This is a genomic window from Algoriphagus aquaeductus (genome assembly GCF_003253485.1).
GTDB classification, from domain to species: Bacteria; Bacteroidota; Bacteroidia; order Cytophagales; family Cyclobacteriaceae; genus Algoriphagus; species Algoriphagus aquaeductus.
In genome coordinates, this window is sequence record NZ_QKTX01000023.1 from 1 (window position 1) to 52,150 (window position 52,150).

Genomic DNA, 52,150 nt, shown 5'->3' on the forward strand with positions numbered 1-52,150 from the left:
GGCAAAACCAAACTGAGGTAATCCTTTTCTTCCAATTCTTTTTTTTAACAAAGAAACCACATTGACCTAAATCCCCCAACTTTTAGGACTGATCCATTTATTCTGTTCACCAGATCCACTTTCCCTATCCTAAACGGCTTCAAAAAACCTCCCTGATATCAATCACCCCATTTTCCTTAAGCGTCTGATTAACATTAGAAAACAATTGCGAAAGACTATTCAGGATTCCCCTTAAATCCAGGAGAACACCAACCGAAGGTAAGTCCCGGTTTAAAAAAAGTTGATCCTAAAAATATCAACTAAGCAACTGTACCCATGAATTTTCCATCCTAGGGCAAACCGAATCCTTTTTTTAAGTAAAAATCAAATGATAAAACACCCATGAGAAAATGCTTCTCATACAACTTGTCCCGATGAAAAATCGCGACAGGCTACCTGCCCGGTAGGCAGGTCTGACCATTAAAAATCAAATTATAAAAAAATGAAAAAAACCAGCTTCTTTCTTTTGTATGCAATCATAGCCCTATGTTTTTCCTGCTTCAACGAGTCCGCTGACAATTTTCCAAACCCATCCGCACCTCTTCCAAATGGTGTTCCTACCGAAATAGGAACACCAATTGGCCTTCCGGTTTCAAAAGAAATCGGGCCTGAGGGCGGTATTTTGGAATTGGAAAATGGAAAGATTCAACTCACTTTCCCTTCGGGAACTCTTTCGCAGACGGTAAGTGTAAAAGTTCAGCCTTTGTCCCAAACCTTAGAACTTGGAATTGGCATTCCTTTCGAATTAGACTTGGGCGGGACCTCTCTGAAAAAGCCCATTGAACTTACCTTCCACTACGGGGAGGAGGATGTATTTGGAAGCGGAGTAGATTTTATTCATTTGGCACAACAGGACGACAATAAAATCTGGAAAGCCAAACGCAACTTAACTGTAAACCAAAGTGCAAAAACAATCAAAGGAACAATTTCGCACCCAGGGAGGTGGACATTTTTTGCCTCGGCCAAAATCAAACCCGGCCTAAAAAGCATCGGCCCTTCAGAAACCCTAGACTTGGAAATCGTGGGTTATGAATACGAACTGAGTCTGAGAAATGATCCTAAAAAGCAAGACCTCCTAGCCCCTTTGGTCCCTCCAGTACGAATCCAACCGGCACTGGTCAGCCAATGGTTGATCGATGGGAGGCCAAGCGGAAGCAATCCGGCAAGAGGAAGTCTGGGCTTTGTCAACAATGATCTTACACTTGCCAGATATACCGCTCCTCCAAGCGTACCCAATCAGCCTACAGTGATGGTTTCGGCAGAACTTTTCTTGGGAAAGGAAAAATTCATCCTGATCTCCTCAATCGCTATTGAAAACAAAAACAGATTTTCGGTTGGAAATTATACATTCTCTGATCCAGAAGTCTTAATTGGTTTAGCAGGGAATACGCTGACTATTTCAATGTGGAAATCGATAAACAATGAATTACAAGCCTCATTGGCCTTTATTATTCCTGACTATAAGGGTATAGGATCGTACAACTTCTCCACTTCAACCCAAGGCGGAGTAGAGCTAATCTCAGATCAAATCAGTTTGGAAAGCATCGCCTATGACGAAAATCTTAAACCCTACTTCAACGGAAGTATTACCATCACAGAAAGCTCCACTCAGCCCGGTGGAATGATATCAGGAACCATTTCCGGAACTCTTTACCAAAAAAAAGAAATCAACAACTTGATCTCTTACATTCCTTATGATGTTGAGGCTAAATTTTCTGGCACTTTTACTCCTTAAATAACCGTCACATGATGATGTGATGGGTACCAATAGGAACATTAAAAACTCATGGAAATTATAAATTATCCAGCATTGCATCCAGAGCATTTAACCCCAACATGTGATACCATTGGGTATATATAATTGTCAATTTTACACAGAAAATTAAACCAACTTAAAATGAAAAAACTGATCATCAATTCAGCACTAATGGTAGTGCTTTCAGGAACTCTCACTTCTTGTTTTACTCAAACCTATGTCGTGGGAAATGGACCCCAAAAAGGCATAGAAACGATCGAAAAAAGCCACTATCTGGTCTACGGCTTAGCCCCTGTGAAAACAGCAGATCCGGTAAAAATGGCAGGGGATGCCAAGGACTATTCCGTCACAATCCAACATTCCTTTGTAGATGGCCTGTTAAACGCCATTACATTTGGACTTTACACTCCCACTACTACCAAAGTGGTAAAGTAAGAAGGGATTTCAGAACCTCTTCCCTCGGGCCGGAAATTATTCCGGCCTGTTTTTTTTTTTTACTATAGGACTAATTCATCAAAATGTATATCTGCAATCACCATTCGCAGAATTTAAACCATGCATTTGGAAAGGAGATATATTTTAGTTTGATCAAGATCCGAAGGGTTGAAACAATTAATGACCCCCGGTGTAGCCGGGGGTTAAAGTAAAAAACTGTAAAGGGAAGCCCTGAAAGGGCGGAACTTTGATGTTTCACCCTTCCAGGGCTCAAGGACAATCAAGGCCTTATTTTCCCTGCACTTCGTACAGGGTCATGATTTGTTTGGCTTCTTCAGAGCCATTTCACAGGAAATACAAATTTTATACTGCTTTCAACTTAGGACAGGCGAGAAAGCGAATAATCATATTCATCAAAATACCAAATGAATATACGGAATCTTGCCAGTAGCATTTCTAAAGGTCAGAAGACCAAGTTAAGGCCATATTTTTGGCAATCTTCGGTCTTTAGTCATCGGTCGCCTGTGCTGAGCGCAGTCGAAGCATCCAGCCCAAAATCAGTGGAATATTCGTCAACTGGCAGAAAAGCGTATTATCAGTAAATACCATATGTGAATCCGCATGTTTGCACGTTAGCGATTAAAAATGGGTTTGGAGGTTCTAAATAGGCGGATTCCCACTTCTCTGAAATGGGGCCAGGAGCCTGTCCCGACAAATGAGGGGAGGATCTTCCATAAAATGGAATCCTCTAGGTGAGATCGATATGCCATGTTCCGGATACACCTAATGTGTTTCAACAAAAAGAAACCTCTCATGCCAATTTGAGTCAATGTGAAATCCAAGGCATGGACTGTGCGATCCCTCGAAAAGAGTTGATTCTCCTCCCAACTCTCGTTTTATTCTCTTCCTCTACCCCTCTTGAGAAAGGTCTCCAAAAGGAGCCAAATGGCTTATACCAAAAAGTGGAAGTCTAACATACATTTTCCCAGGTAACCATTCAAAGGGTACGACCCAATAAAATCAATTTGCAATTCCCTGAAGCCAGGTCCGGAGCCCACCTTCTTAGCCTCCTCCAATAAAAAGAGGCTATCCCAACCGCTCCAATACCCATGAACCCAATCATTCAGGTATCAGATGCTTAAGGGACAGCCTCTTGGTGTCACAAAATAGCCTAAAGCTTTTCTGCTCTTTGGAAAGTTTCGAAAAGCAAAAAATCAGAAGCTCAAAAAATGATCCCTACTCACTTTTTCGAATTTTGAAGCATGTTTGGCTTCAACCCAACCGGATTTGATCAATTGAAAAGTCTTGGGATACCGGTCATGGAGTCCTAGAAGCAAATCTTCCAGATCAAGTTTGAGTTGTTGGGGTAAATCCTGTCGAATCAGCACAGGACCAAGTGGTATGGAGGCTGAAGTCCAGATGAGGTTGAGTTCGGATTTCCTTTCCCCTAAGGCGTGAAAATCATGAGAGCCAAAAGCTGCCAAATCCGACTCTCCTGACAAAACAGAGGCTAAAGATTCCGCATGCTTGCCTCGGAAATTGACCTGGGCAAAGTGCTGCTCCAAAGGAGAAAGACCTTGTTTTTCCAGTTCTTTCCTGGGCACCAAATACCCTGAAGTGGATTTCCTGTCGACCATGGATAACCTGAGCTCTTTTGATTTAGCCTTGACGTCTTCCCAATCCAAAATTCCTGAATGTTTCGATGAAGCTATCATCGAATGATACCCTGTGTTTGCACCGGTCTCATCCAGCAAGGCCCCCAATATTTCAAATTCCTGGGCTCTCTCTAGGTAACTCAGGAATCCAGCGGTACTGATAAACACCAACTCCACCTCCCTCCTAATCATCGCTTCTTCTAACTGATTTACAGTCGGAAATGAAATAGTGAACACCTGACAATCCGGATCCACCTTTTCTTGGATAAGTCTGGAAAATGAAAGCAGGTTTTCCACCCGGTCTTGAGTACCGTAGGTATAGGTACCGATTCTCAATTGCTTTGCACCTTCTTGAGCCCATAAGACCTGAGTGCTCAAAAACGAGAGAATGTAAATCAGTTTTTTCAAATTATTCATGGGAAAGAGATCTGGGGATAGGGTTCAGAATCCAAAAACTCGGAAAGAATCAAGCCGTGGCTTGCTCCTCCAGGGATTCCATCAAGGATAAATAAGAAGCGGAATCCATTTCGGTTTTCACCACAGACATCAACTGATCAAAAAAAGCCTGAGGAGCATTTGCCTTCAAGCCTCCCAAAGCCATGATTCGCTCCGTGGGTGCCAATGCAGGAATGATATACTTAAACCATCGGAGAATTTTCTCCGGTGAAAAGGACGAAACAATACGATGATGTTGATGGATCAGCTCCTCGTCAGTGTAATTTTCCCAAATCATCCCCAAAACCGACCTCTCCTCAAAAATCATATGGGCCGTGTATTTGGAGTGGAACTCGGAAAGGTCCAGGAAATAATCAAAAAATTGGCGGGAAGATGATTGGACCGACAATTCATTCACCAGGTATTCAAGCCTGGCAATAAGACTTTCCAGATACTCATGTTCTTCCTGATTTTCTTGGGTACTTCCGGGACATCTTTTTTCAAGATCAGGCAGGATCACGTGGTCTTCGACATGGGCATGCTGCTCCAACAAATAAAAAAGCTCATGAGAAAGCTCCTTGAGTTTGAGTACCTCCTCCGGACTTTGTTGGTCAACATTTCCGGCCAATAAAGAAACTTTTCCAAAAAGATACCTCAACCCTTTATGAGGTAATAGATAGGGGTTTAGTCTTAAAGTTTGCATGATAATTAAATGTTTTTACCCCTCAAGGATGGGAAAAAGCAGGGTTGAGTTGCAGGGTTTTCAAAAACCACATATTGATGTGATCGAAAGCCAAAACAAATCGGGCCTTGTTTTCCGCAGGTAATTCACGCTGCACTGAAGAATAAAACCCAGAGGCAATCCTTTCCTATCCAGATTACAAACTGAAATCAATCCCTGCCAATCCGAGAACTACATAAAAGGGGGATAGAAAAAATTCAGGTACAACCCCAACCTCCATTTTCCCATCAACCCTTCAAATGACACACATTTGCTAAACTCCCTGATATGAAATCCAAGCAAATTCTCAAAAAACCGACCCAAGGATATGTGATTTTTTCCCTGCTAATTATAGCCTATGTAAGCTTGATAGCCTTGCTTTCTCCCCGGCAAATCATGGAAATGATGCAGATCAACTTGGAAAATAATGATGCCATCAGTTCTGTTCGGGGGGTGTACGGTGGGCTTGGCTTAGCCATTACCTCCATCCTGATTTACTTACTTTTCAACCATCCGGATTGGGCCTTTCGCTTTTTGGTGATGTATTGGGGAGGGCATACCCTATCCAGGATCATAACCATTGTGGCCGATGGCGAACTCGGAAATTTCGGTACTTATTGGCTACTCATCGAGGGATTATTCTTTATATCCGGAATAGCAATATTTTGCATCAAAAAAATCCTTTATAAAACAGAAGAGCTGATTGACATTCTAGTCAATCAGTATAGTTGAGCCTGTTAATATAGTGAAAACCAAACTCTACCCTAGTCTGCCGGGGTGGATGGACCCGGAATTGGAATTCTCATGCATATTCCGGATTAAAAAAAGCAGTGATTAATTTAAATGAATATACGGAATCTTGCCAGTAGCATTTCTAAGGGTCAGAAGACCAAGTTAACGCCATAGTTTTGGCAATCTGGAATGCTTCGGTCACTTGTACTGAGCTTGTCGAAGTATCGGTCTTCCGCCCCATTAATCGAAGAGTATTTGGCTGGTGGTATCATTGCGGACAATCATATTATTTCATCATGGTAGGTTTCTATTTTGGGGAAATTCTGCATTTTTAGCCACATGGATTGCTGCTAAGGCAATCATCCCAAAGGCCAAACCAACTTCTTGAATGAATAGAAAAAAGCAGGAAAAAGCATTTTTGGAAAAATATGGACTGAAGGAGTTCAACGCATTCCCTGTCCATTTACCCCGTTTTGGATCCAAACTTGGAGATATTACCGATTCGGACCTTGAAATTCTATCTCGGTATGTCGGATCGATTGATCGACTGATTCTGAGTGAAAATGAGATCACCAATCAGGGACTGAGCCATCTCAGTCAAATAATGATTAAAACCCTGGAAATCGACGGAAATTCGCTCGATGACCATTGCCTTCCCCATTTAATAAAGATGAAGTCCCTGGAAGACCTCAATATCCGGCATACGGCAATTTCAGTCCGGGGCTTGATGGATCTCATTGAAAATCTACCCAATCTAAAGTCCATCACCCATACCTTAAACGAAGCCGACCATAATCAAATCGAGGAAATCGAATTGGAAAAGCCTGATCTGGAATTGAGAATAAGCTATACTAAGGGAGGAACCTAAAAAGAATGAGCGAAAAAAAAGATGCTGCCTCATGTCAAGCAGCACCCTAAAGATTCACCTTAAACGCTCTCTTTTTTATAAAAATCCCTGACAAAGGCCAACAATTGATTGTCCGTCAGCTTGTCTGAACTCTCTACGGAAAGCCACTTGCCGTCAAAAGATTTATTTTCCTTCAGTCTATTTTTCAACTTCTCCTTCATGGTTCCCGGCCCAAAAAGAAGGATGTCTTCGAACGGCTGAAGTCTGTGTTCCATCATTCGGAGATACTCGTTGATTTCGTTTTGGGTGGTGTTATGCTTTTTGTGTTCATTGTTGGAAGCATGCTCGGGATTGGGAGAAAAACGCGTCATATCCTTGCCTTCTCCATCGATTCGTTTGATGCTTTCGTAGGGGGAATCCACTGTTTCCAAAAGTTTGGCTTGGCCGCTTTTGAAACCTATCAGATGAGCTTTTGAATGATCAATCCATACGCCGATTTGCTTGTAATTTTCCATGTTTTTTTGGGTTTTATTGAATCAAACGAAACTTACTTGCCTTGGAGAATCCCAAATTCAAAAAATAGTTTCAGGATCATATCCACTTGGTAGTTAACAAATTTGCCTGAAAGAAAAAAGTCAAATCCAATCAGATTTTTCCTGAAAAATCAAGTTTCCGAATACCTTCATAAAACTCTTCCTTCAGAATAAAGATCATAGGCGGCTATCACCGTTTGTGTAGCCGGCGAAGCTCCATATCTTTCATATCCTTCGATTTCATTCCGGTTTTCCACAAACACCGGCAGATACTTCCCTTCTATTTCATCCCAAACGATCAACAAATACGTGTAGGGAATCCGGCTGCTCCGGCCGGTCTCAAACCAAGACTCAAAAAGTGATTCACTCAATGACTTTGGATATTCAGGACTTTCAAACATGGAAAAAAGCAGATTAATTGCCTCGCAAGTTAACTTATTTGCTACTTTTTCTTTTCCCAAAGCCCAAAAGGAATCTCCTCCCCCCGCTTTTTGGCTTTTTCACGCACTTCCAAATGAAAAGTAAGAGACTTGATTCTACCTTCAGGATCAAGGACACTCAAGGATTGTAAAAATTCATCGACCTCCCAATCGGTGAGGGAAAAATACTTTTCCACCAAGGCCTCCTGTCTGGGCTTAAACCAAGCCCACGACTCAGAAAACAAATCTGCGGCACCTCCCACATAATGGGTTGGATAATGAAAAAAACGATAGCCTTTTTCTTCGCTCAGGATATAATGAATCCACTCTTGTTGTTCATCGATGAGGACTTTTTCCGCATCCAAAATGACCTCGATGAGAACCTCCTCAGGAAGTTCCAGCTTGTTTCGATAGGCCTCTACCAGCAGCGTTTTCTCCCACTTCTCAAACAATCGCAAATCTCTCCTAAAGATTTCAAATTCATTATAAAAACTTGTCCATCTCAAATATCTTCCCGGATACTCCATTTTGTTCTCGTCAATAAAATCAAAAGTCTGACGATACTTTTCCATCCATGGTTTGATTTCAGCCAAAGGATAAAACTCCCTTGCTTTCATTTCCGCATACGCGTTCAAGGCGATTTCAGTGTGGATCAGCTCATCGGGACTGAGAAAAAAATCGGGCTTTTGATCATCATAGACCCAAATGGAATATTGGGTGCCGTACCAATCTTTGGGCTGATGGCATCTCAATTCATGGCATTCACAGATTTCCTTGATCAGGTGATCCTGCCCATCCGCGGTAGGCTCGGTGATAAAGCGAAAGTCAATGTAATTACGGGAATGATTCCCCACGAATCGATAGGCCGTACGAATGAGTTCCGGATAACAGGCAAGGCCACAACAATTGCCTGATTCCACCTCCAGATACTCATCTCCATCTTTCTTAAATTGCCCGAATAAATCCCTCAATTCCTCAACAAACACCGCTAAAGGCACCTCCTGATATACTTGGTCTGGATCAAGCAGCTCTCCGAGCAAGTCGGCATCCATGTCAGCAAATGCTTGCAAAACTTGATTAAGGTAAAAGTCCATAAGGAATCGGATTGGAGAAAGGGAGCACAATCAACTCATTTCCAAAGAAAATAGAAAGACAACCCAAGCCGGATTTATTTCTTTTTCAGACGCAGATTGTCTTAAAAATTTATAGCGGGAAAACATTCACGCGGTTTGACCTAGCCTCGCGCTTACCTTAAAATGAATATACGGAATCTTGCCTGTAGCATTTCTAAAGGTCAGGAGACCAAGTTAACGCCATATTTTTGGAAATCTTCGGTCTTCGGTCATCGGTCGCCTGTGCTGAGCGCAGTCGAAGCATCCAGCCCAAAATCAGTGGAATATTCGTCAACTGGCAGAATAGCGTATCATCAGTCACCTTAAATAATCAGTGTAAAAACCTCACTTCCACAATCCCCTTTTCGCACTTCGGGCTTCCCGCTCCAATTTCTGAAACAGCTCCTGATACCGGACATTGGGTGGAAAAGTCGCTACTTGGGCATAGCCTTCTTTGACCAGCAAGGCATTGACCATGGCTCCGGATTCGAGATAGGCATAGGCTAAGGTTCGTTTGTACCGGTCGTATTTTTGGACGTCAAATTCCAGTCTGACCCGTTTATTGAATAGCAACTGCTTGGCAAACACACTTGCTTCTTTGCCGAAATGCTCCACTTCCTTCTTCCCGGTCTTTCTCGATTCAGGTGCATTGATCCCGATCAGGCGGATTTTCTCTTCTTTTCCGGAGGGATAGGTCACCCAAAAGGTATCGCCGTCGGATACTTTGGTGACTAAAACCGACTCAGTCTTACTTTGGGAATAACTGTTTTCCGAAAATCGAAAAAACAGGAAAAAGACAAAAAGAAGCCGGAGATAGAAATACTTGGGAAAATTCATTTTCAAACCTACTCAAAATAGAGACTAAGGGATTCCAAATCAATGATCAATAATCAAACTCAAGGTGAAATGAGCTCTCATTGGGAACATTGATACTTGATCATTGGTCATTGATCATTGGAAATTGATCATTGGTCATTGGAAATTGATCATTGATCATTGGTCATTGGTCATTGGTCATTGATTCACTTTCGAAATCACTTCTTCCCCGATCAAAGCAATACTTTCCGAAAGCTGCTGATGACTAAGTCCGGCATTGTCCATTTGGAAGGTAAATCGGTCGATTCCTCCCAAAGACTCACTGTGACGGAGGATTTTCTCAGCTACTTCATCAGGATCTCCCACTAAGTAAGCCCCCCATTTGGAATTCTGCGCTTCAAAGTGTCCACGGGTCACCGGTGGCCAGCCCCGCTCTTTTCCGATTCGTGTAAATGTCTCTGCATAGCCTGGATAGTAGCTTTCCACCGCCTCTTCATGCGTTTGTGCTACATAACCCAAAGAATGAAGTCCGACTTTCAGCTCGTCTTGGGAAAAACCAGCCTTATCACCAGCTTCCCGATACAGGTCCACCAACGGACGGAAGCGGTGCGTTTCTCCCCCGATCACGGCCACCATCAACGGCAAACCGAGTGAGCCTGCACGGGCAAAAGAACCAGGAGTCCCTCCCACTCCCAACCAAATAGGCAGCTTTTCCTGAACCGGTCGAGGATAGATCGGCTGGTTGTGGAGTGCGGGCCTGAACTTCCCAGACCAAGTAACGACCTCCTGTTCTCGGATCTGGAGCAAAAGCCCGAGCTTTTCTGCAAAAAGCTTGTCATAATCCTGAAGATTGAGTCCGAAAAGTGGAAACGCTTCCGTAAAGGAACCACGGCCGACTACCATTTCAGCCCTGCCCTGAGACACCAAGTCCAAAGTTGCAAACTGCTGAAAAACCCGCACCGGATCAGCTGCACTCAGCACCGTGACGGCACTACTCAGGCGTATCTTTTTGGTCATCCCTGCCGCAGCAGCCAAAATCACCGAAGTCGCCGAATCCAAAAACTCTTTGCGGTGATGCTCACCGATAGCGAAGACATCCAGGCCTTTTTCGTCGGCCAATTTGATTCGCTCCAGCAATTCCCGCATGGCATCCTGCGCGGTGCCGACTGGATTGCCATTTTTATCTGTTACATATGCTGCAAAGCTATCTATTCCGATTTCCATCGATTAGTTCCTTTCTGTTTGATTGAGAGGAAAACCATTTCAGAAGCAAAAAGATTCATCCGAAATGCTAACCTGTGTCTCTGGACTTTTTGAAGTCCAGCGTCTGGAGACGCAGGACTTCAAATCCTGTAGGCTTAGCTTTTTCCTGCTTCCGGAAAAGCTGGAAATTGAGTCGGGGAGAAACAAAAACATTACTTTTACCCCATGAACCCCGAAATTCTCGTCGATCTGGTGACCAAAACCATGCCGTTTGGAAAATACAAAGGCTGGCTGCTCTGTGATATTCCGGAGCACTACCTCGTGTGGATGCATGGGCAGGGTTTTCCCGAAGGAAAGCTCGGTATGTGGCTGAGTACCCTTTACGAAATCCGACTCAATGGTTTGGAAGAAATCCTCCGGGAACTTAAAAAGCGCTATCCTGCCAAGCAATGAGAAAAGTATTGGATTGGATCACCTGGCAGAGAATTTCTGCAGATCAAATTGGATTTAAAAATCTTGAACAGGAAAGTCGAACCCTGATTCTTTACTCCCTTTTTTACATCCTATTGGCGTTTGGGGTTGGCAACCTGATTATTCATTTTCCCCAGCCGATTCTGGGAGCCAAAGAATTTGTCCAAGACTTTTGGTATGCAGCTGTATTCAAATTCTCCTTTCTGTTTATTCTTCCTTCCCTGATTTTCTTCAAAAGATGGAAATATGGTATTCAAGATCTGCTGTTTGGGCTAAAGCCAAAAATTGGAATGAATATCAAAGGAGCTCTGCTGATCACCATTGGCTTTTTGCTGAATATTAGACACATCCCCCGAGTTTCAGAGGCAATGCCCAGTTTTGAAGATGCTGGGTTTCGCTTGATTTTGGGGATTGTAATCCCATTGTTGATCGCTGGTTTACCGGAGGAATTGTTTTTTAGAGGAATGCTGCAAACTAGGCTTGAGAAACTTTGGAATACCCCTATCGCCATTCTTGTTTCCGGATTGCTTTTCACGGCTTGGCATTTACCCAGCCGTTATTTACTGGCAAACGGTGTGGAAGGTCAGGCAGGGGATTGGGTTTCCATTCTTCTCGGAACAGGGCTTCCTGTGTTTTTGGTCAGTTGCTTTTTTGGCTGGCATTGGGCAAGGTATCGCAATTTACCCTTGTTGATAGGGGTACATTGGGCGATAGACATCCTGCCTTCTTTGAGTTCTTTTTTCGGGGTGAGCAATTGATCAGGGTTTGATCCACTCCTCATAAAGGATATTTGCGGCCTGCCGGATTACCCGAATGTAGCCTTCCTCTTCTGCGGGATCGGAGCCATTGGTGATGACGACAAATCCGTACTTTTTATCCGGGTCAAAAAACATCGCAGAGTACAACCCATACGCCGAACCCGTATGTCCAATAAGCTCCACACCGGAAATCAACTTATCGGTTTTCCAAAGTGCCAAGCCATAGTTTTCATCCGCTGAAAGAGGAGTTTGCATCTTCTGAGCGCTCTTTTTGGAAATGATTTTAGCTTTTCCCCCCTTTCCATAATTCATGTGCATGATCATGTACTTGGCCAGGTCGGGAGCGGAGATTTTCATCCCTCCTGTGGGAGAAAAAATCGGCGTACTGTAGCCCATCTGATAGGTTTCCAACTCGGTCTTTCGAGAAGCGTACGCGGCAGGAGAAGGGATAAATTTGGCCGAATCTCGGGAGTAGTTGTATAGTGTCGCAAACCGGGAAGCATCCAATTCATTCACATTATATCCTCCGTAAAGCCCCAATGGATCGAGGATGTGATTTTTCACATAATAATCAAACCGTTCTCCTGAATACTTTTCGATGATGGTTCCGACCATATTAAAGTTGAGGTTGCAGTACTGATAGCCCTTGCCGGGTTCGTAAGCGTTGTACACTTTCTCGGAGTTGGGATTCTTGGCAGGATTGATCGCATCGAGTGTGAAATAGCCTTCAGAATCATTGAGCGAGGAGGTATGAGAAAGCAGCATTCTCAGCGTAATCACAGTCTTGGGAAACTTGGGATTGCGAACGGTAAAGCCAATCAATTCACTCACATCATCGTCCAGACTCAACTTTTTCTTTTCGACCAACTGCATAATCGAAGTAGCCGAAAAGGACTTGGAAATCGAGGCAATCCGAAATAGATCCGTAGTCTGAAGCGCTACTTTACCATCTTCCTTCCAGCCCAAGGCATCCGTGTAAACCAACTTCCCATCCTTCACCACCGCCACCGAAAGCCCCATCACCGGTTGGCTCTCCATTAACTGAGTCAATCGCTCTTTGGTCTGATTCTGAGCCTGCGCTTGGAATCCGAAGATCAGGAAGAATAGGATGGGAAGTAAGTATTTCATTTGAAGACTGGGTTGGGGTTACTGGAAATTGGTAATTCAAAATTTGAAAATGCTCAATTTTCAATGATCAAACTCAATTTTCAAAGTTTCTACCCTTGACCATTTTAACTTGAGCATTGGTCATTGATCATTGATCAATCCACCTTCTGCACCTCGTACCACTCACTCGTCCCGTTTTCATTGATCGCTTCGATGGTAAAATAATAGGTTTTGGTTCGATCCAGCGTTTTGAGCCAGTATTCATTGTTGCCCATGACCATGATGGATGTGTAGAGTTTGTCCGGTGCAGTGCCGTAATATAAGTTGTAGGCATAGGCATCTGACATGGGGGACCATTTGATGAAGGCACTTCGCTTGTCTTTTTCAGTGCGAAAGACCATAAACTGCTTCACTTTTTCAGGCCTTGCTCCTCCCCCATTTCCAAAAACTCTAAAGCCGCTGATCGCGAATTTCCCAGTGGGCATGTGGATATTTTCCAACTTAAGAAATCGTGTCTTTACCGGAGTTTTCAGCTCCACATACTCGTGAGGAATGTCCGTGGTGTTTTTGCTTTTGTCCACGAGTACGTCCCACTTTTTCCCATCCAAGGAATGGTAAAGTATGTACTGATGGTATTGATCCGTTCGCTTGCCAAGTCGATCTTGATCCACATCCTGATCGGCATAGTTGATCTGCACAGCATTGACGGTGCTGAGTTGACCAAGATCGGTTTGGATCCATTCTCCTTTATTTCCTGAAGTCGCACTCCAATAGGTTTTGAGGTCTTCATCGTTGGCTTTATTTGCTGTGAATCCACCCAAAGTTGAAGATACAGCCATAGGCTTGTCATAATTGAGCAACATCCATCCGGTGAATTTTCCGGCTTTTTCGGAGCCGGGCAGGTAGTGCGGATAATCCCCAAACGCCGTACTGCTCCACATCACATCATCTTGATCAAAGCCAGCAGGCCAAATCCCCAATCGGCGCTCGAAGGTATTTTTCACCGAAATCATTATGGTGCTGATATGCCAATACAAGCCCTGATTGTCCTTAAAGGTGCTGCCATGCCCTGCTCCTCGGGCAAAGCCACCCAACTTCATACTCAGTGGATCAGACTGCGGGGTAAAAGGACCCAAAGGTGTCGGCCCAACCACCACGCCGTCAGAGTAGCCACTAAATTCCGTTCCCGGCGCACCATATTGGAGGTAGTATTTACCGTTGTGTTTGGTCACATGCGCTCCCTCCATAAATGGATCGAGGAAGGTATTGTCCATGTGCTCGCCAAATCTTTGCCACCCATATTTGTCCGGCTCCAAGAGATACATTTCCTTGCGGGTGCCGATGGGAGCCAAGGTCTTCCGATCCAATTCGATACCATAGAGTGGATATCGATTGGAGCTGCCATTGTACATGTAGAGCCGGCCATCATCGTCCGTGAAAAAGTCAGGATCCCAGCCTCCGATTTCAAATTTTTCAACCAAAGGCTTCCACTCATTGGCTGTCGGATTGGTACTCATCCATATGGTGAAATCCTTTTCGTAGGTTGATCCCATGACCAAAACCGTATCTCCGACGATGCCGACTGCCGGGGCACAAAGTTCGTCATAGACTTTGTTCCAGGGACGGAGAAAAAGTCGGGAGTGAAACTTCCAATTGGACATGTCAGTGCTGGTCCAGTAGCCCCATTGATTGGTGGAAAAGAGGATGAAAGTTCCCTTGTAATTGACCACTACTGGATCGGCTGTGGCGCGGTGGCGTCCCCATTCGGAAAAGTTGGGGATCGGCGTATATCCATAATCGATGTTAATCGGGTTGCAATAGGTCTGTTGCTGAGAATAAACTGGAACAACCAGGCAAAAGGCCAAAAGAACGAGTAAGAATTTTGGGTTCATGAACTTCTATTTTGAAAGAAAAACGGTTTTGCCGGAAGCCGCGCTTTCTTTGGCAGCCTCCAGGATTTCCATCACGATCAGGTTATTTTCCAAACTGTAAGGATCGAAGGCCCCGAGTTGTGTTTGGCCACGAACCACGGATTTCAAGACTGAAAAAGGATCATCGAAGGGCTCGGGACGGGAATCCAACTCAAACTTTTCCTCCTGAAAACCATCGTATCCCCGGGCCATTCGAACTCGAAGCTGTTTAGCATTGTCTGAGAAAATTGCCCCGGTGAGACCATAGATTTCCATGTCCTTTCGGCCAATCGGCCAGTTCCAGGATGCTTCGATGATGGTCTGAGAAGTAGGATAAGTCAAAATAATCGTCGCCTCATCATCGACTTTGGGATTGTCGGCTGGATTGAGTTGCTGGGTAATGGCCGTGACGGAAAGGGGCCGCTGACCATCCAAAAGCCAGGTACTCAAGTTTGCTCCATAGCAGCCAAAGTCCAATAACGCCCCAGCCCCATTTAGGTCCGGATCGGTCAGCCATTCCAAAAATTCGGGCCCCACACCGATTTTCTTCGGACCTCGGTGACCATCCCGAACGACTATTTTCCTGGCATCTCCGATTTTCCCTTCCTTAAAAAGCTGATGGGCTTTCTCATTGGTTGCATACCAGGACGTCTCGTAATTTGTAATCAGGTGAATTTGATGTTTTTGTGCCAAAGCAGCCATTTCTCGGGCATGTGCCAAGCTGACCGCAAGTGGCTTTTCCACCATCACATGGACACCGCGAGGCGCGCAGGCCTGTACGATTTCAAGGTGAGCGAAAGTGGTCCCAAATCCCGTCACTGCTTCAGGCCTGGCTTTTTCCAACATCTCTTCCAGGGATTCAAAAATCAAATCCATGGACAAGCCGTGGGCCCGAATATATCGCTCAGCTAAAGCACGATCGGGTTCGGCGATCCCGACAATTTGAATATCAGAACGCTTGTCGGCCTCAAAGACCCAACCTACATGCCCATGATTGAGCCCTGCCACACCGATTCGGAAGATTTCATCTTGGGCAAAAGCTTGGGAAATCCAAAATAGAAGAATAATACCTATCCAATTTTTCACTCGAGTAAATTAAGGATTTTGGTGAAAACCCTTAAGTTAAAAAACAGAAGGTTTGAAGAAAACGACCAGTTGATCTAGAAAAGAGAATCTCCTTTACTTGATCCGCTCTTTTTGAAGCCGGTCAAATTCTTCCAACAAGGCGATGAGTTTGATGCGGACGTTTTTGTCGGAGATGTCCAGTCCTTGTGCCGAAAACTGCGTTTGGATAAACTTCAGGGCATTGTAGGGAGTGACTTGGACTTTGTTGAACGCTGCTTCTTCTGGAGTAAGGATATTATTATACATATCCATCAGCACATAGCCACGGTCGGAATTTCGCAAAACCTCAAGGGCCTTGTCGATGACAGTATTCCAATTCATTATTCGAAGGTGTTAAGTTGTTGAAAAAATCATGGGATTAAGCGTTTCAAAATAAGGATTAAACTTCCCCAAAACCAAATAAGGATCAATAATTGAGGATTTTATAAAAAATATATTTTTCCTATGGTTTTTGTAGGGAATTATTTTTTCAAAAAAGAATCTTCATATATTTGTCACACTAACAATTGGTATGACACAAGAACTATTTGCCCGATACTCTTTCCTTCTCGATCGCACGGCGAGAAAAGTGAAGCAGTATGCACAGCAGCAGTTCAAACATGGGGATTTTGACGTGACGGTGGATCAGTGGCTGATTCTTAAAAACCTTTCCGAAAACGGTCATTTGAGTCAAACCGAACTAGCCAATTTGGTATTTAAAGACCATCCTACTTTAACTCGGATTCTGGATTTGCTATGCAAAAAGGGATACGTGGAGCGGGTGCCTCACCCTCAGGATAGGAGGAGTTTTCAGCTTCACCTGACGGACAATGGAATTGCCAAAGTCACTGAGCTCAAACCTAAAGTCCTTGAAATTCGGGAGAAGGCTTGGGAAAATCTAAACGAAACCGATTTCGAGGAATTCAAGCGGATTTTGAACACGATTTACCAAAATTTGGATGGTCAAATTCTTGAGGAGTAACAGATAGTTAGCACACTAATTATATTTGCACGAACAAATCCAACTTCCGTTGGTTTTCTACAGAAACCATGACTACAAACATGATCCATACAGACCTTTGCATCATCGGCGCAGGACCGGTGGGCCTTTTCGCGGTTTTTGAGGCAGGTTTGCTCAAAATGCGCTGTCACCTGATTGATGCTTTGCCACAAATAGGAGGTCAATTATCAGAAATCTACCCGCAGAAACCGATCTATGACATTCCCGGCTATCCGGAGGTCAAAGCCCAGGATTTGGTGGACAATCTGATGGAACAGGCCAAGCCCTTTCAGCCTACTTTTACTTTGGGCGAGCGTGTAGATCATCTCGACAAGCAGGAAGACGGAAGTTATATCGTCACCACGAGCGACAAGACCAAAGTGCATGCAAAAGTAATCGTCATTGCGGGTGGCTTGGGATGCTTTGAACCCCGAAAACCTGTCTTGACCAACCTTGAAACCTACGAAGGAAAGGGAATCAGCTACATGGTCAAAAACCCGGAAACCTATCGGGACAAAAATATCGTGATCGCAGGTGGGGGAGACTCTGCATTGGACTGGACGATCTTCCTGGCCAAAGTAGCTAAAAAAGTGACCTTGGTTCACCGGAACGAGACGTTCCGTGGAGCTCCCGATTCCGCATCAAAAGTATTTGACTTAGCAAACCGGGGAAAAATTGACCTGATCCTTTCAGCCAATCTCAAGGAAGTCAACGGAAACGGAAAACTGGAGACCGTAGTCTTAGAAGATAAGTACAAGCAGGACCTCAACATCGAGGCAGATTACCTCATTCCACTATTCGGTCTCTCGCCAAAGCTCGGACCTATCGCAGATTGGGGCCTGAGCATCGATAAAAACGCCATTGAAGTAGATACCCGCGACTACTCTACCGGAGTAGAACGCATCTATGCTATCGGTGATATCAACACCTATCCGGGAAAGCTGAAACTCATCCTTTGTGGATTCCACGAGGCCGCCATCATGATGCACTCTGCCTTCAAGTATGTGTATCCTGACCAAAAACTCAGCTTCAAATACACCACCGTAAACGGTGTCAACGCATTCTAACCCCAACTCAGCCATGATCAAATTCACCGTAGAAGACCAAGACGGCAACCGCCAAGAAGTAGAGGCCCCTGATGATATGGGCTTTAGCCTCATGGAAATCTTAAAAGCTTCTGAATACCCTGTGTTGGCAACCTGCGGCGGAATGGCCCTATGTGCCACCTGCCACGTGGAGATCTTGGAAGGGAAAGACGGACTCGGGGACGCCACCGATGTGGAACTCGATCAGCTGGAAAACTTACCCGAATACTTCCCCACCTCTCGCCTGGCCTGCCAAATCCGAATCGGAGACCTTCTCGAAGGTGCCGTAGTGAAGTTGAGAGGGGAAGATGTAGTGTGATTTGAGATTATTAATTCGAGATTTGAAATTAGAACCACCTGGAGACAGGTGGTTTTTCTTTTCCTATAAACCCATAAAATTTATCTAAAACCGTCCAATTAATATCAATTGCTCGATTTTGATTGAAATTCAAAGGCGCTGAAGAATATTGAATTTCTCCAATCGACATCATTCGTAATCAAACAGCCCCCATTTTCGTACATTGTAGATGTTCGTCCAAACTGAATTCAAAATGAAATCCATTACTATTATTTTTCTACTCTTACCCCTGATCGGATTTTCCCAGATTACTACTAAACAAAAGGAGAACGCCTTGAAAATCGCCCATCTCATCGAGCAATACTCCCAGGCCCGTGAAGCTCAAGACACGGTTTTGCTCAAAGAAATACTCACCGAAGACATCGATCAGCTCGTCTCCTCCGGTGAATGGAGAAATGGGATCTCCGCAGCAATTGAAGGAATGCAACGAAGCACTCAAGGCAATCCGGGAACCCGAACGCTTAAAGTAGAAAAAATCAAATACCTCAGCGAGGACATTGCTTTGGTAGATTGTCGCTATATCATCACCTCCCCAAATGGGGCAGAACGAAATATGTGGAGTAGTTTTTTACTGATCGAAAAAACCGGAAAATGGAAAATCTCTGCGATTCGAAATATGAACCCTTCTGGCGCTAATTAAATTCCTCCCGGAAATCAAGGCTGAAAACCTGAGAAAATTCACAAAAAATACCCAGTTGTGGGTATTTTTTGATCACTATTTAAGCTGAAATTACAGCCAGATTACTGAACAGGATTTGCCTGATCCACCCGTCTGGCGAATCTTTTCACCAACTCACCCAAAACCCTGTTTATCATGCCAGCCCAACCTACATCTCTTGGGGAGTCTCCGGCTATCTATGGCCAAATAGAACTCCTTTCTTACCAATCCACCTTCAATATTATGGCCCGGAGAGATCCCTTAGGCCACCATACTCCCGAGATTTTCCATCAACTCATCTTGACAGGCAGAAACCTCAGCAACCAAAACTTCATCAAAGTGGACATGAGAATTCGCGAAACCAAACATATGGTCACCAATCCGGCAGGGTCGGCCGACACGCTGATAATGGATGTCCCAAAGACAGATTTCACCTTTATGGAGTTTTTGCTGAACAAAACAATTGACTCCAAGGACCAGCAGCCGCTTAAACTGATATTGGAGTATTCCTCCTCTCCCAACAAGTATGAGTTTAATGCCACTTTCCTGATCAAATAGCCAAGTGATGGATTTCTTTTGTAGCAAATTCTCCTTTTACTTCGTTGATAGATGTAAATTCGGAATGCTATGAAAACCCTTATTTGGAGCCCTGTTATTGTCTTATTGATGAGTTTCAGCTGTGTGGATACCGAGGACCAGCGCCGATCTGACCTAGGCGTATTGGAACTCCTGGAAGAAGAAATAATCGCCCTGTCCGAATCTGTATCCTGCACCAATTCAAACGAATGGAAATTCACGGCAATGGGAAGCAAAGCCTGTGGCGGGCCAACCCGATATATTGCCTATCACCAAAGCGTGGAAAGAAAATTTCTGGAGCTGGTCGATCAATATACCTTCCGGCAACAAGAATACAACCGAAGAAATAATGTGTTTTCTGACTGTATGCTGGTAGCTTCTCCCAGATCAGTCTCCTGCGAGGGAGGTAAACCCATTTTGGTCTACTGATCAATCCGATCATAAATGAAAAAGGCCGGTTTCCCGGCCTTTTTTGAGTTTGGAGAAAGGTGTTAAGCTTTAATTAGGCCAAACTCTTTGGGTGATCTACAACTCGGTTTACTTATCATTTTTATAATACCTGTCATGAAAGACCTGACGGGCATCGTGGGCAGCTTTTACTTCTTTTGATTCGGTATCTATCACCATCAACGGAGGATTTTGATCTCCTGACTGAGCCGCTGACCAAGTGGGATTTCCTCCACCGTTTGGATTTCCCGTTTTCACAAAATTGGTAAAGTAATCAAACATCGTTTTGGAGGCCTTGAAGTCTTCCTGTGTCCAGGCAAATTCCTTCACCAAGTGAAGATTGCCCATCGCATACTCGATCTCGGCGGCATGTCGCGCTCCGATTTGCTTCGGCGCGGGGGCTGGATTATCACTTCGAACGGTCCCTCCTGCCAAGCCGGCTGTCAGGTTTTTATCGACCAAAGGTGGGGATAGCTTACTGAACAAATAGCGGTAAACCGGCTGATTGCTGTGATTTCGATGCAGGTCAAACCACTTCCAGGTACTGTACACGATAAATCGGTCCGATGCCAAATCGGTGGCAGCATATTCTACTTGCTCGGGATTCTCGTGTGCATAAAGACTCAAAACTTCTGAAGAATGCTCAGGATAGGCTTCTTTGACTTTTTCAATAAAAGCTTCCTTGGTGTAAGGCTTACCCTGCATAAACGCCGCACCGGGAATCTCGGCCGAGTTCCAACCCAAAAGCAATGGAACCTGTGCTTGTTCACCAGCTCTGAAAATTTCCGGAAGGGTCTTTGGCAGCAAATACCCGTCAATCACTACAGGAAACCCGAAACGCCCGGATTCCTGATAGAGCTCAAACACATCCTTGGCAGACATTTTTCTCGCTTCAGCAATGGATTTCACTCCTGCTTTTTCGAGAAATTCTTTGCCTGTTTGTTCTGCTTCCTGGAGGGATACCGGCGCCAAAGTAGGGTTGATCCCGGCACCGCTTTCACCGATCGCTCCATGGATAAGATTTTTGGAAAGCGGAGAGGCCATCTGATAGGAAACAGAGATCGATCCGGCAGACTCACCTGCAATGGTCACTTGATTGGGATTTCCGCCGAAAGCGGCAATGTTATCCTTCACCCACTGTAAAGCTAAAGCTTGGTCCAATAAGCCGTAATTTCCTGAGGCTTTATAAGGAGCCTCAGCACTCAGTTGAGGATGAGCTAAAAATCCAAAAATCCCCAAGCGATAATTCACGGTCACTACTACCACGCCTTCTTTGGCCATCGATTCCCCATTGTATCTGGGCTCAGAGGCATCACCCGCGACAAAACCTCCTCCGTAGAAATAAACCAATACAGGAAGATTTTTGCTGTTTCGTTTTGCCGGAGTCCACACATTCAAATACAAACAATCCTCGGAGACTCCATCAGACCAGGAGTTCATATCTCCGAAAACAAGACCCTGAACAGGTCTGGGGCTAAACTTTTTGGTCATCTTCACTCCTGACCAGTTTTCGGCCGGAACAGGAGCTTTCCAACGCAATTCCCCTACAGGCGGCTTGGCAAACGGAATTCCGAAATAGGTCGAAACCCCGTTGGTCACATTGTAATTACCTTCGATTACTCCATTGACTGTGGAAGTCTGCACGGGCATAAAATTGTTACTTTGGGAAAAGCCAAAAGTTGAACCGAGTAAAGCAAACGCCAAACCGATAAGAAAGACCTTCATAGATTCAGAAATTGAACTTCTATTGTTTCAATATGAGACAATATTAATTGCTTCTCCGGAAAAATCCTATTTACTTAGACCAGAATTACAACCTAACATGCCTCTTCCCGAAGTTTCTCAATTCATTCCTCATATCGCTTACGACTCAGTCGTTTTTGGTTTTTCAAAGGGAAAACTTAAAATCCTCTTAATGGAGTATCATGACACAGGCTGGTTTGCTTTGCCGGGAGGATTTGTAGAAAGATCCGAAAATCTGGAAGATGCTGTCAAAAGAGGACTGAATGAACGGACAGGGTTGAAGGAAATTTATTTGGAGCAGTTTCACACATTCGGAGATACTTCACGCTACAGGCCTGAAGTGATGCGGAGAATTTTGGAAGCCAACGGACACTTGATTCCCGAAAATTATTGGATGCTGGACCGATTTTTTTCCATTGCCTATTATGCGCTGATCGATTATGAAAAAGTAACCCTGATGCCGGATGCGCTCTCTGACTCTATTGCCTGGTATGAGATAGACAAGCTCCCTGATTTGATTCTGGATCACGGTAAAATTGTCCAAAAAGCACTTCAGACTCTCCGTGAAAACCTCGACCGTAAACTCATCGGAGGCAATCTCCTGCCCGAACGATTTACGATGAATGAACTTCAGGCAGTCTATGAGGCGATTTTGGGTCAAAAACTCCGTCGCACCAGCTTTCAGCGGAAAATGCTCAGTCTGGACATTCTTGATCGGCACGAAAAGCTCTTCACCGGCAAAAGCCACAAAGCCCCCTACCTCTACAGCTTCAAAACCCATTAACCTATGCTCAAAAGCCCGATACTGCTCATCGCTGCGATGGGCTTTCTTTTTTTCGCCTGCGGAAAATCGGAAAATACAGCCGAAATCTCGGTTCAATCCGTGGCTGTCGAGGGTGGATTGATCTCCGGAAAACCCGACTCCAGCGGACAGGTCAAAATCTTTAAAGGAATTCCATTTGCCGCCCCTCCCTTGGGGGAATTGCGATGGAAAGCTCCTCAGGCGGTCATTCCTTGGGAAGGGATCAAAGCCTGCACCGAAAACCCCGCTGCTCCCATACAAAATCCACCTGTGCCGTTTTTTGCCTGGTCGGAGGAGTTTTTAATTCCCAAAGAACCTATATCGGAAGATTGCCTTTACCTCAACATCTGGACAGCGGCTGAAAGAACAGATGAGAAGCGTCCGGTGATGGTTTGGATTTACGGAGGGGGCTTCAGCTCGGGAGGAAATACCGTTCCGCTTTATGACGGAGAAGAGCTGGCGAAAAAAGGCATCGTGGTCGTCGCGCTCAACTACCGTGTAGGCATGCTCGGATTTCTTGCCCATCCCGAACTCAGCGCTGAAAACCCGGATCAGACTTCCGGTAACTATGGACTCCTGGATCAGATTGCCGGACTGGAGTGGGTGAAAAAGAACATCGCAGCCTTTGGCGGAGACCCGAATCAGGTAACCATTGCCGGCCAGTCGGCCGGAGCTTTAAGCGTCAACGCTTTGGTGGTCTCTCCAAAAGCAAAAGGACTTTTCCACAAGGCCATCGCCCAAAGCGGGGGTATGTTTAATCGCGGTTCGGGCTTGGTCTCCGGACTTCAGGGAGCAGAAGAAAGAGGCAAACAATTGACCGATACGCTTGGAATCTCGTTGGCAGATCTTCGCAAAATCCCCGCAGACAGCCTGCTTAAGTTTCCCGCAAGATTCGGCCCTGTAGTGGATGGCAAGGTTTTGCCAAGCGTGAGGCAGGCTTTCGAAGAAGGGACTTTTTCTGATGTTCCGCTGCTGACAGGTTGGAATGCCGACGATCGGGTTTCCGGAAATCCACCAACTACTCCAACTGAATTCAAAGTCAACGCCAAGAAACAATATGGAGGCCGAGCAGGGGAATATCTGGAGCTTTTTCCTGCGGGAAATGAAGTAGAACTCGAAGAAACCCTGAAAACCATCGGAGTTCTCGGATTCGGATTTCAGAATTACACCTGGGCAAGAATGCAGACCGAAAAGGGTCAGAAAGATGCTTACCTCTATTACTTCACTCGAGTACCTCCGGGCGAACCCAATTACGGAGCCTTTCATTCGGCAGAGTTCAGCTACGCACTCCACACGCTCAGAAACTGGAATAGGCCCTTCGAGGAAGTGGATTATGACCTGGAAAAAACGATGTCGGACTATTGGGTCAATTTTGTAAAAACAGGCAATCCAAATGGTCCTGATTTGCCGGAATGGCCTGTTTTCAATCCGGAAAACCCTTTGGTGATGGAGCTGGGAACTGAGGTCAAAACACGGGCAATGCCCTTTTGGGCGCAGATGAAATTTATGGAAAGTCTGAATCGATAGTCATGCTGGCATTTCTCGGACTGCTCACCATTTTGCTTTTGCTCTTTTTGGTCATCACCAAAAAAGCCTCACCGGTGATTGCCCTGACTCTCGTTCCGATTTTAACAGGAATGTTAGCGGGCAAAACGACCGAACTCCCCTCCATGATCGGGGAAGGATTGCAAGCCATCGCCCCGACCGGAGTGATGTTTGTCTTTGCAATTCTCTTTTTTGGGATCCTCTTGGATGCAGGCACCTTTCAGCCCATCATCGACCGCCTGCTTAAAATGGCTGGAAATGATCCGGTCAAAATCGCTTTAGCGACAGCGGTAGTGGCTATGTTAATACATTTGGACGGTTCAGGTGCGGTCACCTTTTTGGTAGTCATCCCTGCTTTGGCTCCGATCTATGATCAGTTGGGGATGAAGCGGATTACTTTGGCCTGCATCGTTGCTATTTCGGCGGGCACGATGAACATGGTACCTTGGGGAGGTCCGACGATACGGGCAGCAACAGCACTCAACGTGTCCGTCACCGACCTGTTCAACCCTATGGTAATCCCACTGCTCTCGGGTTTGGCGACTGTTTTTGTGATTGCTTTTTTCTTGGGGAAAAAAGAAAAAAACCAACTCCAATCTAAAACTCTCTACTCGGAGGAATCCGCAGAAATGAATCCACTGCACCGCCCCAAGCTATTTTGGATCAATGTCCTTTTGATCTTGGCCGCAATCACCAGCATCATTCTTTCCTGGGCACCACCCTATGTGGTGTTTATGGTGGCATTTGCTGTGGCTTTACTGATCAACTTCCCGAAAGTGGATGAACAGAAAAAACGAATTGATGCCCATGCCAAAGAAGCCATGCTGATGGCAAGCATCCTCTTTGCCGCAGGCTGCTTTACCGGCATATTGAAGGGAAGTGGCATGATGGATGCCATGGCAGGCACTGTACAGACCATCCTTCCCGAGGAGCTAGGAAGGCAACTTCCGCTTTTGACAGGATTGGTAGCCATGCCGGCAAGTATGCTCTTTGATCCCGATTCCTTCTATTTCGGCATTTTACCTTTACTTTCTACTACGGCGACCTCCTTTGGAGCAAGTGGTCTGGAAGTCGGGCAGGCAGCGATCTTGGGGCAAATGACAACCGGATTTCCGGTCAGTCCTTTGACAGGCTCGACCTTCTTGCTTGTCGGCTTGGCAGGTGTGGAATTAGGCGATCATCAGAAAAAGACCATTCCCTTGGCGTTTTTGGTCACTTTGGTGATGCTTTTGGTATCTATTTTACTCGGAGTGATTTCGATTTAGGATGATGGAAAAAATAAGAATCGGTTGCGGAGCTGGCTTTTCGGGAGACCGATTGGAGCCTGCTTTGATCCTGACGGAAAAGGGAGATCTGGACTACTTGGTCTTGGAATGCCTCGCCGAGCGGACCATTGCTTTGGCACAAAAACGAAAGCAACAAGATCCCAATTCTGGATATGATGTGCTCTTGGAGCGAAGAATAGAGGGTTTGCTTCCACTTTTGCTTCAGCATCATACTCGCCTGATCACCAACATGGGCGCCGCCAATCCTGTGGCAGGAGCTAAAAAAATCCTGGAGATTGCTCAGAAACTCAGGCTAAAAGTTAAAGTAGCTGTTGTACTCGGGGACGATGTCTTTGATCAACTCAGCGGAGAAGAACTCAGTCTGGAAGGAGCAAAATCCTTGAATTCATACGGCAAGCTGATTTCTGCCAATGCTTACCTCGGGGTAGATGCGATTCTTCCGGCTTTGGCCACTGATGCGCAAATCATCCTGACCGGAAGATTGGCAGATCCCTCGCTTTTTTTGGCTCCGATGATTCATGAATTGGGCTGGTCTAAAGAAAATGCAGACCTGATGGGCAAAGGAACCGTCCTTGGACATCTCATGGAGTGTGCCGGACAGATCACCGGAGGATATTTTGCCGATCCGGTCACCAAGCCTGTTCCGGACATGGATATCCTTGGGCATCCCATCTTGGATGTTTACCGGGATGGAAGCGGCATTATCTCCAAAGTAGAGGGTACAGGAGGATTGATCAACACTCAGACCGCCAAGGAGCAATTACTCTATGAAGTCCTTGATCCGGGAAACTACTTCACACCCGATGTGGTGGCTGATTTTCGAAGTGTCCGGTTTGAAGAAATCGGACCAAATGAACTTAGAGTCACGGGAGGAAGCGGCAAGTCACAACCTGAAACCCTCAAAGTCAGTGTGGGCTATCAGGCCGGCTGGATCGGAGAAGGGGAAATTTCCTATGCAGGAGCCCATGCCCTTGAGCGAGCCAAACTGGCTGGAGAAATTATCCAAAAACGGATTGGAGATCGCTTTGACGAGTTTCGGGTAGATTATATTGGATTAAGTTCGCTTCATGGAGAAAGCCTTTCTCAGGATTCTGCTTCGTATGAAATCCGACTCCGAATTGCCGGAAAATCTAGAGATAAAGCCCTTGCCCAACTGGTGGGAGAAGAAGTGGAAGCCCTGTATACCAATGGTCCTGCCGGAGGTGGTGGGGCCAGAAAGTACCTCCACGAAGTCCTCGGTGTCGTCTCTATTCTGATGAACCGAAATCAAATTCTCCCAGCTATTCAAGTCTTCGAATCATGAGCCAAAAACTTGCCGATATCGCCCACAGCCGCGCCGGAGACAAAGGAAATACCCTGGTGCTTTCCCTTTTTCCTTTAGATGAAAAGGATTTTCCGCTTTTGGCAGAAAAAGTCACTGCTGAAAAAGTCAACCAACACCTCTCCCATCAGCTTAAGGGAAGTGTCACCCGACATGAAATCCCCGAGATGCACGCCTTACTTTTCACTTGTGAAAATGCATTGGCAAGCGGAGTAACCACCTCCTTGGCCATGGATGCCCATGGCAAAAGTCTGAGTTATGCGCTGCTGGAGATGGAGATTTAAAAAAGCCCCTTTGCTCATAGCTTAATGATCAAAGGGGCGAAATGAGATTTTTTTATTCTGAAATCAACTTCTCCAGAATCTTTGTCGCCGCCTCTGAAAGTACCGTCCCCGGCCCAAATACAGCAGCCACCCCTGCATTTTCCAAAAACTCATAATCCTTAGCTGGAATCACTCCTCCTGCCACGACCATGATGTCAGGACGGCCGAGTTCTTTGAGTGCTTGGATCAATTGAGGAATAAGCGTCTTATGACCTGCGGCCAAAGAGGAGGCTCCCACAATATGAACATCGTTTTCCACGGCTTGCTCGGCCACTTCCTGAGGCGTCTGAAAAAGTGGCCCGATGTCCACATCAAAGCCCAAATCGGCAAAGCCTGTGGCGATCACTTTTGCTCCACGGTCGTGCCCATCCTGACCCATTTTGGCTACCAAAATACGGGGACGACGGCCTTCCAATTCGGCAAATTGATCAGAAAGCGCTTGGGCTTTTTTGAAGGGTTCTTGATTTTTCACTTCTGAGGCATATATTCCCGAGATGGATTTGGTTTGGGCCTTGTGCCTGCCAAAGGCCTTCTCCATCGCATCGGAGATTTCACCTAAAGTAGCTCTTTTTCGTGCGGCTTCTACTGCCAAAGCCAGTAAATTACCCACTCCGGATTGAGCAGCTTGGGTGATTCTCTCCAAAGTGGCTTCCACTTCTGCTTGGTTTCTTTTGGCTTTGACTTCCTGCAAGCGCTTGATTTGGGACTCTCTAACTGACTGATTGTCCACCTCTAGCAGTTCGATTTCCGTGGATTCTTCTACCTGATAGCGATTTACTCCCACGATGATGTCCTTTCCGCTGTCGATTCGGGCTTGCTTTTTGGCGGCGGCTTCTTCGATTCGCAGTTTGGGGAGTCCCGCTTCGATAGCTTTGGCCATTCCTCCCATTTCCTCCACTTCCTGGATCAGCTTCCAAGCTCGTTGCGCCAGCTGATCTGTCAGGTACTCTACGTAATAGGAGCCGCCCCAAGGATCCACCACTTTGGTTACTCCGGTTTCCTCTTGAAGAACCAATTGGGTATTTCTTGCAATCCGTGCCGAAAAATCTGTCGGCAGGGCGATCGCTTCATCCAGAGAATTGGTGTGTAAGGATTGGGTATGTCCCATCACTGCACCCAGTGCTTCGACAGCTGTCCGCGTCACGTTATTGTAGGGATCCTGCTCAGTCAGGGACCAACCTGAAGTCTGACAATGCGTGCGCAAAGCGAGGGATTTGGGGTCTTTGGGATTGAATTGCTTTACGATTTTGGACCAAAGCAATCGGCCGGCTCTCATCTTGGCGATTTCCATGAAATAATTCATCCCGATCGCCCAGAAAAAGGACAACCTTGGTGCAAAATCATCGATGTCCAGTCCGGCTTTGATCCCGGTTCTCAGGTATTCCAATCCATCCGCAAGCGTGTAGGCCAACTCCAAGTCGGCCGTAGCACCTGCCTCCTGCATGTGGTAGCCAGAGATTGAAATGGAATTGAATTTAGGCATGTGCTTCGAGGTGAATTCAAAAATATCCCCGATGATCCGCATGCTGGGCTGGGGCGGATAGATATAGGTATTCCGCACCATAAACTCCTTGAGAATGTCGTTTTGAATGGTCCCGCTGAGTTTTTGAGGAGGTACTCCCTGTTCTTCAGCTGCCACGATATAAAAAGCCAAAACCGGAATTACCGCTCCATTCATGGTCATGGAGACAGACATTTCGTCTAAGGGAATCTGGTCGAAAAGAATCTTCATGTCCTCCACCGTATCAATGGCTACACCGGCTTTTCCTACATCACCCTGCACACGGGGATGGTCCGAATCATAGCCACGATGGGTAGCAAGGTCGAAAGCAACCGAAAGTCCTTTCTGCCCTGCGGCGAGATTTCTACGATAAAAAGCATTGGACTCCTCAGCTGTAGAAAAACCGGCATACTGACGGATGGTCCAAGGCCGCTGTACATACATCGTACTATATGGGCCTCTCAAGAATGGAGGAATCCCGGCAGCAAAATGAAGTTGCCTAAGCGAATTGATTTTTCCAGTATCAAACGTATCAGGAACAGTAATCTGCTCAGGAGCCTCCCAAGCTGAAGAAGATTTGGGTTCAGAAGCCTGGCCTCCGATTTTCCAGTTGGTTAGGTCAGGTCTCATGATTGGGTCAATGTTTGAAGTTCTATTAAATAAGTGGCACGGGTAGGCTTAAGCTCGTGCATTTTTTCCTCGAATAGCTCTAAATCCAGATTTTTCTGAAGCTTTGGAGGGGCGGGATATTGATTTGCGCCAATTTTAACAAGCTGATTCTCGAACACTTGATTTTGTATTTTCTCCCGGTTTGCCCGGACAGAAGCATGGACATGACCTTGGTTGAGAGCATTTTCAAAACCTCCCTTTTTTTCCAAAACAGAAAGTTGGGCAGGAATAAAATCCAGAATCTCAGCAGTGATACTTTCCAGGTAAAAAGACCCAGCCGCCGGGTCCTGGACTTTATCCAGATAGCTTTCTTCCCGGAGGATCGTGGAGACATTCCGAGCAATTCTCCGATCCAAATCCATGGCACTTTCTTCCTGAAGTGGTTTTACCCAAAGCAAATTTGCTCCACCGAGCACTCCGGCCATTGCTTCGTAGGTCTGACGAATCAAATTGGTATTCACATCCAAGATCGATTTGGACCACTGTGAAGTCTGAACAGAAAGCACTACTTCTTCTTCTTTCATCGGAACTTGGTACAGTCCCGCAAGACTTACAATCGCCTTCCGAAAAGCTTTCAGCCGGGCAATTTCTCCAAAATGAACCTCCCCTACCGAAGCCTCTAAAAGTACTTTTTGAAATAACTCTTCAGGCTGTCTTCCGGATTTATCCAGTATTTCCATCAGTTCTCCCAGTCCAAAAACCAAGGCATCAAGCGGATTGCCCCCAGATTCCGTGTAGCGGGAAGTCTGGATTGCAAAAGCCTTGAAATTGGGATAGGGTTCGGTCATTTCGACCAGCTCATTTAATATTTCGAGCGCCAACCCAAAGGATTCATTTCGATCAAAATACAAATCCGAGGGGGTCCAAAGCATCCCCCCAGATAACTGATCTGGATTCGCACCTGTGGCATCAGCCCATTCAAAAAATCGGGCAAGGGCCTGAACAGGATTACCCAAGGGTTTGATCAACATCGGAATGTAGTGAGGCAGAACGCCATGCAGCACCTCTTCCAGATTTTCGGCCCCGTAGAGCGGAAGAACCAAGCCTTCAGCCCCATTCTCTAGGAACTTTAAAATTTCAGGATTTGAATCCCCCGGAATGACACTTACCAAATTATTCCAGATACGAGGGGGGAGTCCCGGAAGATCCGGAAAAGAATGAAATCTACTTTGGGAAATCTCCGAAGGAAGATCTTCGAACGCATAAAAAGGAGCCTGATGGAGGCTATCCCAAAGTTTAGAACTTAGAACAGCTTGAACATCCTTGCCTTTGATATCTCGGGTGGCTTGAGCCATCCATTCTGATTTGGAAGAAGGCTCAAATTCCTGAAACAGATTTCTGGTCATATTTGGGTTGAAACTAAAGTAAACAACAAGTAGGATCAAAATTAACCAATCCAATCCGGATTGACAGGAGGAAGAAATATGAAAGCCGAATTTCCAACTGCTTTTTTCCAACTGATTGAAAGTCAACAAACATCACTTTCCACCTCTCCTTTGCTATACTGACAGTCAAAAAAATCACAGGTCGACCAAAGCCCCTTAGCTAGTTCTTCATTTATCAAGTCAAACCGAATATTATTCTGCCTGAGAATTTGATTGGTTTATTATTGACTTTTTCAAGCCAATTTTGATTTTTTATTTAAGTTAATTTTCCACAAATTTGACGCCCTTGCCCAATCTAGTCCACGGGAATTAGCCAACCTTTACTAATGAGTTTAGAAGCCAGTGCAGTATGGAATGAATGCCTTCGTGTGATCGAACAACACGTGAACGAGCAGAGTTTTTCCACCTGGTTTAGACCTATTAATCCAGTTAAACTCGAAGGCTCCAGTCTTACCATTCAGGTTCCCAGTCAATTTTTTTATGAATGGCTGGAGGATAACTATGTTCAAGTCCTCAAGCTGGCAATCAAAAATACCCTCGGCCCAAACGGGAGATTGGAATATGCAGTAGTGGTGGATAAAGGAAACTCCTCCAATCAGCCCTATGTGGTATCCTATCCCCAAGGCAACAATGCAGCAAAAAAGACAAGCCCGAATCAGGCAGAGGTCAAAACTCCTTTTGAAATGCAGTCTTTGGATGCGGATATGCTAACCCAAAGCAATCTGAATCCAAATTATACTTTCAGCACTTACATCGAGGGAGACTGTAACCGATTGGCCCGTTCGGCGGGCTTTGCGGTGGCTACCAAGCCAGGGATCACTTCTTTCAATCCGTTGATGGTATACGGTGGAGTTGGATTAGGGAAAACTCACCTCGTGCAGGCCATTGGCAATGAAATCAAAAACGGACCTGAGGACAAGTTTGTACTCTACGTATCCTCTGAAAAGTTTGTGAACCAATTCATGGATTCCATCAAGGATGGGAATGTGAAAAGCTTCACCAACTTCTACATGCAGGTGGATGTACTCATTATAGACGATATCCAGTTTTTGGCAGGCAAAGACCGAACCCAGGAGATGTTTTTCCACATCTTCAACCACTTGCATCAGAGTAAAAAGCAAATCATCATGACTTCTGACTGTCCGCCACGTGACCTGAAAGGACTGGAAGAGCGCCTACTTTCACGGTTTAAGTGGGGATTGACAGCTGATTTGCAGATGCCTGATTTTGAAACCCGTGTGGCCATCATCCGCAGAAAAATGGAGTCGGAGGGAATTTTTATTCCCGATGACGTGGTAGAATACCTTGCCTACACGGTGGATACCAATGTCCGGGAACTCGAAGGAATTCTGATTTCCCTCATAGCCCATGCTTCTTTGAACCGAGTCGAAATCAGCCTGGAATTGGCTAAAACGGTTATCAAGAATTTTATCAAAGACATCGAAACAGAGGTAGGCATAGATTTTATTCAAAAGTCAGTTTCGGAGTATTACAGTATTCATCCGGATGAGTTAAAAGCCAAAACCCGTAAAAAGGAGATTGTGATTGCCCGTCAGGTCGCCATGTATTTTTCTAAAGAATTCACCCAGCATTCGCTCAAATCGATCGGATACCATTTTGGTGGTCGTGACCACAGCACCGTGATTCATGCGGTGCAAACGGTGAACGACATGATCGAAACGGACGCCAGCTTCCGCAATGCTGTCAACGAACTGAAGAAAAAGTTTAAGATGAGATCGTATTGATTTCGGACCCTAGCCTGAAACCTAATCTCTCAATGGATTTTGTTATTTTTTTGAAACGTGAATTTCTCCTATCCGAATTTGATTTGAATTCGTTTAACTTGAATAAAATCTAATCAAACTTGGAAAATTCCTTAAAACTTGAATTGATCGAAAAACTTCTGAAAGTAAGTGAAGAACAAATTCTTCTGGAAGTGAAATCTGTATTAGATCAGACTTTTTTGGATTCAAAAATTCCTGACAATCATTATAATGTACTTTTAGAAAGACGAGAACGAGCTATAAAAGGAGAATCAAAACATTATTCTTGGAAAGAAATTAAGGCCGAGCTTTTAAATAAATAACCAGAATGCCTTTTGACCTGGAGATTTTGGAGGAGGCGAAATTTGAAATCGAAGAAGCTTTCTATTTTTACGAATCCAAGCAAATCGGCTTAGGAGTATATTTTTTAGAAAAACTTCACGAGCGATTCTACTCCATCAGTACTAACCCTTTAAACTATGGAGTCAAGCGCTCTCCCTTTAGGGAAGCACTCCTGTCAAAATTTCCATACCTTGTTATTTTTGAAGTATTTGATGAAAAAATTCTCGTCTATTCGGTTTTCATACGAGTAGAAATCCGATGAAAAAGCCTAAAAAATAGACTCACCACCTCACCACATCGCCCAACTCTTCCCGGGAAAATTCCAACTCGGTGTAGCCCATGACATAGGGCGCGATTTCATAAGGCACATAGACTATCCAAAATTTTCCATCCCGAAATCCCATCGCATTCGCCAGAAAAAACCCGGTTTCCGGAAGGAAAAAACGGCCATCATCCACCACACTTTTTCCTTCTTCCACCTCATGGTAAGCTCTGAATTTTTGCTCGGCCAGGTTGACCAGCTTGACTTCGTCCAGAATCAACCGATCCGTACTCAAGAATTCTCCTGTCCTCGAATCAAAGTTCAAAAAAGTCACCAGACTGTTGGGATGCGCTCCGCCCAGATAGTTGAATTGGGTAAAGTAAATTGAAATTGTATTGTCAGACTGATAGCTCACCACACCCTCAGCATCGATTTCCCAACCGCCATAGCTATCGGGAAACTCTGCTTTTAAGGATTGAAATGAGGTGAAATAGTCCCGAACCATTGAGTCTAAACTCACACTTACATCCTCTCCATATTGCATCAAGAAAATCAGCTGCTCCTCGACCACTTTGTTGATCTGACCGGAGCGCCGATCGCCTTCCGCAACTGGCCAAACCAATCTCAACTTAGCGCAGTTTTCACCTACACAGGATTCTTGAATTAAGGAATCGGTTCGAAAAGTCAATTCTGAATTTTCCGATAATCCGACTATTTGTACTGGCTCCTTTTTCCCACAGGAAATCAAAACCATCACCAGTATTCCAAAAATCAACCTCATCTTTTTTCACCTTGAGCTAAAAACAAGTCAACCAATCGCTGCGCCAAAACTCCGGGATGAAGTTCCCCCGACTTGACTTTCGCTTTTTCGGATTCAAGCATTTTCTTCACTTTTTCATTTCGGAGAAAAGCCTGCCCGAGCAAATCCTGAATCTGGTCCTCCATCCAGTTGATCCGCTGGCCAGCTCGATTGGCTTCCCAAAATGTCGAATCTTTCATTTTTTGCTCATACTCAACGATCAAGTCCCAGACTTTTTCCAAGCCCATCCCGGTCAGCGAAGAAGCCAAAAGGACCTTGGGGGACCAGTTCTTTTCGGGATGGGGAAAAAGATGAAACGCATTTTGGTAGTTGGACTTGGCTTTTTTAGCCGGATCCAGATTATCTCCGTCCACCTTGTGAATCACCAAGGCATCGGCCATTTCCATGATTCCTTTTTTGATCCCCTGAAGCTCATCTCCCGCTCCTGCCAGCATCAGCAAAAGAAAAAAATCCACCATATTCTTCACGGCAGTTTCACTTTGCCCCACGCCTACTGTCTCCACCAATATCACATCAAACCCAGCCGCCTCACAAAGCAACATCGCTTCCCGAGTCCTGGCACTGACACCTCCCAAGGTATGTCCCGAAGGACTGGGACGGATAAACGCCCGCTTGTCTGTTGCTAGGAGTTCCATGCGGGTTTTGTCCCCAAGTATGCTTCCCTTGCTGAGTTGGCTTGTTGGATCCACGGCCAGCACGGCTACTTTTTTCCCCTGATCCAAAAGCATTTTGCCAAACGCTTCAATAAAGGTACTTTTCCCCACACCCGGCACTCCGGTAATTCCGATGCGAAGCGAGTTTCCTGTCATCGGCAACACTTCCTGAACCAGCAGAGATGCAAGTTCCCGATCGGAATCGAGGGTACTTTCTGCCAAGGTGATCGCCTGACTGAGTATAACTCGGTTGCCGGATCGAATCCCTGCTGCATAGTCCTGAAGAGACAGTCTTTTTCTCATGGATTGGAAAAGGTAAATCGGCTCTCTCCCATTGGAGTTTTTTCGTATTCGGCAAGTAAAAACTCTCGGTATTTCGGGTCAAAAAAGGGTTCCTTCGGGTTCAAGGTGAGTTTATCGGAAAGGTCCTTGGAAAAGAAAAAAACATGCGTCTTCCCATATTTGGAATGAGGCTGAGCGTCCGCAAACCCCTTCATCCATCCGGGATTTTCATCTAGTGCACGAATTGCAAACACCCGAACTACGGGACCGGTATTATTCTCGTTTCGGTAAAATCCAATCTCCTCGTATTTCCCTTCCCATTGCTCAAGTCCGGGCTGAGAAAGACTGGCATTGAAAATCTGATAAATCACGATGCCGACTAAGAGTCCGAGTGCATAGAGAATGACTTTGTTCCTTTTCAAAATCTTTAGCGGGTTTGTGGTGTTTAGGCCTTAATTTAGCCCAAAATTCTGACAATGGGTTTCGAGTACGTCAAAGCACTTCATATCATCTTCGTAGTCACTTGGTTTGCCGGACTTTTTTATATCGTCCGTCTGTTTATTTACCAAACCGAAGCTCTGGAAAGACCCGAGGCCGAACGCAAGATACTGAAGCCTCAACTTGACCTGATGGCGAGTCGACTTTGGTACATCATCACCTGGCCATCGGCAGTGTTAACGTTGATTTTTGGGATTTGGGTCCTGAGTTATCGTTGGGGCTACATGCAGTTGGGATTTATGCATGCCAAGTTGGGTTTTGTCTTCTTGCTTTACGTCTACCATGGATATTCTCACGTGATTTTTAAAGAACTGCAGGCGGGCAAGGCACGGTGGAATTCCACTAAACTGAGGCTTTGGAACGAAGTTGCCACAATTTTGCTTTTTGCTATAGTATTCCTCATCGTGCTGAAAAGCACCGTCAGCATGCTTCAGGGAATCGCCGGACTCGTTGGCTTGGCTGTATTGCTGATGTTGGGAATCAAACTTTATAAAAACTACAGAATCAAAAAAGGAGAATGAAGACAAACCGACTACTGCCAGTAATGATCATCCTCTTGGCTATTGCGTGCAAGCCTGGCAACAAGCCTGATGTTTCCCAACTTGACCTTCCTATTCTCGGAGAACGCTATGTGGACGACAATCAGGACACGGTGTACCATCGTATTGCTGACTTTTCCTTGGTCAATCAACTGGGAGATACCATCACCAATTCCGATGTGTCCGGTAAAGTATACGTGGCGGACTTTTTTTTCACTTCCTGTCCGACCATCTGTCCGGTGATGAAAAAAGAAATGCTTCGTGTGTATGAGAAATACCAAGAAAACCCAAATTTCAAAATTCTAAGCCACTCCATTGACGTGGCGCATGACACCCCGGAAGTGTTGAAAGATTATGCTGAGAAGCTGGGGGTTGAAAGCGCTTCAACTTGGAATTTTCTCACCGGAGATCAGGAAAAAATCTTTGAACTCGGACAGACCAGCTATCTCACCACAGCTATGGCCGATCAGCTGGAACCGGGAGGCTTTTTGCATAGCGGGGCTTTTCTGTTGATTGATCAACAGGGTCGAATCAGGGGAGTTTATGACGGAACCAAGTCCGACCAGGTAGATCGATTGATCAATGATATTCCCAAAATCCTGAAATAATGAAACGACTCCTTTGGCTGATGCTACTGAGCGTGGGAATTTCATGCAGTCCAAGACCTTCAAACGAGGAAAATACCCTTGCCCAAATTTCAGATCCTGAAGTCATGAAGTTTGCTGTCACGGGGAAACAGCTTTACGAAAATTACTGTGGCAACTGCCATCAAAACGACGGGAAAGGACTGGGAAAACTGATCCCTCCCCTACGAGATGCGGACTATTTCAAAGCCAGTGTCCACCGGACGGTCTGGATCATGAGACATGGACAAAAAGGTGAGATTGTTGTCAACGGACAAACCTACAACCAAGCCATGCCCGGCAATCCTCAGTTAAAACCGCTTGAAATTGCTCAAATAGCCACTTACCTCTATAATATCTGGGGGATGAAAGAAGGCGTGATTTCGTCGCCTGAGGTAGAAAAATACCTGAAAGAAGCCCCTGAAGGATTTTAGCTTCCAAGAAGTCTATTGGCGTTGGCCAATGCTTCTTTGATTTCTTCATTTACTTGGGTGACCAGGATCATTTGCTCCTCCAAGTAAACCTTGACCTCTTCGGGAGTCTGGTCACCGTCTTCATTTTTGTACTGCCTCATCCAAATAAACATCCCTTCGTAGGCTTTATTCAATTGGACTGCAAGATTTTTTAGCGAGTCGATTTTTTCTAAATCCGGATCATCCAAACCGTTCATTTCAGAAGCTTTCTGAAGAGCCGCTTTTTCAAAAGATTTCAACTGACCCATTTTGGGCATCACTTCATCATGGATGGAAATCACCTTTTCCCGGAGTAATTTATTTTCTTCAACTTGTTTATTTCCACAGGATTGCAAAAATACAAACAGCCCAAAAACCAAATAAAAAGGAATAAATTTCATGTCACTGAATTTAAGTAATGCAAAGATACAATTAATTCTTGTTTAAAGTAAAGTTTTACAGGAATGGAAAGTTAGGCACAAGATTTCAATCCTTTGGTTAATTTTGGGGATATTCAATTCAACCTATGAAACCTTTCTGTTTTGCCGACGGGAAATTTATCCCAACTGAATCTGCTACCATACATCCTTCAGATCTGGGATTGATCAGAGGCTATGGGATTTTTGATTTTTTCAGAACTGCTAATTACCAGCCTCTTTTCTTGGATCATTACCTAGATCGATTCATTACTTCGGCTGAGAAAACCTACCTCCCGCTTGACTACAGTAGGGCAGAATTGAAATCCATCATCACCGGACTGATTGAAAAAAATGACCTCCGAGAAGGTGGAATCCGAATGGTGCTCAGTGGAGGGGTATCCGAAAATCACTTCTCTCCGGCCAAAGGAAAACTGTTCATTTTTGCAGAGTCCCTGATATTCCCCTCCGAAGAAAAGTATCAACAAGGAGTCAAACTTCTTACCCTTGAATATGTGCGGGCGATCGCAGACATCAAGACGACCAATTACACACTTCCGGTATGGCATAGTGTCAACTGGAAGAGACTGGGAGCAGAAGATGTGCTCTACCATTGGAACGGCTGGGTAAGTGAAAGCTCCCGAAGCAATTTTTTCATCGTGAAAGATGGGGTCATCCATACTCCTGACCAGCACATCTTATTGGGAATTACACGTAAACACCTCCTGCATCTGGCCGGTAATGCAGTCATTCGACCCATTTCGTTGGAAGAAGTTTGGGAAGCTGAAGAAGCTTTTATTTCCAGCACGACTAAAATTCTGCTTCCCGTGACCCAATTGGATGACCGAAAGATCGGCAATGGGAAAGTAGGCAAAACGACCCTGGAAATCCTCGAAAAATTCAGGAAACTCGAATTGGAAACTGTCTCCTAATTCACAAAAAAAGCTCCTAGAGGAGCTTTTTTTGATTAATTATCAATCAACTGTGCATCCTTGAGGATGTACATGAGTTTTTCGGGGTCGTTGGCATTGAGGGTAAGTTTCCCTTTCACCTTCACTCTTTTTGAAGTGTATTTGATGGGATTGGTCAGCATGACTTCCATCACGGTCTCCGGTCCACCCGAACCACAAAAAAAACATTCCGCCAAAGGAAGGCTGGATAGAATGATGTGATTAGGTTTAAACATTCCTTCAAATGGAATGATGTAGCCATCCGCTTCGACCACTTTCCCTTCCAACTTTTTAATATTATCAGAAAAGACCGGGACATATAATTCTCCAAAATTGTCTTTACTGATTTTATAGGAAACTTCTGAGAGATTTTTCCACACCCCTTGGGCATTTGCTCCTTGAGAATAAACCATCCCCAGGAACATCAGGGCAGGTAGCACAATCCACTTTTTCATGATTTAATTAAATTTTGTCGCTAATTAAGCCTTTGTCAACTGCTTTGCAATACTTGTTTGATAAGCAGTCCAAGCAGGGATAAGAGAGGCGATCACACCTACTGCTAACGCATAACCTACAATCCAAAGTTCTTGATACAGGAAAATCCATGGCTGGATAGCAGAAACCACACTTTGCTCATTTTGGCTGACCACTAAGGCCAGAAACAAATGCCCCAAGCCAATGCCCAATACAGCGCCTAAAAAAGTGAGCAGTAAGCTTTCCATGAAAACCAACCACACCAGCTGAAAAGGAGAGGCTCCCAAAGCTCTTAAGATAGCCAAATCGTATTTTCTTTCTTTTAGGGAATTGTACAAGGCGATGAAAATCCCCAATCCCGCTATCACGATCAAAACTACCGCCAGCCCCTGAAGCACACTGATCCCAACACCCAATAACTCAAATAACCGGGACATCTCAAACGATGGAGATGCGGCCTGCATGGAAGTGCCTGAATTGATCATGCGGGGGAGTTGGATGGCCGCCATGGGGTTGCGAAACTGGAGCAAAAGAGAAGTTACCTCACGCTCTTCTTCCGTTTCCGGAAAACCAGTTTTGGCTACGGGCTGGTGGAATTTTGCATGATGGTCTTCTTCTATGGCCCCGTCGTGACTTTCTTCGGAATGAGTCTCCTCACCTTGGTCTGAATTTCCCTCCTCTTCATCATGGGTAAACCATACCGACTCGACGCTGGTCAGCACCAGGCGGTCAATTACATTTCCTCTTGCCGCCAAAATGCCTGAAACCACAAAATTGTGCTGATCGTGATCATGGCTACCCATGCTGATGCCATGACTGCCGGTAAATTCATCCCCTAACTTCATTTTAAGCTTTTGGGCTATTTCCGAGCCTATGACTACCTCAAACGGTTCTTCCCAAGCTTTCCCTTCGGCAAACTCCGCCCCATAAAGCTCCAAGTAATCGTGATTGGTACCCACTATCCGGAATCCCTGCACATTGTCTCCCAAAGCCAAAGGAATGACCTTTTTGACCAACCGATTTTGGGCAAGCCGCTTAGCCTCGTCCATCTTGATATTGCCGGTCGGAAAATCGATCTGGTACACAGAGGAGAGGATCAACTGAAGCGGACTGCCTTTAGCACCCACCACCAAGTCGATACCCGCTGCATCTTGGTTCATTTTTTTCTCAAACTGGTCCTGTACAAGCAATAGCACCGTAATGATTGCCAATCCCAAAGCCAGCAAAAAGATGTTCAGCCCTGAGGATAGTGGCCTAAACGTGAGATATTTCCAGCTGATTTTAAACAGATTCATGTGGTTTGGACTTCTATAAATTGGGGAATATGCGCTTTGACCCGCTGATCATGGGTGACAATGATCAAGGCTGCGCCGATTTTAGAGGCTTGTTGCTTCAGTAGCTGGATGACTTTTTCGGTATTTACATCATCCAGACTGGAGGTCGGCTCATCTGCGAGAATCAATTTAGGCGAATTGGCCAAAGCTCTGGCAATTGACACCCGCTGCGCTTCACCTTCGCTAAGCGTCAAAACGGAAGCATTTGCCTTGGACTCCATTCCCAGCTCACTTAAGAGTAAAGCGATATCCACTTCCTTCTTTTTGCTGAAAAAAGGTACCAATTCAAGGTTTTGCTTCACAGTGAGTGCTGCGATCAAATGGGGTTTCTGAAACACAATCCCAATATGCTTTCCTCTGAATAAATCCAGCTCTTTGCCGGTGAGGGATGAAACTGCCACGTCTCCCAAGACCACTGAGCCCTGAGAGGGCTTAAGCAGCCCTGCCAGCAGATTGAGAAGAGTGGTTTTTCCGCTTCCTGATTTTCCAAGGATCAACAGGGAATCTCCTGAGTCCAATTTCACATCGGGAAAAACAAGTGTTTTCTGCCCAGGGTGGGCAAATTGTAAGGTTTCTGTACGTAATAACATGCTATTTTACTGGTATGCCTACCCGGAATGTCGTTCCTTTTCCCGCCTCACTCTCAAAGGAAATTTCTCCCTGAAGCACTTCGAGGCATTTTTTGACAATCGACAAGCCCAAGCCGGATCCTTCAACTATTCCGACATTTCCGGCACGAAAAAACCGGTCAAAAAGTTTCCCCTGCTCTGATTTTGGAATTCCAATTCCCTGATCCGAGATAGTGGACACAAGCCTTCCATTTTCTATCGAAATCGAAAAGTCCACTTCTTTTCCTTCTTTGGAATATTTCACCGCGTTGGAAAGCAAATTTTCCAAAACCTGATACACCAATTCCGGATCAGTCGTAATCGTCTTGGGGAGGTTGCCCAATTCGGCTTTTATGGTCACTTCATTTTCAATCCCGGCTTTGACCGTATCCAGGAGCTCTTTGACAAAAGCTCCCATAAATACCTTTTTGGGCTTGAACTCCAATTTATTTTCATCTGCCTTCCCAAAAAACAGTACACTGGTCAACAGGTTATTCAAGGCCCGGACAGAGTTCTCAATTTTAAAAGCATGCTTGGAAATCTTCTGCTTGAACGGATGATCCTTTTCAGCATAGATCTGGAGCAATTGAGCCGAACTCAGGATAGAAGTAAGGGGAGTTTTAAATCCGTGAGACACGTTAAGGACTATTCTGGACTTCAACTCATTGATTTCCCGCTCTTTTTCGAGCGCCTTGGTCAGCTCCTTATTCGCTTCGTAAAGCTCCGCTGTTCGCTGTTTTACCTTTTCTTCGAGCTCATTGTTTAGCTTCTGCAGTTCTTTTTCTTTTCGGTCTTTGAAAATGGCCAACTCAATCACCATGTTCAACTCCCGGATATTAAAAGGTTTGATTACATAGGCGCTGGGATTGGTCCCTACTACCTTATTCAAGGTATCGGCATCCGAAGAGGCACTGAGATAGACTACCGGAATATCAAATTTTTCATTGATTATCTCGGTAGTTTTGATTCCGTCCAGTTCACCTGCCAGATTGATATCCATCATCACGATATCGGCACCGTTTTCATCCAAAATCTCCAGGGCCTTTTCACCGGTATCGGCAATACCGATAATTTGGTGTGCATTTTTTTCAAGGGCCCGCTGGAGTAAAAGAGCAGAAACGGAATCATCCTCCACGATGAGGATTCTCAATGTAAACATGGGTCGGAAAAAGAGGTGACGTTTTTTTTTGTGTTGAAAATACAAAAATTACCCTTCGTTCAAAGGAATTTCTACCCTGACCTTCGTTCCCAGGTTTTTCACACTTTGAATTTGTATGGTGCCTTGGAGGAGTTGAACCAAATTTTTGGTGATACTTAAACCCAAACCAGTTCCTTCAAACAAACGGTCATGACCTTGACTTTCCTGCTCAAATGGATCAAACATCTTTTCCTGAAACTCGTCGCTCATCCCCACTCCCGAGTCCGACACTTCAAGGACTAAATGATCACCTTCCCGAATCGCAAGTACCAATACCTCTCCTTTATCGGAATACTTGACCGCATTGCTGACCAGATTATTGACAATGATCTCGACAAACCGTCGATCCACCTTCGCTAAAAAGTCTTCCCCGTGAAACTTCCTGACCAAAATAAGATTTTTCTTATTTGCCAAGGCTTCCAGAGGTCTCAACACCAAAGTCAGAAATGCAAAAATCCAGGTTTCCGAATAGGAAACAGGCATTTTATTGGCCTCTAGTTTGGCCATATCCAAAAGAGAATTGATGGTCTCCAAGAGGCGCTCCCCACTGTGCAGGATAATGTCCAATTGAGATAAAAGTTCGGGATCCTGAGCGCGGTTCATGATGATATGTTCTGTCCCTCCGATGATTCCGTTCAGGGGAGTCCGAATCTCGTGACTGATATTAGAAAGGAGACTTGTCTTGTAGCGATTGGCCTCTTCTGCTTTTTCCTTGGCTTCTTTGAGTCGGTTTTCAACCGCCTTCTGAGCAGTCAGATCTTTAAATACCGAGAGCAACAAGGCTTGACCTTTGAAATTTTCTTCCAGCAATACCGTGTAGATTTCCATATCCAAAGGTCCCGATTTCCAATCCACCGTGGCCTCCATGGTGATTCCATGACCGGGGGCATTGCCCAGCAGCTGACGAAGTAGATCTCCAATATAGCTTTCATCCCGCTGCGGATTGGTAAACAGAGAGGAAACGGACGAGTTTTCCAATTCCGAAATTTCTTTATTCATCAGCTTGGCAAAAGCTGGGTTGACGGTGAGGATCTGCTTGCCGTTGAGGGTCATGATCATTCCATCCTGCGAATTGGTCCACACATTTTTGAATTGCTTCTCGGCAAGCAGCTTGCTTCTGTTTTCGTTGTCGACCGCAGATTTCAACAACCCAAGTTTTTGGAGTTGCCGTATCAATTGACTGACCAAGACTCCTATTCCCACCAAAAAAAGGATCGAAAAGAGAACGAAGGCAGGCCTTAGGTAAAACGGAGCCAAAATTTCAAATTCAGGAGTGCTGATCACTTCGGAAAAATCCACTCCATCATAGGAACTTTTCAGCTCAAACCGATACTTCCCAAAAGGCAAATTGCTGAAAAACAACTGGCTGTTTCTCGGATCTTTGATCACCTGCCATTCTTCTTCACCTGATTGCACCAGGCGATAGTGAATCCACAGTCCTTTAGATTCATTAAATCCTGAGGCTAAAAAATCGACTTGAAGGGAGTTTTGCGAAAAGGGAACCCGAAGGCCCTGGGCAGTCAAGTCCAAATTTCCTCCCAAGCTTACAGCCCGAAGATAGGCCTTGGGAGCTCCTTGGGCCGAAATCATTTCATCGGGATAATAGATCGAAAGCCCTTTCTGTGTGCCGATGAGTACTCTGCCGTTTGCCACAGCGACCAAAGCTCCTCTATTGATTTCATCCCCGACCAGTCCATTGGTTTCATTGAAATGCCGGACCTGATTGTTGCCCAAAACATATACCCCATTGTCCGTGCCCGCCCAAAGCTGCCCTTCCTGGTCCTTAGTAAGTGTGAAAACAGGATGAGTAACCGATTTTCCTGAATAGATGTAATAGCCTACATATCCTTCCCTAAATATCTTCAACCCATACTCTGTTCCCAAGAGAAACCCTGTTTCTTCCTGCTCCAGAAAATCATACCCTTCTGCAAGGAAATACCGCCCAGTCTCCTTAATGGGATATTGATTTTCCAGCCGGCTTGCCCTCAGCACCATGATCTTTCCGTTTTTCAGCCTTGCCGCTTTTCTGAAATATACGCTTTCATTACCGATCAACTTTAGAATCTCCCCATTCAAGTCTTTCCCATATTTCCCCGATTCCAAAGCCCTTCTGCTGGTATGAAAAACATTTTTCGGCCCGGTGATCAGCAAGCTATCCCCATCCACCTGTACTGAAGAGACATTGATCCCTTTGGGGGGAGCAAAAATGCGAACCCTCCCAGATCGGGAGTCATACTTCCCTACTCCTCCCCAATTGGCAGAAAACCATACGTTTCCATCGTAATCTGCTGAAAAATTAATAATCCGCTGATTGGGGGAACCTGGAGGATTGGAGTCTTGGTATACGGTTCGCACGCTACCTTTCTCCCAAAGCTGCAATCCGTTGTTGAACCCAAGAAGATAGGATTCATCTCCCAGATGGTGGATTGCGGTAATCTCTTCTCCCAGAAATTGGGTGGATTCATTCCCGAAATTCTGAAACAGCTGATTGTTGGTATTTGCCAGCCCCCTTGCTGTCCCCAACCATAAGATTCCCTCCCGGTCTACAAACAGGGCTTGCAGGTAATTGGTCTTTAGCAAATAGGTGATATCTCCTTCAATCGGAATAGGACTTTTGGGATGGTATCTCCTGAAATGGGAATTATAGTGGTAAAAAACATGGTCTTGGTAGAAGTCCAAGGAAAAATAGGGCGAGGTAACAATCTCAGAAGAAGCGAAATTTTCATCCACGATTTCCACCGGAAACTCCGCTGCCGGGCCCTTGGCGAGATAACTGTTGCCTAAAAAATAGTAAGTTCCGGAGGGTGATTTTTTCACTAAAACCGGGGGGGACGGCAAGGGTACTCCTCTAAATTGATAGGGAATAAGTGTATCGCCTTGAAGTAAATAGGCTCCATTTTGAAAATTAAGCAGAACCTTGCCCTGAAGATCCAAGACAGAATGTAAAATGCCGGTTTGGGAATAATCCCGGTTAATCCGGTGTTTGACCTTTTCCCCATATTTCCAGTAGACCAAAAAACCTCCTGCATCGAGGAAAAAACACTTTTGGTCTTTTTTCCCCAGGGTAAGAAAGTGGATTCTGTTTGAAAAATTCTCTTTGAGATCCTCATCCAATCCCTCTTCCTTCCACCCCGAAGGTACCCCTTCAAAAATGGCCGCTGTCCCACTGGCATTATAAAGCCACATGATTCCATCCTCATCTTTGAGTATGGCAATCTTGTAAACAAACCTTCTCACCAAGGTATCCGGAAGATCAAAAGTCTGAATACCATCCGAATAGACCACTCCTCTGGTGGTCGAAAACCACATCTGCCCCAGCGTGTCCTGTTCGATTTGAAGAATGTTTTGGACAGGCAGTCGAATGCCTTTGGGTTGCAGGTGGTATTTAAATGTCTGGGAAGAAACCTCGACCTGCACGAGACAGCATGCCCACAGGGCAAAAAGCAGGAGTTTGATTTTCTTCACCATAGGCCTAAAATTAGGAAAAGATTCCGCTCACCAAATTCCCGGGAGATTGTTCAGCTTTTCTTTTGACAGCGGATGGTTTCTTTTATTTTTGTGCCAAACTTTAACAAGCGCAACATGAGTGTACTAGTCAATAAAAATTCTAAGGTCATCGTCCAGGGATTCACCGGTTCTGAAGGTTCGTTTCACGCACAGCAAATGATCGAGTACGGCACCAACGTGGTGGGAGGTGTCACTCCCGGCAAAGGAGGCTCCACTCATTTGGAAAGACCCGTGTTCAATTCTGTGGAAGAAGCCGTTCAGAAGACTGGTGCAGACACTTCCATCATTTTTGTACCGCCTGCTTTCGCCGCAGATGCCATTATGGAGGCAGCAGATGCCGGCATCAAGGTAATCATCGCCATCACCGAGGGGATTCCGGTAGCAGATATGATGAGAGCCAAGCCCTATATCAAAGAAAGAGGCTGTATCCTGATCGGCCCCAACTGTCCGGGTGTAATCACTCCGGGAGAAGCAAAAGTTGGCATCATGCCGGGCTTTGTATTCAAAACAGGAAGAATCGGAATTGTATCCAAATCAGGAACCCTCACCTATGAAGCCGCAGATCAAGTAGCGAAAGCAGGTTTGGGTGTATCTACAGCCATTGGTATCGGAGGTGACCCGATCATCGGAACATCTACCAAACAGGCGGTGGAAATGCTGATGAATGATCCGGAAACTGACGCAATCGTCATGATCGGTGAAATCGGCGGAAACTATGAAGCTGAAGCTGCTAAATGGATCCGAGAAAACGGCAACAAAAAACCGGTGGTAGGCTTCATCGCAGGTCAAACCGCACCTCCAGGACGTAGAATGGGTCATGCCGGAGCCATCATCGGTGGGGCAGACGACACCGCAGCAGCCAAAATGAGAATTATGAGAGAAAACGGCATTCATGTCGTAGAATCACCTGCTGAGATCGGCGCCACCATGGCAAAAGCACTGGGAGTCACCGCATAACTAAACGGAGCACAATCTCTTCCTTGAAATTCAAACAACCGCCTCAGATGAAAATTTTGAGGCGGTTTTGTTTTTCCGTGAAATTAACCCAAGTGCTTTTGTAAATTTCAACATGCAGACCAGCGGATCATTCGTTTCGGACCAGTTTTATACCAAACACGTCAGGGATCTCCTGGTCAGAAGTATCCGTTGGGTCACTCCCCAAACATCCATTCAGAAGAGTGCTCAACTCATGGCAAGGGAACAGGTCAGCTGCCTGTTTATCGGAAATTCGGCCGAAGATCTGATAGGATTTCTTACCGACCTTACCCTGAGAGACAAAGTGCTGGCTACCGGACTTTCCCCGGAAATGCCCGTTTCCCATATTTTAGAACAACCACTGGTCAGTATATCTCCGGAAGCTACCCTGGTAGAAGCGTTGATCCTGATGTTTCAGACGAAAGCAAGGTACCTGTTGGTCAAAAATCACCGGGGATACCAAGGATGGATCAGTCGGACCAAAGTTTTGACCGAACAGAGTCAAGGACCCTTTTTGTTTATCCAATCGGTCAAAGAAGCAAGGCATATATCTGAACTGGCAGAGAAATGGGCTCGTATGCCGGAGCTTATTCACCTACTGATCAGCCGGGGGATGAAGGCCCATTTTGTCAATCAGATGATCACTACCGTCGCAGACACCATTACGGAGCGAGTCATTGAGAGGGTGATCAAAGAAATCGGCCCTGCTCCGGCAAAATTTGTCTTCTTTGTCATGGGCAGTGAAGGCCGGGGAGAATTAACCCTTAAAACTGACCAGGACAATGCGATCATCTATGAAGACAAAGCCAACGAACATCGGGAAAAAACCCGGGAGTATTTTCTGGCCTTTGCCGGCCGGGTATCCACAGCTCTGGACCGGATCGGTATTGATTTTTGCGAAGGGGATTTGATGGCGATGAATCCCAAATGGACTCATTCACTCTCTCACTGGAAGAGGAACTATGACGAATGGATCTCTGCGGCCTCTCAGGAAACTGCCATGAAATACACCACATTTTTTGACTGCAGGGCGATTTATGGAGATATCGGTCTACTGAATCAACTCAAGGAGTATATGGGAATACTGGTTGAAAAAGCCCCAGAACGGTTTTTTATCAGCCTGGGACACAATGCCTTGCAATACGAGCCTCCGATTACTTTTTTCAGAAAAATCCGAACCGAAGATGTGGACGGGGAAAAACAACTTAATCTCAAAAAAACCATGCGCCCATTGGTGGATTTGGCCCGGGTTTATGCCTTAAAATACAATATCCTGGAGACCAGCACGATCCGAAGAATTGAGCGGCTTAAGGAAAAAGGTGTATTTACTGAAAAAGAAGTTCAGGAGCTCACCCATGCCTTTGAATACCTGATGAGTCTAAGACTGGAAAATCAGGCCTTGGCCATGATCGACCGGAAACAAAAACCCAAAAACTATCTACAACTTAAAAACTTAACCAAAGTCCAACAGGTGACGCTGCTGGAGATTTTTAAAGTTATCGAAGAATTCCAGGCAAGGATCAAAATTTCCTTCACCAGAACTCTATAATTTCCTTCTTTGAGAAATACTTTTTTAAATTTTTTATAAAAGTTGTTTTTTATTCAATAAAGTTTTTTAAGTTTGTATGAGTTATTAAATTCGAGAATTAGTCCATTAATTCGGAATTAAGTACTGCTTGTGTAGGATATTCGATCGTTTATTTTGAAAACGAGCTCAAGAAATCCAAAATAGTCTGGAATTGAAATAAAAAATAAACTCACCTCTTACCACACCTAAACTGTCTCACAGTATGCTCAGTAAGTATCCGCTCTCCGATGTTGAAAAAGCTTTCCTGGCTGAATCTGGAGTTGAAAAAATCTCCACTCTGATCCCTTACCTCATGGTGGACAACTTTCCAAAATTAGGGTTGCTCACCGCATGCCGCTTTTTGGAATGGGTAGCGGCCAATCCCCAGGGAGTGATCAGTTTGCCAACCGGTAAAACACCCGAGTTTTTTATCAAGTGGACTCAATATTTACTCGAAAACTGGGAGAGCAAAAAAGGAAAAGAGATCCGGGAAAAATACGGACTAGGAGCCATCAAAAAGCCGGTTTTAAAGGATTTGACCTTTGTGCAGATCGACGAGTTCTATCCGATCTCCTCCAAGCAACACAACAGCTTCTTCGACTACGTCAACAAGTTCTATATCAACGGCTTTGGACTCTCCAAGGAAAATGCCATCCTAATCAATTCGGACGAAATCCCCTTAGCCGAAGGAAAACACTTCAGCGAAATTTTCCCGGATTTGAAAGTCGACCTTTCCCTACGATTCAGGGACCCAATCAACGAACTGGAAAAACTCCAGCAGAAATCCATATACATGATCGATCAATGGTGTGGAGACTATGAGCAGCGTATCCGAGACAAAGGAGGCATAGGCTTCTTCCTGGGGGGGATTGGTCCTGATGGGCACATCGCCTTCAATACGAGAGGTTCCCACCTGTTTTCAGTCACCCGACTGACTGAGACCAACTTTGAAACCCAAGCAGTGGCCGCAGGTGACTTGGGAGGCATTGAAGTCTCCGCAAATCGACTCGTCATCACGATTGGATTGGATACGATAGTGTACAACAAAGATGCCGTGGGAATCATCATCGCTGCAGGAGAAGCAAAAGCGGGCATTGTAAAAGATTCACTGGAAACCCCAATGAACAATGTCTATCCGGCCACGGTCCTTCAAAAGCTCCAAAATGGACGTTTTTATCTGACCAAGGGCGCAGCTGTAAAACTCACTGACTCCATGGACGCCTACTATCAGCAGGGTGAGTGGACCTTTGAAAAGACCGAACGGGCTGTAATTGACCTTTGCAAAAAACTCAACAAATACGGCCATCGACTCAAAATCGAAGACCTCAAAGCAGATCGGTACTGCAAATTGATTCCCGGGCTTTCGGAAGACACGGTGAATCAGGTGATGAAAAGCGTGGAAGGAAAACTTGCGAAAGGACTTGAACAGGAGACCGACCAGGTGGTCCTTCATACCGGTCCACACCACGATGACATCTCCTTGGGGATATTGCCTCATATCACCAATCAACTGCATGAGCCGAGCAATGAGGCCCACTTCTCTGTGCTTACTTCAGGATTTACAGCCGTTACCAATACGTTTGTGATCGACACCTTGCTTCACACCAAAAAATTATTGGATGAAGGCAAAATCCAGATGGTCAACTATGACGATTTTTTCCAGGTAGGCTATAGCCTCAAAACCGATAAGGACGTCTATCACTACCTGACCAATGTAGCCTCCGAAAATGCGGACGCCCGAAAGCGTGGACTCGCTCACCGGGTGGTTCGTGCATTGGTCATCATCTGGGAAATCAAAAACAAAACACAACTACGCGAAACGATCAATGATGTCATCAGCATCTTGAGAAACTCCTATGACGGAGAAAAAAATCCATCCAAAATCCAAAAACTGAAGGGAATGATCCGGGAGTTTGAGGAAGAATTGGTATGGGCTCACTTTGGGGTACAGGTAAAAAATGTACACCACTTGAGACTGGGCTTCTATACGGGTGATATTTTCACCGAGCAACCGGACAAAACACGCGATGTAGAACCGATCGTGGAAATGTTCCGAAAAATTAAGCCAACTAAGATAAGTTTGACTCTGGACCCGGAAGGGTCGGGGCCTGACACTCATTATAAAGTACTCCAGGCTACAGCAGCTGCGGTGAAAAAATGGGGAGAAGAGCATGATACCAGTCAACTCCGCATCATCGGCTACAGAAACGTCTGGTTTAAGTTTGAACCACATGAAGCCAATGTGATTGTGCCGGTTTCACTGGGGGACATGTCGGTGATGGAGGATTCTTTTGCCAATTGTTACCTCAGCCAAGTCAATGCGTCCTTCCCCAGCTATTCGCACAACGGCAAATTCAGCACCGTGGCCAAGCGAACTTGGGTAGGTCAGCTCAACGATATTCAGCTTTTGCTCGGCAAAAACTACTTCTACCTCCATGAGCGGGCCAAAGTAAGAGCCAGCCATGGGCTCATCTTCTTTAGGGACATGAATGTGGACGAGTTTTTGGCTACTGCCAGAGAGCTGGAGAAATCCATCGAAGGGATGTTGTAATTCCCCGAGCGTGTCCAGTCCACCAAGAAAGCGGTCAGGAAATCCTGACGGCTTTCTTCATTTAAACAATTGATCAACCAAACAATAAACCTGAGCGAATGGAAAAAGCCATTTTGGGATTGGATATCGGAGGAACCGGCATCAAAGGCGGGATCCTGATCAAAGGACATTTGGAAGATATTCGAAGTATTGCCACTCCCGCACTGGAAAGTCAGGAGTTTATTTTAGAAACTATTGCTTCATTCATCAATACCTATGCCCATTATGATTTTGTCGGAATAGGCATCGGAATTCCGGGATTGGTAGACAGCCGGGAAGGGATTGTGATCGGACTGGCCAACATCCCCTCCTTTCAACATGTGGAGCTTAAGAAATTTTTGACCCGTCGCTTTGGCAAACCGGTATTCATCAACAACGATGCAAATTGTTTCGCGATCGGTGTACATAAGTATGGTGTAGGAAAACCCTACAAAAATCTGGTGGGAATTACGCTTGGAACCGGCACAGGCGGGGGAATTGTCATTAATGGCCACCTCTATTCCGGTGCGCTTTCTGCGGCAGGCGAATGGTGCAGCGCTCCCTACCTGGATCAAAACTACGAATACTACTGCAGTGGGAAGTTTTTTCAAAACTTTTACCACAGCAAACCCAAAACTCTGGCCAAACAAGCCTTAGCAGGTGATCCGGTTGCAATCAGGGCTTTTGAGGAATTCGGCCACCACTTGGGCGAACTCCTCAAAGTCATCCTTTACTCTTTGGCGCCAGAGGCCATAGTCCTGGGCGGCTCGATCCGAAAGACCTATCCCCTTTTCAAAAAATCCATGTTTGAAACTCTCCAAACTTTCGCCTATCCCAAGGTTCTGGAGCAGTTAAAAATCCTCATTTCGGAACTGGACGAGACTGCAATTCATGGTGCTGTGGCATTGGTGGATGTAGAGGAAGATGTGGTCAGCGTCTGAAAAAAAATAAAAGTTGGTTTAGTTAGTCAAAAAGGGCGGTTTCTGAGAGACCGCTTTTTTTATTCTTGTTAGCCACCAAGGCGGGAAGGCATGAAGTTTTATAGGATTGTCCCATTAGCACCACCAGCCAAATACTCTTCGATTAATGTGTCGGAAGACCTATACTTCGACAAGCTCAGTACAAGTGACCGAAGCATTCCAGATTTCAACCTTTTCTAGAAATTTTTTAAGCTCGCTTAACTTTCTGGTAAGAAAGCGGATGTGCAGAAGATTTATTAAAAGGCAAAAAAACTTGAAAGGTGTTTAGCTCATTAAATCTGCATGAATGCAGCTATTAATTGATAACCTCCCCCACCCCTTACGTTAGACCCTTCAAGAGAAATCACTTTTTTCACTTTGTGTCTTTGTGCCTTTGTAGCCAAAATCCAAATTCAATTCACCCATGAAAAGAATTGACTTAATTTGAAAATCCAACCTTTAAAACCATGTCAGAATCCCTTCTTACCGTTGCACTAGCTCAGATCTCCCCCCCTGACTTCCGCGCTGGGACACCCGGATTAAAATCCGAAAAGGTCCTGAATCATTTTCTGCTCTTCGGTCAGGATCATGGTTTTTCTTAAGACTT

The 52,150-nt window shown here is 45.3% G+C and carries 51 protein-coding genes; 28 read left to right on the forward strand and 23 right to left on the reverse strand.

Going from position 1 to position 52,150, the window contains the following annotated elements:
• Positions 1-481 precede the first annotated feature (481 nt).
• Both CLV31_RS20265 and CLV31_RS20270 read left to right on the forward strand, forming a co-directional pair.
• Positions 482-1,774, forward strand: a complete 1,293-nt coding sequence (locus CLV31_RS20265; protein WP_111394914.1) for a hypothetical protein — start codon at positions 482-484, stop codon at positions 1,772-1,774.
• A 162-nt stretch (positions 1,775-1,936) separates the two neighbouring features.
• Positions 1,937-2,230 carry a Bor family protein gene (locus CLV31_RS20270; RefSeq protein ID WP_111394915.1) on the forward strand — a complete coding sequence of 98 codons (294 nt, stop codon included), beginning with the start codon at positions 1,937-1,939 and terminating at the stop codon, positions 2,228-2,230.
• A 1,214-nt stretch (positions 2,231-3,444) separates the two neighbouring features.
• Here the strand turns inward: CLV31_RS20270 and CLV31_RS20275 are convergent.
• Positions 3,445-4,302: a phosphate/phosphite/phosphonate ABC transporter substrate-binding protein gene (locus tag CLV31_RS20275; RefSeq protein WP_111394916.1), complete on the reverse strand. Its 858-nt coding sequence runs from the start codon at positions 4,300-4,302 to the stop codon at positions 3,445-3,447.
• A gap of 49 nt (positions 4,303-4,351) precedes the next feature.
• Entirely contained in the window at positions 4,352-5,023 is a 672-nt protein-coding gene (locus CLV31_RS20280; RefSeq protein ID WP_111394917.1) for a hemerythrin domain-containing protein, read from the reverse strand.
• A 306-nt stretch (positions 5,024-5,329) separates the two neighbouring features.
• Between CLV31_RS20280 and CLV31_RS20285 the strand changes: the two genes are divergently transcribed.
• Both CLV31_RS20285 and CLV31_RS20290 read left to right on the forward strand, forming a co-directional pair.
• The gene (locus CLV31_RS20285; RefSeq protein ID WP_111394918.1) at positions 5,330-5,773 is read left to right on the forward strand and encodes a DUF4345 domain-containing protein; all 444 of its coding nucleotides are present in this window, start codon (positions 5,330-5,332) and stop codon (positions 5,771-5,773) included.
• Between the two features lie 388 nt (positions 5,774-6,161).
• Positions 6,162-6,641 carry a leucine-rich repeat domain-containing protein gene (locus tag CLV31_RS20290; RefSeq protein ID WP_111394919.1) on the forward strand — a complete coding sequence of 160 codons (480 nt, stop codon included), beginning with the start codon at positions 6,162-6,164 and terminating at the stop codon, positions 6,639-6,641.
• 59 nt (positions 6,642-6,700) lie between these two features.
• Here the strand turns inward: CLV31_RS20290 and CLV31_RS20295 are convergent, their stop codons facing one another.
• The 5 genes from CLV31_RS20295 to CLV31_RS20315 all read right to left on the reverse strand — a co-directional run bounded on the left by CLV31_RS20295 (position 6,701) and on the right by CLV31_RS20315 (position 10,724).
• Positions 6,701-7,135: a hypothetical protein gene (locus CLV31_RS20295; protein WP_111394920.1), complete on the reverse strand. Its 435-nt coding sequence runs from the start codon at positions 7,133-7,135 to the stop codon at positions 6,701-6,703.
• 167 nt (positions 7,136-7,302) lie between these two features.
• Positions 7,303-7,554, reverse strand: coding sequence for a hypothetical protein (locus tag CLV31_RS20300; protein WP_111394961.1), 252 nt, complete (start codon positions 7,552-7,554; stop codon positions 7,303-7,305).
• Between the two features lie 41 nt (positions 7,555-7,595).
• Positions 7,596-8,666: a hypothetical protein gene (locus tag CLV31_RS20305; RefSeq protein WP_111394921.1), complete on the reverse strand. Its 1,071-nt coding sequence runs from the start codon at positions 8,664-8,666 to the stop codon at positions 7,596-7,598.
• Positions 8,667-9,029: 363 nt separating this feature from the next.
• Complete coding sequence (locus CLV31_RS20310; protein WP_111394922.1) at positions 9,030-9,521, reverse strand: thermonuclease family protein; 492 nt, start codon at positions 9,519-9,521, stop codon at positions 9,030-9,032.
• 177 nt (positions 9,522-9,698) lie between these two features.
• On the reverse strand, positions 9,699-10,724 hold the full coding sequence (locus CLV31_RS20315; protein ID WP_111394923.1) for an LLM class flavin-dependent oxidoreductase: 1,026 nt from the start codon (positions 10,722-10,724) through the stop codon (positions 9,699-9,701).
• A gap of 204 nt (positions 10,725-10,928) precedes the next feature.
• Here CLV31_RS20315 and CLV31_RS20325 point away from each other — a divergent pair, with 204 nt between their 5' ends.
• Positions 10,929-11,156 carry a DUF3820 family protein gene (locus CLV31_RS20325; RefSeq protein ID WP_111394925.1) on the forward strand — a complete coding sequence of 76 codons (228 nt, stop codon included), beginning with the start codon at positions 10,929-10,931 and terminating at the stop codon, positions 11,154-11,156.
• Positions 11,153-11,932, forward strand: a complete 780-nt coding sequence (locus tag CLV31_RS20330; RefSeq protein ID WP_111394926.1) for a CPBP family intramembrane glutamic endopeptidase — start codon at positions 11,153-11,155, stop codon at positions 11,930-11,932. The genes CLV31_RS20325 and CLV31_RS20330 overlap by 4 nt, the downstream gene beginning before the upstream one ends.
• Here the strand turns inward: CLV31_RS20330 and CLV31_RS20335 are convergent, their stop codons facing one another.
• The 4 genes from CLV31_RS20335 to CLV31_RS20350 form a co-directional block, all read right to left on the reverse strand.
• Entirely contained in the window at positions 11,933-13,060 is a 1,128-nt protein-coding gene (locus CLV31_RS20335; RefSeq protein ID WP_111394927.1) for a serine hydrolase domain-containing protein, read from the reverse strand.
• 134 nt (positions 13,061-13,194) lie between these two features.
• Positions 13,195-14,931, reverse strand: a complete 1,737-nt coding sequence (locus CLV31_RS20340) for a family 43 glycosylhydrolase (RefSeq protein ID WP_111394928.1) — start codon at positions 14,929-14,931, stop codon at positions 13,195-13,197.
• Positions 14,932-14,937: 6 nt separating this feature from the next.
• Positions 14,938-16,035, reverse strand: a complete 1,098-nt coding sequence (locus CLV31_RS20345) for a Gfo/Idh/MocA family protein (RefSeq protein WP_111394929.1) — start codon at positions 16,033-16,035, stop codon at positions 14,938-14,940.
• A 93-nt stretch (positions 16,036-16,128) separates the two neighbouring features.
• Positions 16,129-16,395 carry a hypothetical protein gene (locus CLV31_RS20350; protein WP_111394930.1) on the reverse strand — a complete coding sequence of 89 codons (267 nt, stop codon included), beginning with the start codon at positions 16,393-16,395 and terminating at the stop codon, positions 16,129-16,131.
• Positions 16,396-16,585: 190 nt separating this feature from the next.
• Between CLV31_RS20350 and CLV31_RS20355 the strand changes: the two genes are divergently transcribed.
• The 6 genes from CLV31_RS20355 (at position 16,586) to CLV31_RS20380 (ending at position 20,159) form a co-directional block, all read left to right on the forward strand.
• On the forward strand, positions 16,586-17,035 hold the full coding sequence (locus tag CLV31_RS20355) for a MarR family winged helix-turn-helix transcriptional regulator (RefSeq protein ID WP_111394931.1): 450 nt from the start codon (positions 16,586-16,588) through the stop codon (positions 17,033-17,035).
• Positions 17,036-17,115: 80 nt separating this feature from the next.
• Positions 17,116-18,120: an NAD(P)/FAD-dependent oxidoreductase gene (locus CLV31_RS20360; protein ID WP_111394932.1), complete on the forward strand. Its 1,005-nt coding sequence runs from the start codon at positions 17,116-17,118 to the stop codon at positions 18,118-18,120.
• 13 nt (positions 18,121-18,133) lie between these two features.
• Positions 18,134-18,457, forward strand: a complete 324-nt coding sequence (locus CLV31_RS20365; RefSeq protein ID WP_111394933.1) for a 2Fe-2S iron-sulfur cluster-binding protein — start codon at positions 18,134-18,136, stop codon at positions 18,455-18,457.
• A gap of 232 nt (positions 18,458-18,689) precedes the next feature.
• Positions 18,690-19,136 carry a nuclear transport factor 2 family protein gene (locus CLV31_RS20370; RefSeq protein ID WP_111394962.1) on the forward strand — a complete coding sequence of 149 codons (447 nt, stop codon included), beginning with the start codon at positions 18,690-18,692 and terminating at the stop codon, positions 19,134-19,136.
• A gap of 174 nt (positions 19,137-19,310) precedes the next feature.
• On the forward strand, positions 19,311-19,712 hold the full coding sequence (locus CLV31_RS20375) for a hypothetical protein (protein WP_111394934.1): 402 nt from the start codon (positions 19,311-19,313) through the stop codon (positions 19,710-19,712).
• Positions 19,713-19,781: 69 nt separating this feature from the next.
• A complete protein-coding gene (locus tag CLV31_RS20380) occupies positions 19,782-20,159 on the forward strand; it encodes a hypothetical protein (protein ID WP_111394935.1) in 378 nt (125 codons plus the stop codon).
• Between the two features lie 108 nt (positions 20,160-20,267).
• On the opposite strand, the gene CLV31_RS20385 is transcribed toward CLV31_RS20380, so the two are convergent.
• Positions 20,268-21,902 carry a carboxylesterase/lipase family protein gene (locus tag CLV31_RS20385; protein WP_111394936.1) on the reverse strand — a complete coding sequence of 545 codons (1,635 nt, stop codon included), beginning with the start codon at positions 21,900-21,902 and terminating at the stop codon, positions 20,268-20,270.
• A 97-nt stretch (positions 21,903-21,999) separates the two neighbouring features.
• Here CLV31_RS20385 and CLV31_RS20390 point away from each other — a divergent pair, with 97 nt between their 5' ends.
• From CLV31_RS20390 to CLV31_RS20410, 5 genes are read left to right on the forward strand one after another with little or no spacing between them, the layout of a single operon-like run.
• Entirely contained in the window at positions 22,000-22,704 is a 705-nt protein-coding gene (locus CLV31_RS20390; RefSeq protein WP_111394937.1) for an NUDIX hydrolase, read from the forward strand.
• Positions 22,705-22,707: 3 nt separating this feature from the next.
• Entirely contained in the window at positions 22,708-24,249 is a 1,542-nt protein-coding gene (locus CLV31_RS20395) for a carboxylesterase/lipase family protein (protein ID WP_245943456.1), read from the forward strand.
• A gap of 2 nt (positions 24,250-24,251) precedes the next feature.
• Positions 24,252-25,532, forward strand: coding sequence for a CitMHS family transporter (locus CLV31_RS20400; RefSeq protein WP_111394938.1), 1,281 nt, complete (start codon positions 24,252-24,254; stop codon positions 25,530-25,532).
• A 1-nt stretch (position 25,533) separates the two neighbouring features.
• Positions 25,534-26,856, forward strand: coding sequence for an acyclic terpene utilization AtuA family protein (locus CLV31_RS20405; protein ID WP_111394939.1), 1,323 nt, complete (start codon positions 25,534-25,536; stop codon positions 26,854-26,856).
• On the forward strand, positions 26,853-27,158 hold the full coding sequence (locus tag CLV31_RS20410; protein ID WP_111394940.1) for an AtuA-related protein: 306 nt from the start codon (positions 26,853-26,855) through the stop codon (positions 27,156-27,158). The genes CLV31_RS20405 and CLV31_RS20410 overlap by 4 nt, the downstream gene beginning before the upstream one ends.
• Before the next feature lie 52 nt (positions 27,159-27,210).
• On the opposite strand, the gene scpA is transcribed toward CLV31_RS20410, so the two are convergent.
• Positions 27,211-29,328 carry a methylmalonyl-CoA mutase gene (gene scpA / locus CLV31_RS20415; protein ID WP_111394941.1) on the reverse strand — a complete coding sequence of 706 codons (2,118 nt, stop codon included), beginning with the start codon at positions 29,326-29,328 and terminating at the stop codon, positions 27,211-27,213.
• The gene (locus CLV31_RS20420) at positions 29,325-30,713 is read right to left on the reverse strand and encodes a methylmalonyl-CoA mutase family protein (protein ID WP_146250947.1); all 1,389 of its coding nucleotides are present in this window, start codon (positions 30,711-30,713) and stop codon (positions 29,325-29,327) included. The genes scpA and CLV31_RS20420 overlap by 4 nt, the downstream gene beginning before the upstream one ends.
• Before the next feature lie 365 nt (positions 30,714-31,078).
• Between CLV31_RS20420 and dnaA the strand changes: the two genes are divergently transcribed.
• The 3 genes from dnaA (at position 31,079) to CLV31_RS20435 (ending at position 33,119) form a co-directional block, all read left to right on the forward strand.
• Positions 31,079-32,497 (forward strand): chromosomal replication initiator protein DnaA, encoded by a 1,419-nt coding sequence (gene dnaA / locus CLV31_RS20425; protein WP_111394943.1) that lies wholly within the window; start codon positions 31,079-31,081, stop codon positions 32,495-32,497.
• A gap of 119 nt (positions 32,498-32,616) precedes the next feature.
• On the forward strand, positions 32,617-32,838 hold the full coding sequence (locus tag CLV31_RS20430) for a hypothetical protein (protein WP_111394944.1): 222 nt from the start codon (positions 32,617-32,619) through the stop codon (positions 32,836-32,838).
• Between the two features lie 5 nt (positions 32,839-32,843).
• The gene (locus CLV31_RS20435) at positions 32,844-33,119 is read left to right on the forward strand and encodes a type II toxin-antitoxin system RelE/ParE family toxin (protein ID WP_220084362.1); all 276 of its coding nucleotides are present in this window, start codon (positions 32,844-32,846) and stop codon (positions 33,117-33,119) included.
• A gap of 19 nt (positions 33,120-33,138) precedes the next feature.
• On the opposite strand, the gene CLV31_RS20440 is transcribed toward CLV31_RS20435, so the two are convergent.
• From CLV31_RS20440 to CLV31_RS20450, 3 genes are read right to left on the reverse strand one after another with little or no spacing between them, the layout of a single operon-like run.
• Entirely contained in the window at positions 33,139-33,900 is a 762-nt protein-coding gene (locus tag CLV31_RS20440) for a DUF3298 and DUF4163 domain-containing protein (RefSeq protein ID WP_111394945.1), read from the reverse strand.
• Complete coding sequence (gene meaB / locus CLV31_RS20445) at positions 33,897-34,895, reverse strand: methylmalonyl Co-A mutase-associated GTPase MeaB (protein ID WP_111394946.1); 999 nt, start codon at positions 34,893-34,895, stop codon at positions 33,897-33,899. Before meaB ends, CLV31_RS20440 begins: the two co-directional genes overlap by 4 nt.
• Positions 34,892-35,296, reverse strand: a complete 405-nt coding sequence (locus CLV31_RS20450; protein WP_111394947.1) for a hypothetical protein — start codon at positions 35,294-35,296, stop codon at positions 34,892-34,894. The genes meaB and CLV31_RS20450 overlap by 4 nt, the downstream gene beginning before the upstream one ends.
• A 54-nt stretch (positions 35,297-35,350) precedes the next feature.
• On the opposite strand from CLV31_RS20450, the gene CLV31_RS20455 reads away from it, so the two are divergent.
• From CLV31_RS20455 to CLV31_RS20465, 3 genes are read left to right on the forward strand one after another with little or no spacing between them, the layout of a single operon-like run.
• The gene (locus tag CLV31_RS20455; RefSeq protein WP_111394948.1) at positions 35,351-35,893 is read left to right on the forward strand and encodes a CopD family protein; all 543 of its coding nucleotides are present in this window, start codon (positions 35,351-35,353) and stop codon (positions 35,891-35,893) included.
• A gap of 23 nt (positions 35,894-35,916) precedes the next feature.
• A complete protein-coding gene (locus CLV31_RS20460; protein WP_245943457.1) occupies positions 35,917-36,519 on the forward strand; it encodes an SCO family protein in 603 nt (200 codons plus the stop codon).
• Positions 36,519-36,968, forward strand: coding sequence for a c-type cytochrome (locus tag CLV31_RS20465; RefSeq protein ID WP_181452679.1), 450 nt, complete (start codon positions 36,519-36,521; stop codon positions 36,966-36,968). The genes CLV31_RS20460 and CLV31_RS20465 overlap by 1 nt, the downstream gene beginning before the upstream one ends.
• Here the strand turns inward: CLV31_RS20465 and CLV31_RS20470 are convergent.
• Complete coding sequence (locus CLV31_RS20470) at positions 36,965-37,387, reverse strand: hypothetical protein (protein ID WP_111394951.1); 423 nt, start codon at positions 37,385-37,387, stop codon at positions 36,965-36,967. The genes CLV31_RS20465 and CLV31_RS20470 overlap by 4 nt on opposite strands.
• A 125-nt stretch (positions 37,388-37,512) precedes the next feature.
• On the opposite strand from CLV31_RS20470, the gene CLV31_RS20475 reads away from it, so the two are divergent.
• Complete coding sequence (locus tag CLV31_RS20475; RefSeq protein WP_111394952.1) at positions 37,513-38,334, forward strand: aminotransferase class IV; 822 nt, start codon at positions 37,513-37,515, stop codon at positions 38,332-38,334.
• A gap of 35 nt (positions 38,335-38,369) precedes the next feature.
• Here the strand turns inward: CLV31_RS20475 and CLV31_RS20480 are convergent, their stop codons facing one another.
• The 5 genes from CLV31_RS20480 to CLV31_RS20500 are packed head-to-tail and all read right to left on the reverse strand — an operon-like array spanning position 38,370 to position 45,434.
• A complete protein-coding gene (locus CLV31_RS20480) occupies positions 38,370-38,777 on the reverse strand; it encodes a hypothetical protein (protein ID WP_394335973.1) in 408 nt (135 codons plus the stop codon).
• Between the two features lie 54 nt (positions 38,778-38,831).
• Positions 38,832-40,121 carry an ABC transporter permease gene (locus CLV31_RS20485; RefSeq protein ID WP_111394954.1) on the reverse strand — a complete coding sequence of 430 codons (1,290 nt, stop codon included), beginning with the start codon at positions 40,119-40,121 and terminating at the stop codon, positions 38,832-38,834.
• Complete coding sequence (locus CLV31_RS20490) at positions 40,118-40,750, reverse strand: ABC transporter ATP-binding protein (RefSeq protein ID WP_111394955.1); 633 nt, start codon at positions 40,748-40,750, stop codon at positions 40,118-40,120. The genes CLV31_RS20485 and CLV31_RS20490 overlap by 4 nt, the downstream gene beginning before the upstream one ends.
• Position 40,751: 1 nt before the next feature.
• Positions 40,752-41,927: a hybrid sensor histidine kinase/response regulator gene (locus CLV31_RS20495; RefSeq protein WP_111394956.1), complete on the reverse strand. Its 1,176-nt coding sequence runs from the start codon at positions 41,925-41,927 to the stop codon at positions 40,752-40,754.
• Positions 41,928-41,975: 48 nt separating this feature from the next.
• Positions 41,976-45,434, reverse strand: coding sequence for a sensor histidine kinase (locus CLV31_RS20500; protein ID WP_111394957.1), 3,459 nt, complete (start codon positions 45,432-45,434; stop codon positions 41,976-41,978).
• A gap of 114 nt (positions 45,435-45,548) precedes the next feature.
• On the opposite strand from CLV31_RS20500, the gene sucD reads away from it, so the two are divergent.
• The 4 genes from sucD to CLV31_RS20520 all read left to right on the forward strand — a co-directional run bounded on the left by sucD (position 45,549) and on the right by CLV31_RS20520 (position 51,525).
• The gene (sucD, locus tag CLV31_RS20505) at positions 45,549-46,430 is read left to right on the forward strand and encodes a succinate--CoA ligase subunit alpha (protein WP_111394964.1); all 882 of its coding nucleotides are present in this window, start codon (positions 45,549-45,551) and stop codon (positions 46,428-46,430) included.
• A gap of 112 nt (positions 46,431-46,542) precedes the next feature.
• A complete protein-coding gene (locus CLV31_RS20510; RefSeq protein WP_111394958.1) occupies positions 46,543-47,997 on the forward strand; it encodes a DUF294 nucleotidyltransferase-like domain-containing protein in 1,455 nt (484 codons plus the stop codon).
• A gap of 241 nt (positions 47,998-48,238) precedes the next feature.
• Complete coding sequence (locus CLV31_RS20515) at positions 48,239-50,566, forward strand: PIG-L family deacetylase (protein ID WP_111394959.1); 2,328 nt, start codon at positions 48,239-48,241, stop codon at positions 50,564-50,566.
• Between the two features lie 98 nt (positions 50,567-50,664).
• Positions 50,665-51,525, forward strand: a complete 861-nt coding sequence (locus CLV31_RS20520; RefSeq protein WP_111394960.1) for an ROK family protein — start codon at positions 50,665-50,667, stop codon at positions 51,523-51,525.
• Positions 51,526-52,150 lie beyond the last annotated feature (625 nt).

Coding starts and splice junctions, on each gene's coding strand:
- CLV31_RS20390 (WP_111394937.1), top strand. CDS start 22,000: ATGCCTCTTCCCGAAGTTTCTCAATTCATTCCTCATATCGCTTACGAC.
- CLV31_RS20470 (WP_111394951.1), bottom strand. CDS start 37,387: ATGAAATTTATTCCTTTTTATTTGGTTTTTGGGCTGTTTGTATTTTTG.
- CLV31_RS20410 (WP_111394940.1), top strand. CDS start 26,853: ATGAGCCAAAAACTTGCCGATATCGCCCACAGCCGCGCCGGAGACAAA.
- CLV31_RS20360 (WP_111394932.1), top strand. CDS start 17,116: ATGATCCATACAGACCTTTGCATCATCGGCGCAGGACCGGTGGGCCTT.
- CLV31_RS20365 (WP_111394933.1), top strand. CDS start 18,134: ATGATCAAATTCACCGTAGAAGACCAAGACGGCAACCGCCAAGAAGTA.
- CLV31_RS20330 (WP_111394926.1), top strand. CDS start 11,153: ATGAGAAAAGTATTGGATTGGATCACCTGGCAGAGAATTTCTGCAGAT.
- CLV31_RS20495 (WP_111394956.1), bottom strand. CDS start 41,927: ATGTTTACATTGAGAATCCTCATCGTGGAGGATGATTCCGTTTCTGCT.
- CLV31_RS20520 (WP_111394960.1), top strand. CDS start 50,665: ATGGAAAAAGCCATTTTGGGATTGGATATCGGAGGAACCGGCATCAAA.
- CLV31_RS20405 (WP_111394939.1), top strand. CDS start 25,534: ATGATGGAAAAAATAAGAATCGGTTGCGGAGCTGGCTTTTCGGGAGAC.
- CLV31_RS20500 (WP_111394957.1), bottom strand. CDS start 45,434: ATGGTGAAGAAAATCAAACTCCTGCTTTTTGCCCTGTGGGCATGCTGT.
- CLV31_RS20295 (WP_111394920.1), bottom strand. CDS start 7,135: ATGGAAAATTACAAGCAAATCGGCGTATGGATTGATCATTCAAAAGCT.
- meaB (WP_111394946.1), bottom strand. CDS start 34,895: ATGAGAAAAAGACTGTCTCTTCAGGACTATGCAGCAGGGATTCGATCC.
- sucD (WP_111394964.1), top strand. CDS start 45,549: ATGAGTGTACTAGTCAATAAAAATTCTAAGGTCATCGTCCAGGGATTC.
- CLV31_RS20475 (WP_111394952.1), top strand. CDS start 37,513: ATGAAACCTTTCTGTTTTGCCGACGGGAAATTTATCCCAACTGAATCT.
- CLV31_RS20285 (WP_111394918.1), top strand. CDS start 5,330: ATGAAATCCAAGCAAATTCTCAAAAAACCGACCCAAGGATATGTGATT.
- CLV31_RS20395 (WP_245943456.1), top strand. CDS start 22,708: ATGCTCAAAAGCCCGATACTGCTCATCGCTGCGATGGGCTTTCTTTTT.
- CLV31_RS20460 (WP_245943457.1), top strand. CDS start 35,917: ATGATCATCCTCTTGGCTATTGCGTGCAAGCCTGGCAACAAGCCTGAT.
- CLV31_RS20375 (WP_111394934.1), top strand. CDS start 19,311: ATGCCAGCCCAACCTACATCTCTTGGGGAGTCTCCGGCTATCTATGGC.
- CLV31_RS20465 (WP_181452679.1), top strand. CDS start 36,519: ATGAAACGACTCCTTTGGCTGATGCTACTGAGCGTGGGAATTTCATGC.
- CLV31_RS20455 (WP_111394948.1), top strand. CDS start 35,351: ATGGGTTTCGAGTACGTCAAAGCACTTCATATCATCTTCGTAGTCACT.
- CLV31_RS20265 (WP_111394914.1), top strand. CDS start 482: ATGAAAAAAACCAGCTTCTTTCTTTTGTATGCAATCATAGCCCTATGT.
- CLV31_RS20485 (WP_111394954.1), bottom strand. CDS start 40,121: ATGAATCTGTTTAAAATCAGCTGGAAATATCTCACGTTTAGGCCACTA.
- CLV31_RS20385 (WP_111394936.1), bottom strand. CDS start 21,902: ATGAAGGTCTTTCTTATCGGTTTGGCGTTTGCTTTACTCGGTTCAACT.
- CLV31_RS20270 (WP_111394915.1), top strand. CDS start 1,937: ATGAAAAAACTGATCATCAATTCAGCACTAATGGTAGTGCTTTCAGGA.
- scpA (WP_111394941.1), bottom strand. CDS start 29,328: ATGAGACCTGACCTAACCAACTGGAAAATCGGAGGCCAGGCTTCTGAA.
- CLV31_RS20275 (WP_111394916.1), bottom strand. CDS start 4,302: ATGAATAATTTGAAAAAACTGATTTACATTCTCTCGTTTTTGAGCACT.
- CLV31_RS20435 (WP_220084362.1), top strand. CDS start 32,844: ATGCCTTTTGACCTGGAGATTTTGGAGGAGGCGAAATTTGAAATCGAA.
- CLV31_RS20420 (WP_146250947.1), bottom strand. CDS start 30,713: ATGACCAGAAATCTGTTTCAGGAATTTGAGCCTTCTTCCAAATCAGAA.
- CLV31_RS20280 (WP_111394917.1), bottom strand. CDS start 5,023: ATGCAAACTTTAAGACTAAACCCCTATCTATTACCTCATAAAGGGTTG.
- CLV31_RS20400 (WP_111394938.1), top strand. CDS start 24,252: ATGCTGGCATTTCTCGGACTGCTCACCATTTTGCTTTTGCTCTTTTTG.
- CLV31_RS20350 (WP_111394930.1), bottom strand. CDS start 16,395: ATGAATTGGAATACTGTCATCGACAAGGCCCTTGAGGTTTTGCGAAAT.
- CLV31_RS20490 (WP_111394955.1), bottom strand. CDS start 40,750: ATGTTATTACGTACAGAAACCTTACAATTTGCCCACCCTGGGCAGAAA.
- CLV31_RS20355 (WP_111394931.1), top strand. CDS start 16,586: ATGACACAAGAACTATTTGCCCGATACTCTTTCCTTCTCGATCGCACG.
- CLV31_RS20480 (WP_394335973.1), bottom strand. CDS start 38,777: ATGTTCCTGGGGATGGTTTATTCTCAAGGAGCAAATGCCCAAGGGGTG.
- CLV31_RS20310 (WP_111394922.1), bottom strand. CDS start 9,521: ATGAATTTTCCCAAGTATTTCTATCTCCGGCTTCTTTTTGTCTTTTTC.
- CLV31_RS20440 (WP_111394945.1), bottom strand. CDS start 33,900: ATGAGGTTGATTTTTGGAATACTGGTGATGGTTTTGATTTCCTGTGGG.
- CLV31_RS20515 (WP_111394959.1), top strand. CDS start 48,239: ATGCTCAGTAAGTATCCGCTCTCCGATGTTGAAAAAGCTTTCCTGGCT.
- CLV31_RS20370 (WP_111394962.1), top strand. CDS start 18,690: ATGAAATCCATTACTATTATTTTTCTACTCTTACCCCTGATCGGATTT.
- CLV31_RS20335 (WP_111394927.1), bottom strand. CDS start 13,060: ATGAAATACTTACTTCCCATCCTATTCTTCCTGATCTTCGGATTCCAA.
- CLV31_RS20325 (WP_111394925.1), top strand. CDS start 10,929: ATGAACCCCGAAATTCTCGTCGATCTGGTGACCAAAACCATGCCGTTT.
- CLV31_RS20380 (WP_111394935.1), top strand. CDS start 19,782: ATGAAAACCCTTATTTGGAGCCCTGTTATTGTCTTATTGATGAGTTTC.
- dnaA (WP_111394943.1), top strand. CDS start 31,079: ATGAGTTTAGAAGCCAGTGCAGTATGGAATGAATGCCTTCGTGTGATC.
- CLV31_RS20290 (WP_111394919.1), top strand. CDS start 6,162: ATGAATAGAAAAAAGCAGGAAAAAGCATTTTTGGAAAAATATGGACTG.
- CLV31_RS20305 (WP_111394921.1), bottom strand. CDS start 8,666: ATGGACTTTTACCTTAATCAAGTTTTGCAAGCATTTGCTGACATGGAT.
- CLV31_RS20315 (WP_111394923.1), bottom strand. CDS start 10,724: ATGGAAATCGGAATAGATAGCTTTGCAGCATATGTAACAGATAAAAAT.
- CLV31_RS20340 (WP_111394928.1), bottom strand. CDS start 14,931: ATGAACCCAAAATTCTTACTCGTTCTTTTGGCCTTTTGCCTGGTTGTT.
- CLV31_RS20300 (WP_111394961.1), bottom strand. CDS start 7,554: ATGTTTGAAAGTCCTGAATATCCAAAGTCATTGAGTGAATCACTTTTT.
- CLV31_RS20510 (WP_111394958.1), top strand. CDS start 46,543: ATGCAGACCAGCGGATCATTCGTTTCGGACCAGTTTTATACCAAACAC.